This window comes from Aeromonas sp. 9A, assembly GCF_963900955.1.
Lineage (GTDB): Bacteria > Pseudomonadota > Gammaproteobacteria > Enterobacterales > Aeromonadaceae > Aeromonas > Aeromonas salmonicida.
Genome location: NZ_CAWRFG010000001.1, coordinates 2,374,726 through 2,432,396, shown reverse-complemented (window position 1 = coordinate 2,432,396; position 57,671 = coordinate 2,374,726). Strand labels below are relative to the sequence as shown.

Sequence of the window (57,671 nt, the reverse complement as noted above, 5' to 3'; positions counted from 1 at the left end):
ATGGCTATTGAGCCAGAGAAAAATAATGGGTTGCGAAGTGATGCCACCCGTTCACTTAATAACGAAGCTATCGATGTCAATACAAAGGGCAACACAGCCGACATAGCCCTGCCCTGGCTGGCACACAGCGTCGATATAAAAAAGAGGCAAAAAAACAGGGAGCCTGAGCCCCCTGTCCTTTCGTTATCCATTGCCTATCAACGTCAGCCACGGGCTAGCAGTATGTTGAGCATGCGGCGCAGGGGCTCGGCGGCGCCCCACAGCAGCTGGTCACCCACGGTGAAAGCGGCCAGGTATTCCGGACCCATATTGAGCTTGCGCAGACGCCCCACCGGTATGCTGAGGGTACCGGTGACGGCGGCCGGTGTCAGCTCGCGGGCGGTGATGTCGCGATCGTTGGGGATCACTTTCACCCAGTCATTGTGGGCGGCCAGCAGGGCTTCGATCTCCGCCAGCGGCACGTCTTTTTTGAGTTTGATGGTGAAGGCCTGGCTGTGGCAACGCAGGGCACCGATCCGCACGCACAGACCATCCACCGGAATGGCGGCATCTTCTACCCCTAAGATCTTGTTGGTCTCGGCCTGGCCCTTCCACTCTTCGCGGCTCTGGCCGTTGTCGAGCTTGGTGTCAATCCAGGGGATGAGGCCACCGGCCAGCGGCACGCCGAAGTTGTCCACCGGCAAGGTGCCGGAGCGGGTCTTCTCGGTGATCTTGCGCTCGATATCCAGGATGGCAGAGGCGGGATCCGCCAGCTCCACCGCCACTTCGTCGCGCAGCAGGCCCATCTGGGTGACCAGCTCGCGCATGTGACGGGCACCGCCACCGGAGGCAGCCTGATAGGTCGCCACACTGACCCACTCCACCAGATCGGCCTTGAACAGGCCACCCAGGGCCAGCAGCATCAGACTGACTGTGCAGTTGCCGCCGACGAAGGTCTTGAGCCCCTTGTCCAGCGCCTGTTCGATGACGTCACCGTTGACCGGATCCAGTATGATGACGGCGTCTTTTTCCATCCGCAGGGAGGAGGCGGCGTCAATCCAGTAACCTTGCCAGCCAGCGGCCTTCAGGCGGGGATAGACATCCTTGGTGTAGTCGCCACCTTGCGCCGTGATGATGATATCCTGCTTGGCAAGCGCCGCGATATCGAAGGCATCCTGCAAGGTACCGGCATCCACGCCGAAGTTGGGGGCGGCCTCACCGGCCTGGGAGGTGGTGAAGAAGGTGGGTTGAATACGGGCAAAATCCTTCTCTTCCTGCATCCGGCTCATCAATACCGAGCCCACCATGCCACGCCAACCGACCAAACCTACTTTTTTCATAATGTCCTACCCTGGATAGCTGTTATAGAAACTGTGTATTGAAACCCGTAACCCCTTGTCCGACGCGGGCCGTTCACAAGTAGATTACAAAATACGTGTTGCGAAAAATGCGTCTGTCCACATTACGGATTGTGACGGCGGGTGCAAGTCGAATTGCGCAATATTCTGTGCCGTTCGCTGCAATATCCGCCAGCCCGCCGTAGCCTTGGCCGCCAAGCGGGTATCCCCCAGCGTCTTGCGCAAGGTTGGCGCGGGATCAACGCTGGGGCTCCCGGGTGCCAATCCTGTTTTTTGCCTGCCAAACGGGCTGACCCCTGCTATTATCTGCGGCCAAACATGAGCCAATAAAAATCAGGATATTGTGATGACCGACCACACTTTTATTCCCGGCAAGGACGCGGCACTGGAAGACTCCATCGACCGCTTCCAGACCAAGCTGCAAGCCCTGGGGTTTGATATTGAAGAGGCCTCCTGGCTCAACCCAGTGCCCAATGTCTGGTCCGTGCACATCCGGGACAAGGAGTGCGCCCTCTGTTTCACCAACGGCAAGGGTGCCAGCAAGAAGGCGGCTCTCGCCTCCGCCCTTGGCGAATACTTCGAACGCCTCTCCACCAACTACTTCTTCGCCGACTTCTATCTGGGCGAGCAGGTGGCGAACGGTGATTTCGTACACTACCCGAACGAGAAGTGGTTCCCCATCGAGGGTGACCAGTTCCCGGCCGGTCTGCTCGACCCCTTCACCCGCAAGTTCTACAACCCGGACGGTGAAGTCACAGCCGACATGCTGGTGGATCTGCAGTCAAACAACGAGGAGCGCGGCATCGTCGCCCTGCCCTTCGAGCGTCAGTCTGACCACGAGACCGTCTATATCCCGATGAACATCATCGGCAACCTCTATGTCTCCAACGGCATGAGCGCCGGCAACACCCGCACCGAGGCCCGCACTCAGGCACTCTCCGAGGTGTTCGAGCGCCACGTGAAGAACAAGATCATCGCCGAGGCCCTGAGCCTGCCACTGATCCCGGACGAGGTGATTGCCCGTTACCCCGGGATTGCCGCCTCCATCGCCGCGCTCGAAGCCGAAGGTTTCCCCATCTACAGCTTCGATGCCTCCCTGGGCGGCCGTTATCCGGTCATCTGCGTGGTGCTGCTCAATCCGAGCAATGGCACCTGCTTTGCCTCCTTCGGCGCCCACCCGCGCTTCGAAGTGGCCTTCGAGCGAACCGTCACCGAGCTGCTGCAAGGCCGTGGTTTGAAGGATCTGGACGTGTTCGTGCCGCCGTCATTCGACAATGAGCAGGTGGCGGATCACCATAATCTGGAAACCCACTTCATCGACTCCTCCGGCCTCATCAGCTGGGATCTGTTCAAGCAGGATACGGACTTCGAGTTTGCTGACTGGGATTTCCGCGGTACTTCCCAGGAGGAGTTCGACCACCTGATCGGCATCTTCCACGAGCTGGGGCAGCCGGTCTACATCGCCGACTATGAGCATCTGGGCGTCTACGCCTGCCGCATCCTGGTGCCGGGCATGTCCGACATCTACCCGGCCGAAGACTTGCTGCTGGCCAACAACAACATGGGTGCCAACCTGCGGGAAGTGATCCTGGCACTGCCGTCCCTGGAGTGGGAAAGCGATCAGTACATGGCGTTGTTCGATCAACTGGATGAAGAAGGGCATGACGAGCGTACCCGGGTGCGCGAGCTGCTCGGCATCGCCGCCGCCAAGGGCACAGCCCTGCACACCCTGCGGGTGGGTGAGCTCAAAGCCATGCTGGCGCTGGCCGCCGGTGAGCTGGAGACGGCGCTGGATCTCATCGACTGGACCATGGAGTTCAACCAGTCCGTGTTCCCTGCTGATCGCGCCAACTATTACCGTGCGCTGCGCGCCTGTGTCGAGCTGTTCATCGACGAGGAGCGTGATCCTGAGCAGTACCGCGCCGTCTTTACCCGCATGTACGGGGAAGAGACCCTGGCCCATGCCTGGGCCAACGCTCGCGGTGAAGCCCGCTTCCACGGACTGGAGGCGGCGGACCTGTCACTCGCCCAGTTCCCGCTGCACCAGAAGCTGCTGGCCGCTTACGAGAAACTGCAAAAAGCCAAACGAGCCCATAGCTGGGCCTGATGTGATAGTCTGTTTAAGGGGCCTTGATGGCCCCTTCTGTTATATGGCGTCCTGGCGAGGGGTTTGTTATTCAAAGATGAAATAAAAAACAAAAAATACCCCTAAGGGGATTGGCAGCCAAGGGGGCATGATACGGAACGGATGCAAAGATGCCTTGCCAGTGCCTGTTTTATGACTTGACAAAGAAATTCTTTAAAATCATTGCATTAAAAAAGCACCATTTCTGTTTCAGCTGAAACCTGGTGTAAAGAACGGCTTCCAGAGGACTCAAATATTTGTAGTAAAATTACATTCACAATCTGCAATTCTTGATCGGAGTCAATTTTGACGATCTGGCCCTTTGTTATGATTTCCACAGGCAAAACAGCAGGTACATGAGAATTGAAAGCAGAATCTCCCTTTGATTGTCTCAAGCCAGAAGCCATCGCAGCATTGGCAGAAGACATCACCTATGCCAAGGCTACCAAGCCTGCACACAAGGTCATCCCCCTTGCCATCACAGCAGGCGCTTTCATCGCCATCGCGTTTGTCTTTTTCATCACTGTCACCACGGGTGCCGGCGATGTGGCCTGGGGCCTCAGCAAACTGGTCGGCGGCCTCTGTTTCTCCCTCGGTCTTATTCTGTGTGTGCTGCTCGGTGCCGAGCTGTTCACCTCCACGACCCTGACGCTGGTGGCCAAGGCCGCCAACCGCATCACCTGGGGTCAACTGCTCAAGAACTGGGGGCTGGTCTACTTCGGCAACCTCATCGGCGGTCTCATCATAGTCGCGCTCATCATCATGTCGGCCGAGTACACGGCGGCAAATGGCCAATGGGGCCTCAATGCCCTGAAAGTGGCCCAGCACAAGATCCACCACACCTTCTTCGAGGCCCTCGCCCTCGGTATTCTCTGCAACCTCATGGTGTGTCTCGCCGTGTGGATGGCCTTCGGTGCCCGCAGTGCAACCGACAAGGTGATGGTCATGCTGCTCCCGGTGGCCATGTTCGTGGCATCCGGTTTCGAGCACAGCATCGCAAACATGTTTATGATCCCGGTCGGTATCGCTATCCATAGCGTCGCAGGCCCGGAATTTTGGCAGGCCATCGGCCAGGATCCGGCGACCTTTGCCGATCTGACCGTATCCAACTTCGTCCTACACAACCTCATTCCTGTCACCATAGGTAATATCATTGGTGGTGGCGTCATGGTTGGTCTGACTTACTGGTTTATCTTCCGTCGTCATCATTAAGGATGATTGCGGGATACTACATCAATACCGTGTGAGGTAATGAAAATGGCAGAACTTAACGAACAGTTCCAAAAAGCATGGGAAGGCTTCGCGGCCGGTGAATGGCAGACCTCTGTCAACACCCGTGACTTCATCCAGAAGAACTACACCCCGTATGAAGGTGACGAGTCCTTCCTGGCTGGCGCGACCGAAGCTACCACCAAGCTGTGGGACAAGGTCATGGAAGGCATCAAGATCGAGAACCGCACCCATGCGCCGGTCGATTTTGATACCGACCTGCCCTCCACCATTACCGCTCACGATGCCGGCTATATCGATCAGAGCCTGGAGCAAATTGTAGGTCTGCAGACCGACAAGCCGCTCAAGCGCGCCATCATCGCCAACGGCGGTATCAAGATGGTCAAGACCTCTTGCGAAGTGTACGGTCGTCAACTTGACCCCATGGTCGAGAAGATCTTCACCGAGTACCGCAAGACTCACAACCAGGGCGTGTTCGACGTTTACACCAAGGACATCCTGAATTGCCGCAAGTCCGGCGTCATCACAGGTCTGCCGGATGCCTACGGTCGTGGCCGTATCATCGGTGACTACCGTCGCGTTGCCCTGTACGGCATCGACTTCCTGATGGCCGACAAACTGGCCCAGTTCAAGTCCCTGCAAGCTGATCTGGAAAACGGCGTCAACCTGGAAGCCACCATCCGTCTGCGCGAAGAGATCTCCGAGCAGCACCGTGCCCTGGCACAGATGAAGGTCATGGCTGCCAAATACGGCTGCGATATCTCAGTACCGGCCAAGAACGCCAAAGAAGCCGTACAGTGGACTTACTTCGCCTACCTGGCGGCAGTCAAGTCCCAGAACGGTGCCGCCATGTCCTTCGGTCGTACCTCCAGCTTCCTGGACGTCTACATCGAACGTGACCTGAAAAAAGGCGTGCTCACCGAGCAAGAAGCCCAGGAGCTGATGGACCACATGGTCATGAAGCTGCGTATGGTTCGCTTCCTGCGTACTCCTGAATACGATTCACTGTTCTCCGGCGACCCCATGTGGGCAACCGAGACCCTGGCTGGTATGGGCGTTGATGGCCGTACCCTGGTCACCAAGAACAGCTTCCGTATGCTGAACACCCTGTACACCATGGGCCCGTCCCCTGAGCCGAACCTGACCATACTGTGGTCCGAGCAGCTGCCAATCGGGTTCAAGAAGTACTGCGCCAAGGTATCTATCGAGACCTCTTCCGTTCAGTACGAGAACGACGATCTGATGCGTCCGGACTTCAACAACGATGACTATGCCATCGCTTGCTGCGTGTCCCCGATGATCGTCGGCAAACAGATGCAGTTCTTCGGTGCCCGTGCCAACCTGGCCAAGACCATGCTGTATGCAATCAATGGCGGTATGGACGAGAAACTCAAAATCCAGATCGGTCCCAAGACCGAAATGGTCAAGAGCGAGTACCTCGACTACAACGACGTGATGGATCGTCTGGATCACTTCATGGACTGGCTGGCCAAGCAGTACGTGGCTGCCCTGAACATCATCCACTACATGCACGACAAGTACAGCTACGAAGCCTCCCTGATGGCGCTGCACGACCGTGATGTCTATCGCACCATGGCTTGCGGCATCGCCGGTCTGTCTGTTGCGGCTGACTCCCTGTCTGCCATCAAGTATGCCAAGGTCAAGCCGGTTCGTGACGAAGATGGCGTTGCCATCGACTTCGAAATCGACGGCGAATACCCGCAGTTCGGTAACAACGACGCTCGCGTCGATGACATCGCCTGTGACCTGGTTGAGCGCTTCATGAAGAAAATTCAGAAGCTGAACACCTACCGTGGCGCCGTGGCGACCCAGTCCGTACTGACCATCACCTCCAACGTCGTGTATGGCAAGAAGACCGGTAACACCCCGGATGGTCGTCGCTCAGGCGCGCCGTTTGGCCCGGGTGCCAACCCGATGCACGGTCGTGATCAGAAGGGTGCCGTTGCTTCCCTGACTTCCGTTGCCAAGCTGCCGTTCGCTTACGCCAAAGATGGTATCTCCTATACCTTCTCCATCGTGCCGAACGCCCTGGGTAAAGACATGGAATCCCAGAAAGCCAACCTGGCTGGCCTGATGGACGGTTACTTCCATCACGAGTCCAACCTGGAAGGTGGTCAGCACCTGAACGTGAACGTGATGAACCGTGAAATGCTGCTGGACGCCATGGAAAACCCGGAGAAATATCCGCAGTTGACCATCCGCGTATCCGGTTATGCCGTTCGCTTCAACTCTTTGACCAAAGAGCAACAGCAAGACGTCATCACCCGTACCTTCACCGCTTCTCTGTAATCGCTTATTGGTAAGCAAGAGTCGCAGTGACTAAAAACCGGCGCCCAGGCGCCGGTTTAATGTGATGGTCAGCCTGACCCACAGCCCAGCAGGCTACGCTTGCTGGGCTGTTTCTTTTCTACTTCAGGAGAGCATCATGGCAACTATCGCACTCTTTGGACTCGACATCGGCAAGCACTCNATGTTCAGAAAATGATGACGACAACTGGCCCAACGGCCTGAGGGTAAACCTGACATAAAAAACAGTCTTCAAGACTGACGGTTTTTTGAGGTCCCTCAGGCGCGGCTCACATCATGGATCGGGCATGATAGCCCACCAAGAATCCGGATAGATTAGAGCAAGCCTGCCCTGTCAGTACTCATCATCAATCTGGCCTTGCAAAGTTCAGGCTGACCATAGATTTTTATCTCTACTTGCCAGCAGGCATCAACGCGAAAGGGATATGGCAGCCTTCCCCCTTCACCCGGAAGTGACTGGGATAGATTCTCCCCTCACCCTCCTGCCCGTCTCTTCCCTCTTTTCAGTGAAGCGAAAAGCCGCAACGAGCGCCATCGACTGGCCACCAGAGCACAGGCACAGCGCACTCGGTTCCCTCTCCCGTAAGGGAGGACCAGGGTGAGGCAAAGCCTGTGTATCGCTCGCGGCAAGCCGCCAGATAGCAGCAGGGGCAGAAGAGTAGACTCCCCTGCCCCTGCGGCATATCAACAGCACTGTGGACCGGATAACGGCTTGGCTGGCCTGGGTTCAACTCGCCCAGGTGATTATGTGATCGATCCACTCACCGGCATGGGCTTCGTGTATCACCTTGCCGCGCACCGACTGTCCCGCCTGATGCATGGCGGAGCGACTGCCAGTGATCAGCGGATGCCATTCGGGCAGGGTCTGCCCCTCGGCCAGCAACCGGTAGGCACAGGTCGAGGGCAGCCAGTCATACTCGGCAATCTTGTCGAATGTGATCTGCAGGCAATCAGGCTCTTTCTGGAAGCGGTTGCCGTAATCGGAACATTGGCAGGTCTTGGTGTTGAGCAGATCGCAGGCCACATTGGTGAACACCAGTTCGTCGGTATCCTCGTCAATGAGCTTGTTCAGGCAGCACTTGCCGCAGCCATCGCACAGGGACTCCCACTCGGCAGCTGTCATCTGTTGCAGGGTCTTTTCCTGCCAAAAAGGAGTTGGCTGCATTTTCTCAACTTGCTGCATGGAAGGGGCTCGCTAAATAGACCAGTAAGGCGCGTGGTTATACGCCTTATGGCCCAATTTTTCAAGGTTGGGGATGGTTTTACCTACTTTTACAACCTGAACCATCGACAAAAATCCAGCCAAGGTTGAGATTGGCTGAATTGACTGAATTGACTGGCTACATTGGAATATTGGATAGATATTGGGATATCCATTTTTTAATGCGTCACTGTATAGACACAACCCCCGATGGCAAACGGGCACTACACTGCCACAGCTTGTCACCCCAGTGTCGCCGACACTCGTAACTCTGGCCAAAATGGGTATCCTCCCAGCATGAAAAAGCTCACAAAACACAACCGCGGACCACTACTAATAAGGCGTGTCTTGCTGGCTGATATAACGTTAACAAATAATGGTCATAGCTCACCCACTCAATATTTATTTATCAAGCTAAGTGCTGGCTTAGACCACTGTCAAAAGACGAACATCTCACGCCCTTCTCTTTAATACATAAAATGCAAGCCTACAAATAATGGAATGAGCCCTAAAACTATTGATGTAAATATGAAGGTTAAAATGAAACCCTCCCTCCAGGTATCAGCAAATGGAGACGGGTACTCTCCCCCATCGAACCCCTTCAACATCACTTTACTCAATAGTTCAGGATCACCCTTAATAATCTCCCGCTCACTTTCAGACAAAAAAGATAGTTTCTCATCTATAAATAACCCAAAGCTTCCGCTGTTCATTTTTTTCCAGCGTAATGCCTGGTAACGAGATTTAAACGGTTCTATGATGAGTAGCATAAACACCGGAAAAACCACAGCTAGAGACAAATAACCAAATACTTTTAGACCTTTCACATAGCCAGCGGAAATATAGTTACTCAACGGATTTTGTTCTGATTTTCCAGTGCTCGCATCAACCACTCTAAAATCCCCATCAATTATTTCTCTATTTTTTATCACCAATAGGTTAGATGAAGTTGATTTGTTTGCATTTAGATAAACAAATATATCTATTGATTCGTTTGGCCGCCACTGGTTGAATGAAAATGAAACACTGCTTTCATCCTTTAATATCTTTGCATTGATATCATTAGATAAAAGCGTAACATCAACTATGCTAATATAATCCTGGGAATCAATGGATAATGTTTCACCAATAATATTTTTCTGCTCCCCCTTACCTATTATGGTTTTATTTCCTGTATTGGTTATTTTCACTCACAGTGTGATGAGATTTTCTATTTTACTACCTTTGTATGCAAACTCTCCAGTTAGCCCTTCTATTTTTGGCTTTGCTGAAAACTCTTCAACATGTGTTACTTTTGCCTCCAACTCAGGCCTTCCTGGCACTACTTGAAACCAAGCTGAAATTAAAGCAGCCAATGTACCTAAAGCTGCGATAAAGATCCCTACAGTTTGAATATTTATTGTAAATTCAAAACCACGAGTTTCTGACATATATTTCCCTTGCTATCGACAAACCATAGCCTGTTACAAATGGTATTTTTATAAGACTTAATATTAAAAAACCATCATAATAACATATTAAATTAAAATATATCTGTCAATACACTTAGCAAAAACATTCAATGCCATGAATGGAATGCATATTATGAATGTGTTTGCATGTGAAATAGCATAGCCACCATGGATTACATCTATTTTAGTTCTACTATATGAGCAGCTTGCAGGCTTAAATAGTAAAACGCACTCATGACGTTCATGAAAAATCTACCTCCATAAAAAATGCCGCCCATTGGGCGGCATTTTTATTAGAGATAACAGGCTAAAGACATTACCAGCCGGTTACTTCACGCAGGGCCTTGCCGATATCGGCAAGGGAGCGCACGGTTTTCACGCCGGCATCTTCCAGGGCGGCAAATTTCTCTGCTGCCGTGCCCTTGCCACCGGCGATGATGGCGCCCGCATGACCCATGCGCTTGCCAGCCGGGGCTGTGACGCCTGCTATGTAGGAGACCACCGGCTTGGTGACGTGGGCCTTGATGTAGGCCGCCGCTTCTTCCTCGGCGCTGCCGCCGATCTCGCCGATCATTACAATTGCTTCGGTCTTGGGATCGTTCTGGAACATCTCCAGGATGTCGATGAAGTTGGAACCCGGGATGGGGTCGCCACCGATACCGACGCAGGTGGACTGGCCGAAGCCCTCGTCCGTGGTCTGCTTGACCGCTTCATAGGTCAGGGTGCCGGAGCGGGAGACGATGCCCACCTTGCCCGGCTTGTGGATGTGGCCCGGCATGATGCCGATCTTGCACTCACCCGGGGTGATCACACCCGGGCAGTTCGGGCCTATCATGCGCACGCCCGTCTCTTGCAGCTTCACCTTGACCTCGAGCATGTCCAGGGTCGGGATGCCTTCGGTGATGGTGACGATGAGCTTGATGCCTGCATCGATGGCTTCCAGGATGGCGTCCTTGCAGAACGGCGCTGGCACATAGATGACGGAAGCGGTGGCGCCCGTGGTTTCAACCGCATCACGCACGGTGTTGAACACCGGCAGGCCCAGGTGGGTGGTGCCACCCTTGCCTGGCGACACGCCGCCGACCATCTGGGTACCGTAGGCAATCGCCTGTTCGGAGTGGAAGGTACCCTGACCGCCGGTGAAGCCCTGGCAGATCACCTTGGTGTCTTTGTTGATCAGAACGCTCATTATTTGGCCTCCGCTGCTTTAACCACTTGCTGAGCTGCGTCAGTCAGACTCGTTGCGGCGATGATATTGAGGCCGCTGTCGGCCAGTTTACGGGCACCCAGTTCGGCATTGTTGCCTTCCAGACGCACTACCACGGGCACCTTGACGCCAACTTCCTTGACCGCGCCGATAATGCCTTCCGCGATCATGTCGCAACGCACTATGCCGCCGAAGATGTTGACCAGTACGGCCTGCACCTTGCTGTCGGAGAGGATGATCTTGAACGCCTCGGTCACGCGCTCCTTGGTAGCGCCGCCGCCGACGTCCAGGAAGTTGGCCGGTGAGCCGCCGTGCAGATTGACGATGTCCATGGTGCCCATGGCCAGACCCGCGCCGTTGACCATGCAGCCGATGTTGCCATCGAGCGCCACATAGTTCAGCTCCCACTGGGCGGCATGCGCTTCGCGGGGGTCATCCTGGGAGGGATCGTGCATCTCGCGCAGCTTGGGCTGGCGATACAGGGCGTTGGCATCGATGTTGATCTTGCCGTCCAGGCAGTGCAGGTTGCCCTGAGCCGTGATCACCAGCGGGTTGATTTCCAGCAGCGCGAAGTCGCAATCCAGGAACATCTGGCCCAGACCCATGAAGATCTTGGTGAACTGCTTGATCTGATCACCGACCAGACCCAGCTTGAAGGCCAGCTCGCGGGCCTGATAGGCCTGCGGGCCCACCAGCGGATCGATGGCGGCCTTGTGAATGAGTTCCGGGGTTTCGTGGGCGACTTTCTCAATCTCCACGCCACCTTCGGTAGAGGCCATGAAGACCACGCGACGGCTGCCACGATCGACCACGGCGCCCAGATAGAGCTCCTTGGCGATGTCGGTGCAGGATTCCACCAGGATCTTGGTCACCGGCTGACCGTTGGCGTCAGTCTGATAGGTCACCAGGTTCTTGCCGAGCCAGTTCTGGGCAAAGGCGCGGATCTCGTCCTTGCTCTTGGCCAGCTTGACGCCGCCCGCTTTACCGCGGCCACCAGCGTGGACCTGGCACTTGACGACCCAGGTGGTGCCGCCAATTTTGTCGGCCGCTTCGGCCGCTTCCTGCGGGGTTGCACAGGCATAACCTTCGGAGACCGGCAGGCCATACTCGGCAAACAGCTTTTTTGCCTGATATTCATGCAGATTCATAGATGCTCTATCCGTGTTGTAGGTATTTCCGTCCGGGGCTCGTGTTTCTCAATCCCCTGTGAAGGGGGCCTCAAGGGCCCCTTGTTATCTTTCTAATTCGCTCAAAATTTTGCTGATTGCCTAGACATCCAGCAACAGACGGGTCGGGTCTTCCAGCAGCTCCTTGATGGAGACCAGGAAGCCCACCGACTCACGACCGTCGACGATGCGGTGATCATAAGAGAGGGCCAGGTACATCATGGGCAGGATCTCGACCTTGCCGTCCACCGCCATGGGTCTGTCCTGGATCTTGTGCATACCCAAGATGGCGCTCTGGGGCGGGTTGATGATGGGGGTGGACATCAGGGAGCCAAACACACCACCGTTGGTGATGGTGAAGTTGCCGCCAGTCAGTTCATCCACGGTCAGCTTGCCGTCACGGCCCTTGCCAGCCAAGTCTTTGATGGCCTTCTCGATGTCGGCCAGGCTCATGTTGTCGCAATCGCGCAGCACAGGGGTCACCAACCCGCGGGGGGTAGAAACGGCGATGCTGACGTCGAAATAGTTGTGGTAAACGATGTCGTCACCGTCCAGCCCGGCGTTCACTTCCGGGTAGCGTTTCAGGGACTCCACCACAGCCTTGACGTAGAAGGACATGAAACCGAGCTTGATACCGTGCTTCTTCTCGAAGATCTCGCCGTACTGCTTGCGCAGCTTCATGATGGGCGCCATGTTGATCTCGTTGAAAGTGGTCAGCATGGCAGTGGTGTTTTTGGCTTCCAGCAGACGCTCGGCAATACGCTTGCGCAGACGAGTCATGGGCACGCGCTTCTCGGTGCGACCCACCAGCGGCGCTACCGCTGCCACGGGCGCAGCAGCGACCGGCGCGGCGGCAGGTTTGTTGCCACCCTTGATGAAGGCTTCCACGTCTTCCTTGGTGACGCGACCGCCCTTGCCGGTGCCGGTCAGTTTGGCAACGTCGATGGCGTGTTCGGCCACCAGACGGCGAACGGAGGGGCTCAAGCCATCTGCGCCGTCGTCGGCAACCGCTTCCACCGGCTTCTCCTTGGTCTCTTCACCGGCCACGGGAGCCGGCTTGAGCATGGCGATCAGCTGGCGGGACAACACGGTCGCCCCTTCCGCTTGCAGGATGTCACCCAGAATACCGGCTTCCGGCGCGGGGACTTCCAGCACGACTTTATCGGTTTCGATGTCAACCAGTACTTCGTCACGGGCAACCAGATCACCCGGTTTCTTGTGCCAGGTGGCGATGGTGGCGTCCGCCACTGATTCCGGCAGGTCCGGTACCTTGATCTCGATAGTCATGTAATCAGTTCCTTGTTACTTCTTGTTCAGGGCTTAGGCCAGAGTAAGGGCGTCTTCCACCAGGGCTTTCTGCTGCTTGGTATGGACCGACATATAACCGACGGCGGGTGAAGCCGAGGCCGGGCGACCGGCATAACGCAGACGGGCACCGCTTGGCAGCACGCCATCGTAGTGATGGCGGGTGCAGTACCAGGCGCCCTGGTTCTGCGGCTCTTCCTGACACCAGACGAAATCGGTGACATGGGCGTAATCGGCCAGAATGGCGCGCACTTCCGCTTCAGGGAAGGGATAGAGCTGTTCGATACGCACCAGCGCCACGTCCTGCTGTTCGGCCTTGCGACGGGCATCGAGCAGGTCGTAGTAAACCTTGCCGGAGCAGAACACCACGCGCTTGACCGCTTTCGGATCCAGGGCATCAATCTCGCCGATGGCATTCTGGAAGGTGCCTTCGGCCAGCTCTTCGAGCTTGCTCACCGCCAGCGGATGGCGCAGCAGGGATTTGGGCGACATCACGATCAGCGGACGGCGCATCGGGCGCACCACCTGACGACGCAGCATGTGGAATACCTGAGCCGGGTTGGACGGTACGCACACCTGCATGTTGTGCTCTGCACACATCTGCAGATAACGTTCCAGCCGCGCGGAGGAGTGCTCAGGCCCCTGTCCCTCGTAACCGTGGGGCAGCAGCATGGTCAGACCGCACATACGGCCCCACTTCTGCTCACCGGAGGAGAGGAACTGGTCGATCACCACCTGGGCGCCGTTGGCAAAGTCGCCAAACTGGGCTTCCCAGATGGTGAGACCGGCCGGCTCAGCGCTGGCATAACCGTATTCAAAGGCCAGTACCGCCTCTTCGGACAAGACGGAGTCGAAGACTTCGAATGGACCCTGTTCATCGTGGATATTGCACAGCGGCGTGTAGGTGCTGGCATCGTTCTGGTTGTGCAGCACGGCGTGGCGGTGGAAGAAAGTACCACGGCCGGAATCCTGACCCGTGATGCGGATGCGGGCCCCCTTGTCCACCAGGGTGGCGTAAGCCAGGGTCTCGGCAAAGCCCCAATCCAGCAGCTTCTCGCCCGCAGCCATCAGACGGCGGTCTTCGTAAATCTTCTCGACCTGACGCTGCAGCGTATGGGCAGCCGGATACTGGCTGATGCGCTCACCCAGTGACTTGAGGTGATCCATCGCCACAGTGCTGTCATAGTGCATGGCCCAGTCGTGACCCAGGTACGGGGTCCAGTCGACGGAATGCAGCTCCATCGGACGCCACTCCTTGACCACGCGCTCCCCCTTGTCCAGGGCATCGCGATAGTCGTTGACCTGGGTGGTGGCCAGCTCCTGGCTGATGCTGCCTTCGGCTACCAGCTGATCGGCGTAGATCTTGCGCGGAGTCGGGTGCTGCTTGATCTTCTGGTACATCAAGGGCTGGGTCGCGCTCGGCTCGTCCGCCTCGTTGTGACCGTGACGACGGTAGCAAACCAGCTCGATCACCACGTCGCGCTTGAAGGTATTGCGGTAATCCAGCGCAATCTGGGTCACCAGCACCACGGCTTCCGGATCATCACCGTTGACGTGCAGCACGGGGGCCTGCACCGCCTTGGCGATGTCGGTGCAATATTCGGTGGAACGCACGTCACGCATGTTGGAGGTGGTGAAACCCACCTGGTTGTTGATGACGATGCGCACAGTCCCGCCCACGCCATAGGCACGGGTCTGGGACATGTTGAAGGTCTCGGCAACCACACCCTGACCGGCGATGGCCGAATCACCGTGGATGGTGATGGGCAGGACGCTGGAGCCATCCTTGTCGCCACGTCTGTCCATCCGCGCACGGACGGAACCGATGACAACCGGGTTGACGATCTCGAGGTGAGACGGGTTGAAGGCGAGCGCCAGGTGAACGTTGCCGCCCGGGGTGGCGAAATCGGAGGAGAAGCCCATGTGGTACTTCACATCCCCTGTGCCCCAGGACTCGCCATGCTTGCCGGCGAACTCGTCGAACAGCTCTTGTGCCCGCTTGCCAAGCACGTTGATCAGCACGTTCAGGCGGCCACGGTGGGCCATGCCGATGACGGCCTCTTTGCAACCCTGCTCACCGGCGCGACGGATCAACTCCTTGAGCATGGGCACCATGGCATCGCCCCCTTCCAGGGAGAAACGCTTGGCACCGGGGAACTTGGCACCCAGGTATTTTTCCAGCCCTTCGGCCGCGGTCAGGCTCTCGAGAAAACGGGTCTTCTCTTCGAGGCTGTAGTTGCCCTTGGCCTCGATGGATTCGAGTCTGTCCTGCAGCCAGCGTTTCTCCTCGGTAGAGGTGAGGTGCATGTAATCGGCACCTATGCTGCTGCAGTAGGTTTTCTTGAGCGAGGCGTAGAGATCGGAGAGCACCATGGTCTCGCGACCTATGGCATAGGAGCCGACATTGAAGGTGGCCTCCATGTCTGCGCCCTGCAGATTGTGGAAAGCAGGATCCAGTTCGGCAACGGTTTCACGGGTCCAGAGACCAAGGGGATCCAGATTGGCATTCTGGTGACCGCGGAAACGGAAGGCGTTGATCAGTTGCAGCACGCGCACCTGTTTCGCATCCACTTGCGGATCTGAGACGGGGGCACTGTAACGGGAGGGGTCCTTGGCCAGACGACGGAAATAATCGCGGACTCGGGAGTGAGGTTGTTCAACCGCGTGGCCATTGACCTGGGGCAGCTCGCTAAACAGGCTGCGCCACTCTTCGGCTACGGATTCAGGGTCTTCCAGGAAGGATTCGTACAAATCCTCAATATAGCTTGCATTCGCACCAGCCAGGTGAGATGACTCCAACCAGGCCTTCATCACGCCGTTATGCATTTCTATCCCTTGTACATCTTGTTCACTGCAGCGCAGCTTGTAGGGTTTAAATAGCCATCCAGCCATGGGGTCGGATGGCTATCCAGAGGTCGGGCCTGGCGCGTGACGCCCTGGCCCTGATACTAAACAGCCCGATTGAGCAGCATCGACTTGATCTGACCGATGGCCTTGGTCGGGTTCAAGCCCTTGGGACAGACGTTCACGCAGTTCATGATGCCGTGGCAACGGAACACGCTGAAGGCGTCATCCAGGTTACCCAGTCGTTCGGTGGCGGCGGTGTCGCGGCTGTCAGCCAACCAGCGGTAGGCTGCGAGCAGACCGGCCGGGCCGATGAACTTGTCCGGGTTCCACCAGAAGGAGGGGCAAGAGGTGGAGCAGCAAGCACAGAGAATACACTCGTACAGGCCATCCAGCTTGGCGCGCTCTTCGGGGGATTGCAGGTGCTCACGCACGGGCGGCAATTTTTCATCGTTGATGAGGAAGGGTTTGACCTTCTCCCACTGGGTGTAGAACTGGGTCATGTCGATCACCAGATCGCGTATCACCGGCAGGCCAGGCAAGGGGCGGATAACGACGTTATTGCCCTTCTTCAGCAGATCGGAGAGCGGGGTGATGCAGGCAAGACCATTCTTGCCATTCATGTTGAGACCATCTGATCCACAGACTCCTTCGCGGCATGAGCGGCGGAAGGCGAGAGTGGGATCCAGCTCTTTCAACTGGATCAGTGCATCGAGCACCATCATGTCGGAACCTTCAGGAATATCAAGACGATATTCCTTCATATAGGGGACGTTATCAACATCCGGATTGTATCTGTAGACAGAGAATGTGACGTTCATGTTGTTTGGCTCCGCAATCGTTAAGTCCGCACCTTGGAGAAGAGAGATGGGAATGCCTCCCACCTCTTCACAGACCGGCGAATGTAGCGATACGCCGATAATGTGTCCTTCATGGTGCTTGTCTCCACCATCGGTCAGTAAGTCCGCACCTTGGGTGGGAATGCCTCGCGTGTTTTCGGAGACATGTTGACAGCGCGACGGGTCATGGACTCTGTGTCCGGATGATAGAGGCTGTGGCACAGCCAACCCTCATCGTCGCGATCCGGGAAATCGAAGCGGCTGTGAGCACCACGACTCTCGGTACGGAAGTTGGCCGCCACCGCGGTGGCGAACGCCGTCTCCATCAGGTTGTCCAGCTCCAGGCACTCGATGCGCTGGGTGTTGAACTCCTTGGACGTGTCATCCAGACGGGCATTCTTCAAACGCTCGCGGATAAGCTTGAGCTCGGCCAGCCCTTCGGCCATGGCGTCACCTTCACGGAATACGGAGAAGTTGTTCTGCATGCAGGTCTGCAGGTCCTTGCGGATCTGGACCGGGTCTTCCCCATCGCGGGTGTTTTCCCAGCGATTGAAGCGGGCCATGGCAGCGTCGATGTCAGATTCGCTGGCATCCCGACCGTGGTCCATCTCGCCCAAGGTATTGACCAGGTGCATGCCGGCCGCGCGACCAAACACCACCAGATCCAGCAGCGAGTTGCCGCCGAGGCGGTTGGCACCGTGCACGGAGACGCAGGCTATCTCCCCTACCGCAAACAAACCGACCACAGGAACGTCATTGCCATCTTTATCCTGGGCCAGACACTGGCCGTTCACGTTGGTCGGCACGCCGCCCATCATGTAGTGGCAGGTCGGGATAATCGGAATGGGCTCTTTGACCGGATCCACGTGGGCGAAGGTGCGAGAGAGCTCGCAGATCCCTGGCAGACGGGATTCCAGCACCTCTTTGCCGAGGTGATCCAGCTTGAGCTTGATGTGCGGGCCCCAGGGACCGTCGCAACCACGGCCTTCGCGGATTTCGATCATGATGGAACGAGCCACCACGTCGCGACCGGCCAGGTCCTTGGCGTTCGGCGCGTAACGCTCCATGAAGCGCTCGCCATCCTTGTTCAGCAGATAGCCGCCTTCACCGCGACAGCCTTCGGTCACCAGCACCCCTGCCCCGGCGATGCCGGTCGGGTGAAACTGCCAGAACTCCATGTCCTGTACGCCGACGCCAGCGCGCAGCGCCATGCCGACACCGTCACCGGTGTTAATGTGGGCATTGGTGGTGGACTGGTAGATTCGACCGGCGCCGCCGGTGGCAAGCACTGTGGCCTTGGCCTTGAAGTAGACGACTTCGCCGCTCTCCATGTCGATGGCGGTACAGCCGACGATGTGACCATCCTGGTTTTTCACCAGATCCAGCGCATACCACTCGGAGAAGACGGTGGTCTTGCTCTTGACGTTCTGTTGATAGAGGGTGTGCAGCAGGGCGTGACCGGTACGGTCAGCAGCCGCCGCGGTACGGGCCGCCTGCTCGCCACCAAAATTCTTGGACTGGCCACCAAACGGACGCTGATAAACGGAGCCGTTGTCGAAGCGGGAGAAGGGCAAGCCCATGTTCTCCAGCTCATAGATGGCCTCGGGGCCTGTCTTGCACATGTATTCGATCGCTTCCTGGTCACCGATGTAATCGGAGCCTTTGACGGTGTCATACATGTGCCATTGCCAGTTGTCATCGTGGGCATTGCCCAGCGCAACCGTGATCCCGCCCTGGGCGGAAACAGTATGAGAACGGGTCGGGAAGACCTTGGACAACAGAGCGCAGCTCTTGCCGGATTGGGCAATCTGCAGCGCGGCGCGCATACCGGCACCACCGGCACCGATCACGACCGCATCAAATTCACGAGTTGGAATAGTCACCTTACACACCCCACAGCACGACGAAACCAGTCATCAGATAGACAAACAGCACCACGACCAGCGCAAATTGCAGTGCGCCACGCAGTCCCACCGGCTTGATATAATCAGTCAGCACCTGCCACAGACCAATCCAGGCGTGGATCAGTACGCACAGCAGGGTCAACAGGGTGAATACCTTGGTGAAAGTTTTGGCGAAAAAGCCGGTCCATACCTCGTAGCTGATGTCATTGAAGGCGACAAAACCAACCAGATAGAGGACGTAAGCCGTCATGATGAGGGCGGTGGCGCGGATCAGGATGTAATCATGAACACCGCTGCGCCCGAATGTTGCAGAATTGGTTACCATACCAGTACCCCCGCCAATACCGCCAAAATCGCGGTGATCACGAAGGCCACACGGGCACTCTGATTACCGGATTCCAGCTCTTCCCAATAGCCCATGTCCATGACCAGGTGACGCAGACCGCCCACAATGTGGTAAGCCAGCGCAGTCAGGATCCCCCACAACACGAATTTGACCAGGAAGTTGTCCATGATGGACACCACTGTTTCAAATCCTTCGGGAGAGGCGAGTGAAGTACCAAGCATCCACAGCAAGATAGAGAGCGCCACAAAGGTGATCACCCCTGAGACACGATGCAAGATGGAAGCGATGGCGGTGACAGGAAAGCTGATCGTCTGTAGGTCGAGGTTTACAGGTCTCTGTTTATTTTTCACGGCTTTGCCCACTCAGCTCCATTGAGCACGTTAGTTATTGTTTTTACACGCTTATGAGGGCACGGAGTGGCATTTGTTAGGTTTTTGTTACCAAAACAACTCGGGAAAGCCAAAAATAACATTTTCAATATCACATCCGGCTTTGCGAAAGCGTTTCAAACACCGACAGCCATCACCCACGAGGCGCAGTATATCGGCGGGCTTAACCAATGACAATCAATTAGCTACAAAGAAAACTCAAAACCGTAAACCAGATCTCACAACTCATTTAACAAATCATTAATGATCATCCAGCAAAATTGACAACGACCCTGAACTCTGTTTCAAATAAGGCGCTCCAGCCGCCCTGGTACGGGTCAGAACCTTTGCCAGCGTCATCAAACTCGTAATAAAGTAGAGCTGGAACCAATTATAAAAGAGCAAAGGAGACGTGCTATGGCTGATAAGATAGCCACCCTACATCTGCCCGGTAAAGACCCGGTAGAACTACCGATCCTGTCAGGGACTGTCGGACCCGACGTGATTGACGTCAGAAAATTGGGCGCGCAAGGGTACTTCACCTTTGACCCCGGATTTATGGCAACCGGTGCTTGTAAATCATCCATTACCTATATCGACGGCGATCAGGGTGTCTTGCTGCACCGTGGTTACCCCATCGCCCAGTTGGCCACCCAGGCCAGCTACCTCGAAGTCTGCTATATCCTGCTGTACGGCGAGGCACCCACCAAGGCGCAGTACACGGAATTCGATCGTCTGGTCACCCGCCATACCATGGTGCACGAACAGATCGCCTTCTTCTTCCGCGGCTTCCGTCGTGACTCCCACCCCATGGCCATCATGTGCGGCGTGGTCAGTGCGCTGTCTGCCTTCTATCACGATGCGCTCGACATCAACAATGAAGAGCATCGCGAGATCTGTGCCTTCCGTCTGCTCTCCAAGATGCCGACCCTGGCCGCCATGTGCTACAAGTACTCCATCGGTCAGCCGTTCATGCAGCCGCGTAACGCCCTCTCCTATGCCGGCAACTTCCTGCACATGATGTTTGGCGTGCCGACCGAAGAGTACAAGGTCAATCCCATCGTCGAACGCGCCATGGACCGCATCTTTACCCTGCATGCGGATCACGAGCAAAACGCCTCCACCTCCACAGTGCGTCTGGCCGGCTCCTCCGGTGCCAACCCGTTTGCCTGTATTGCCGCCGGGATCGCCTCCCTGTGGGGTCCGGCCCACGGTGGTGCCAACGAAGCTTGCCTCAAGATGCTCGAAGAGATCGGCTCGGTGGAACGCATTCCCGAGTACATCGCCAAGGCCAAGGACAAGAACGATCCCTTCCGTCTGATGGGTTTCGGTCACCGTGTCTACAAGAACCACGATCCCCGTGCCCAGGTGATGCGTCAGACCTGCCACGAAGTGCTGGAAGAGCTGCAGATCAAGGATCCGCTGCTGGAAGTGGCCATGGAGCTGGAACGCATTGCGCTGTCCGACCCCTACTTCATCGAGAAGAAGCTCTACCCGAACGTGGACTTCTACTCCGGCATCATCATGAAGGCCATCGGCATCCCCATGTCCATGTTCACCGTGATCTTCGCCATCTCCCGTACCATCGGCTGGATTGCCCACTGGAACGAAATGCACTCGGATCCGGATCAGAAGATCGGTCGTCCGCGTCAGCTCTATACAGGGCAGGCACTGCGGGAATTCACTCCTATCGATCAGCGCTGATGCCCTGAATCGACATGGTTTGTTACCAAGGCGGTCATTGACCGCCTTTTTATTTGCCGCTCTAATGCCCCTTTTCGATCAAAAGGAGTCCATCATGAGACCACTCTTCCTCAGCGCCACCCTGCTGCTCACCGCCTGCCAGACCACTCCCGCCCCGTCACAGGAGGAAACCCTCTACATCAACAGCCAGCTGGTTGACTGCGTCGGTGTCGGTCCCATGCAGTGCATGCAGGTTCGCAGCGACGAGCAGCAAGCCTGGAGCCTCTTCTACCAACAGATTGAAGGATTTCAGTTTGAACCCGGCTACCGGTACCACTTGACCGTCAGCAAGGAGCAGCTCACCGATGTACCGGCGGATGCCCCCTCCCAGCGTTATCGCCTGATCAAGATCGTCAGCAAGCAGGCTGCCCGCTAAAGGCTTGCCATCAAAGGCATCGTTTGGAAATGATTGTTCAGTTCCTGGCCGCATTCTGATAGGCTGGCAAACGCACACATTAATTAATCAGCGTACCCAGGCAGCGATGCCCTCTCACTATGATCACGATCCGTACCACTAAGGCCAACGACTGGCCCACTATCATGGCCATTCAGGACGAGTGCTATCAGCAGCTGGATCCTGAGCCCCTCGAGGTCATGAGCAACAAGGCCGACCTGGCTCCCGACTGCTGCTGGGTGGCAGAATATCAGGGCAAGGTGCTGGGTTACCTGCTCTGCCATCCCTGGCAAGCCCACCAGCCACCGTCCCTGTCGGTACGGATGCAGACCCTGGCGGGAAACGACGAGTTCTATCTGCACGACTTGGCCGTCTCAAAGCAGGCGCGCGGCAAGGGCGTTGGCCAGTTGCTGCTGGAGACCGCCCTTACCTTTGCCAGTGAGGAAGGTTATGAACATATGGGTCTGGTAGCGGTACAGGGCGCGGCTCGTTTCTGGCACAAACAGGGCTTTGTCCCTGCCGCTACACCCAAACCACTTAACGAATATGGTGAAGGTGCCGTTTACATGCGGCGGCCCCTGCCAGACCCTGCTTGAGGGTCGCCCCGCAGCCAATAAAAAAGGCGCCTTTCGGCGCCTTTTTTCACATCATCGAGTCATCAAGCCTTGAACTTGCTGAATACCAGTGATGCGTTGGTACCGCCAAAGCCGAAGCTGTTGGACATGACGGTATTGAGATCGGCCGCTTCGTACTCGCGTACTATGGGCAGACCTTCGGCCTTCTCGTCCAGAGTCTCGATGTTGATGCTGGGGGCGATAAAGCCATGTTCCATCATCAGCAGGGAGTAGACAGCCTCGTGCACGCCGGCAGCGCCCAGCGCATGGCCAGTCATCGCCTTGGTGGCGGAGATTTTGGGGCCCTGGGTGCCAAACAGTGTCTGGATAGCTTCCAGCTCCTTGGTATCACCGACCGGGGTAGAGGTGCCGTGGGTGTTGATGTAATCCACCTTGCCAACACCCTGCATCGCCATCTTCATGCAACGCACGGCGCCTTCACCGCTCGGAGCGACCATGTCGTAGCCATCGGAAGTGGCACCGTAACCGGTCAGCTCGGCATAGATGTGAGCACCACGGGCCAGGGCGTGTTCCAGCGCCTCGACCACCAGAATGCCGCCGCCACCGGAAATGACGAAACCATCGCGGTCGGCGTCATAGGTACGGGATGCTTTTTCCGGGGTGTCGTTGTACTTGGTGGACAGGGCGCCCATGGCGTCGAACTGTATGGTGGAGGACCAATCCAGCTCTTCACCGCCGCCGGCGAAGACCACATCCTGCTTGCCCAGCTGGATCAGTTCCATGGCGTGACCGATGCAGTGCGCAGAGGTAGCGCAGGCGGAGCTGATGGAGTAGTTCACACCCTTGATCTTGAACGGAGTGGCCAGACAAGCGGAGGTGGTGGAAGACATGGTACGCGGCACCATGTAGGGACCCACCCGCTTGACGCCTTTTTCACGGGCAATATCGCAGGACTCAGAGGTGTTCTTGCCGGAGGCACCACCGGAACCGACCACCAGGCCGGTACGCTCGTTGGAGACCTGATCTTCCTGCAGACCGGCATCATCAATGGCCTGTTGCATGGAGAGATAGGCATAGGCCGCAGCGTCACCCATGAAACGCATGACTTTACGGTCGATCAGTTCAGACGGCTCGAGTTTGATGTTACCCCAGACACGGCTGCGCAGGTTGTACTGCTCGAACTGCTCGGAATAGGTGATGCCGGATTTACCTGCTTTCAGGGAGGCCAGCACTTCTTCCTTGTTGTTGCCGATACTGGAGATGACGCCGATACCGGTGATCACTGCTCTTCTCATTAATTCATCTCGTCTGGAAAAACTGGCGCCAAGTCTACCCGCTTTCGGCTGCCAAACTGGTCTGCTTTCACGTAGAATGCCCGCGTTCTTATGACGCGAGCAGAGGGAAACGTGAGTCAAACATCCTTACATCATGCCCGATTGGACTGGAATGAAGCGGGAACTCCAGTCTCCAGTGACTTCGGGGATGTGTACTTTTCCAATGATAACGGTCTAAGTGAAACCCGCTACGTCTTTTTGCAGCAAAATGGGTTGCCAGCGCGATTTTCGCACCACAATAGTGACAGTTTCGTGATAGGTGAAACAGGTTTCGGCACAGGCCTTAACTTTCTGGCGACAATGAAAGCCTTCATGGAACAGGCACCCCAAACCGGTAACGGCGCCCGTCTGCACTTCATCAGTTTCGAAAAATTCCCCCTCACCCGTGACGATATTGGCAAGGCGCTGGCCGCCTGGCCCGAGCTTGCCCCCTTCAGCCAGGCACTCATAGCACAGTGGCCACTGCCCGTCCCTGGCTGCCATCGTCTGCACTTTGCGGGCGGCCGCATTCGACTCGATCTCTGGCTTGGGGACATCAAGGAGATGCTGCCGCAAGTACCTCATGGTGAACAGGGGCTGGTGGATGCCTGGTATCTGGATGGATTCGCACCGGCAAAAAATCCCGAGATGTGGACGCAAGACTTGTTCGACGGCCTGGCCCGCCTTGCTCGTCCCGGTGCAACCCTCTCCACCTTTACCAGCGCCGGCTTCGTGCGTCGTGGCCTGATTGCCGCCGGCTTTGCCATGAAGAAGGTCAAGGGCCATGGCAGCAAGTGGGCAATGCTGGCAGGCGAGCGGGTAGACAAGAGACCACAGCGCACCATTGCCCCCTGGTATGCCAGACTGGCAGGGCGAGACGGCGAGGTAGTGATCATCGGCGGCGGCATCGCCTCGGCCATGACGGCGCTCTCTCTGGTAGAGCGGGGCCGCAAGGTCACTCTGCTTTGCGAGGACCATGAACTGGCGACCGGTGCCTCCGGCAATCGACAGGGGGCACTCTATCCCCTGCTCAACGGCGAGCACGATGCCTTGTCACGCTTTTATTCACTGGCCTTCGGCTATGCACGCCAACGGCTGCTGAGCCTGACCGAGCGCCATCCCATCGCCTTTGATTTATGCGGTGTGGTACAGCTTGGCTATGACGACAAATCCACCGCCAAGCTGGCCAAGATGCAACAGGGCCCCTTCCCGCACGCGCTGATGCGCCCGCTGACTCCCGCTGAAGCCGAACACGAATGTGGTCTGCCCTCGGGTCATGCCGGGGTCAGCTATCCGTTGGGGGGCTGGCTCTGTCCGGCCGACCTCACCCGCGCAGCAATAAAGGAGGCGCAGGCAAGCGGTCTGCTGCAAGTGGAGTACGATTGCCCGATCACGGCTGTTCATGAGCAAGTGGATGGCTGGCTGGTTGCAAGTCGTGAGGGTCGTCAATGGCAGGCCCCCAATCTGGTAGTGGCTGCCGGTCATCAGTTGCCAGCCCTGCTCCCCTTTGCCGAGCTGCCGCTCTATCCGGTGCGCGGTCAGGTGAGCCATGTGCCGACCACTGCAACCCTGAGCCAGCTCAAGACGGTGCTCTGCTACGACGGCTATCTCACGCCAGCCCATAATGCAGAACACTGCATCGGCGCCAGCTATGGCCGCAATCAGAGCACACAGGCATTCAGCGCAGAAGAACAAGCTCAGAACCAGGCACGGCTGCAAGCCTGCCTGCCGGACCAGGCCTGGCCAGCAGAGGTGGATGTAAGCAGCAATGAGGCCAGGGTCGGCGTGCGCTGCGCCAGCCGGGATCACCTGCCGGTGGCAGGGCCAATCGCCAGGTTGGCAGGGTTGGCGGATCACTACGCCCAGCTTCAGCGTGATCAACAAAACCCGGCGCCGCTGCCGCTTCATCCGGGCCTCTACGTGCTGGGGGCACTCGGTTCGCGGGGACTGTGCTCGGCGCCTCTGTGTGGCGAACTGCTCGCCAGCGAGATCTGCGGCGATCCCTTGCCACTGGCCACCGACCTGCTGGAAGCGCTTCATCCTGCCCGCTACTGGATACGCAAACTGCTCAAGGGCAAGCCCCTCAATTAACCCATTGGTGCAGCTGACGGCTTGAATACAATAAAAACGGGCTCCCCGATGGGAGCCCGTTTTATCGCTTGTCATGCATGTCGATGTGCTAGATGCCTTTGGGCCAGACCAGCCCAAGTTTGCGGCCATGATCGGTCTGCTGCTGCAACAGAGTGAAGCGCTCACGGGAGCTGGCAAGCACCTCCTGCCCCTGCTGCCAGGCCTGATATTGCAAGGCAGCGCAATCGCGCGCCACCGGCAGTTGTACCAGCTTGATTCCTAGCTGGCTGACGCTCTCCAGCAGTATGTCCTTGTGGCGGCTCTCGTAGTCGAACATGGCGCCCACCAGCGCGTCCCACTTTTGCCGCTCGGCGGCGGAAGCTCTGGCCTTGTCCATCCAGTTCGGCACCATCACCTTGATGCGGGTCATGACCTTGATCTGTTCCAGCTCGCAGCGGCTCACCCCGGGGCGGGTCTGCAGTTGCCAGGAAAGTTGGTAACTGGCCATGCCGATATGGCCTCTGGCCTGGGCAGGCCCCTGTTTTGCTATCTGCCGGGCCACACTGGCGACATCCTGCCCAAAAACCCGATAAAACTGGAAATCCACCTTGATATCCGGCTCCACCTTGATGCCGGCATAATGCGACGTTTCGGCCCCGACCGTAGCAGCATGGAGCAAGAGTGCCACCATGAAAACTTTGCTCACCATGCCCATTTATGCTGCCCTGACCTCGTTGATGACTGGAGTGTTATTTTAATTAACAATCAACGTATTAATAAACGAAACAAGAGATTAACCGCGTTCCCGTCGGCAGTCATCTACTCCCGTCACAAAGACTATGTGCCAGCCAGACAAGTCGCAACCCCGCGTCCCCATTGATTTGCAAGCGAGATCACAAGTGATGACCAACATCATGGTGAGTTACCCCTTATTAGATAATAATCGCCGAGTTTTCTGTTGATGCTTTCCGCAATTGACCAGATTAACCGCCAAGTTAACCCATGAAATGCATCCACCTTCATTTCGTACTCAGGAACTCACTCTATGATGGAACTCCTTATTGGTACCCTGGTCACCCTGACCGTGGGGCGCTACATCTTCAAGGGCTACTCGGCCACCGGGGTGCTGCTCAGCGGCGGTTTGCTGCTGCTGACCATTACCGCCCTGATGGGCAAGACGGTGCTGCCCGCCAGCGTCACCTCCACCGGCCATGTTGCCACCGATATCTTCGAATATGTGCGCTTCTTGCTGGTGGATCGTGGTGGTGGCCTGGGCATGCTGATCATGGTGCTGTGCGGTTTTGCCGGCTACATGAGCCACATCGGTGCCAACACAATCTTGGTGAAGCTGGCCAGCAAGCCGCTCGGTATCATCAAATCCCCCTACATACTACTGGTGGCCGCCTATCTGGTCGCCTGTGCCATGTCGCTGGCGGTGAGCTCTGCAACCGGTCTGGGCGTGCTCTTGATGGCCACCCTGTTCCCGCTGATGGTCAATATGGGGATCTCCCGTGGCGCCGCAGCCGCTGTGTGTGCTTCTCCTGCCGCCATCATTCTGGCGCCCACCTCGGGTGACGTTGTGATGGCCGCCCAGGCCGCCAACATGGAGCTGCTCGACTTTGCCTTCAAGCTGACCCTGCCCATCTCGCTGGTGGCCATCGCCGCCATGGCGGTCGCCCACTTCTTCTGGCAGCGTTATCTTGACCAGAAATCGGGCGAGCACAACGAGCCTGTCGCACCGAGCGATCTCATCACGGATGCTCCTGGCTTCTACGCCATACTGCCGTTTACCCCCATCATCGGCGTGCTGCTGTTTGACGGCAAAGTGGGCCCCAAACTCGACATAGTGACCATCATCGTCATCTGTCTGGTGCTGGCTGCCTTGCTGGAGCTGGTGCGCAAACGCAATGGCAAGGATCTGCTCGACGGTCTGCAGGTATGCTGGCGCAGCATGGCAGATGCCTTCGCCGGCGTGGTCATGCTGCTGGTGGGTGCCGGTGTGTTTGCCCAGGGTCTGATGGGGCTGGGCTTCATCGCGAACCTCCTGGATCTGGCCCAGAGCTTTGGCACCGGCGGTATCGTCATCATGCTGGTACTGGTAGTCATCACCACCCTGGCCGCCTTTACCACAGGTTCCGGCAATGCTCCCTTCTACGCCTTCGTAGAGCTGATCCCGCACCTGGCCACCAGCCTCGGCGTCAATCCCGCCTATCTGGTCATCCCCATGCTGCAAGCCTCCAACCTGGGTCGCACCATCTCGCCCGTCTCCGGCGTGGTGGTTGCCTGTGCGGGCATGGGCAACCTCTCCCCGTTCGAGGTGGTCAAACGCACCTCGGTACCGGTCGCCGTCGGCCTGGTGGTGGTGATCCTTGCCACCCAGATCATGGTTCCCGCCTGAGATCTGCGTGGGACCAACGCGGTTCCCTGAGCAGGCTCCCGTTTGGTCCTTCTCTTCCCTTACTAGCCCGGCGTCCTGCCGGGCTAGTATCTTCCCCCGAGGTTGGAGTAGACTCGGTGCTCTTTTTCTCTAAGGAGGACCGAGATGAGTATTACGGTTCAACTTGCCCATTTCAGTGACTGCCACTCCCATTTCGATGGCGCCCCCATGCGCTTCTTCCCTGTTGGCGAGTCAGAATGGCGCACCCCGTGTGGCGGCTATCCCCGCATTCTTACCAGACTCACCGCCCTGCGCCAGCATGCTGACGCGGCGGGCCAGACCTGCCTGTTCCTGCACGGTGGCGATACCTTTCAGGGGTCACTCTATTTCAACCGCTTCAAGGGACGGGCCAATGCCGACTTGCTGAGCCTGTTGCGACCCGATGCCATGGTGATCGGCAATCACGAGTTCGATCTGGGCAACGGTCCTCTGGTGGAATTTTTGCGCCAGCTCGATTTTCCCGTGCTGGCGGCCAACCTCGACAGCAGCCAGGAGCCGGCCGATACCCCGCTGCGCCTGCAGGGCCTGCCCATGCTTCATGATGCCAGCCGTCCCTGGCACAAACGCATCATAGACGGCGTCCCCTTTGCGCTGCTTGGCATCACGCTGCCGCAGATGGCCGCCATCGCCAATCCGGATCCCCATACACGCTTCCATGGTATCGATGACACCCTGACAGCCGCGATCGGCGAGATCAAGGCTGCGGGCATCCACCACATTATTTTGCTTAGCCACCTGGGACTGGAGCAAGACAAGCGCCTTGCTGCCCGCTTTCCGGAACTGAGCCTCATCATTGGCGGCCACACCCACAGTCAACTGGGGGATCTCGCGCCTTTGGGGCTCGAGAGCGATGGCAGTTATCCGTTGATGGTGAACGACGTGGCTATCCTCCATGCCGCCCACAGCGCGCTCTGCCTGGGGGTATGCGAGCTGGAGTTTGATGCCAGCGGACGTGTGAGTCGCAGTCAAGGCCAACTGGAATGGTTGCCCTGGCAACCCTGGCCGTTTGCCTCAGAGCCCCCTGCAGGGCTGTATTTCTGCGAGCCGGCCCCCGAGCTCGAGCAGCATCTGGCCAAACGCTACCGGCCCGAGCTCGAGACCATGACCCAGCGCATCGTGACCCATCTCGCCGGGCCGCTCCATCATCAGCGCCTACCTGATGCCAATCTGCCCGCCGGCAGCCAGGTTGCTCCGCTGGTGGCCCACGCCATGCTGATCGGTGCCCGCGAACAGGTTGGTCAGGTGGATTTCGCCCTGCACAACGCAGGGGGGGTGCGCTGCTCCCTGGAGCCAGGTCCCTTGAGCGAAGCAGACATCGCAGGTCGCCTGCTCCCGTTTGCCATTCCCCTCACCCTCTACCGGGTGCATGGCCATGAGCTGGCAGAGGCGCTGGAAGGCGCCATCGACAACGCCACCAACAACGGCGTGACGGGCAATGGTAACGGCAGCTTCCCCTACACAGCCGGGATGCGCTTCTGTTATCAGGCTGATCGTCCCAAGGGGGCCAGGATCACCCGTCTGGAGTGGGAAAGCGCACCAGGCTGTTGGCAGCCAGTCGAGGCAGACGCCATCTATCGGGGAGTATCCAGTGCCTATACCGCCTCCGGCAAAGAGGGCTACACGGCGTTGGCTCGCACCCTGACCCAGCACAATCAGGAGCTCGGCATTACGCTGGCGGATGCCTTCATCCGCTGGGCCCGTTATCTGCCCGAACTCGCCCCCCTGCCGGAGCTGGTGGAGTATCACGGCCCTCAAGCCATGCCGTGAGTCGGCGGGTAAGGGACTCATGTTACCGCTTCTCCTTCCTGTGTCAGAAAAAGTGCCGCTTTCTTGCCGGGAAGCGGCACTTTTGCAAATTATTTCAAGCACATTACCCTCGCCCATTGCATAGCGCAGTCAGGCTCGGCAAGATAGGCCCGCTTTCGCGACTTCCCAGCAGGAACAGGTCACCCATGAATCATGCCATCCGTTTTACCGCTCCTCGTGTCAATCCGGGCCTAAGGCCGCTAGTCATCCTGCTCACCGGTCTGCTGGCATTGCTGTTTTGTCTGCGCAATCCGCTGTTTCATGGCATGGCCCCCGGTTTCGATGCCTCATTGTTTGCGGTGATGGGCAAGATGTGGAGCGAGGGAGGCGTGCTCTATCGGGACATGATCGACATCAAGGGCCCCATGATCTTCGCCCTCGATGCGCTCGGTTATCATATGGGCGGTTTCTTCGGGATCTGGCTGCTGGAGTGGGCGCTCTGCTGGCTCGGTCTGCTGGCCAGCTGGCAGGCATTCGCTCAGCTTGGCCTCTCCCTGCGCGCCCGCCTCGGCACCATGCTGGCGGTGCTGGCGCTCTACAGCACCCGCTATTACTACGGCAACATGACAGAGGACTGGACATTCCACCTGGCCCTTATCGCCCAGTGGGCCTTCATCACCATGCTGCTGGACAAACGCTTCAGCTGGGGCCCAGCTCTGGTGGCGGCGCTGACCTTTGCCATCGTAGCCTGGATGCGCACCAACAACGGCGCCTTCTGGGGGGCCTGGTATCTGGTGCTGTTCTGCCACTGGTGCCTGCGCGAACAGTGGCGCTGCGCCCTCGCCCTGCTCTTTTCCAGCCTGCTGGGTCTGGCCCTGATTGGCGGCCCCCTGTTCGCCTACTTCCAGCACCACAGCCTGCTGGCCGAATTCAAGTATTACGCCTTCGACATCTTCTTCGAGGGCAGCTACGGCACCGGCTTCTCGCCGGATGTGGGCAGCGTCGGCCTGCTGCGCACCGGCCTCATCATGCTGCTGCCCGCCTTCATCGTCCTGATGATGGGCCGGCGTCAGGAGTGGTATCTGCCAGCCCTGTGCGCCACCCTGTTTGGCGTGATCTTTACCCTGATTGCCAACTCTGTCTCCGGCCATGTGTTTGATCACTACGACGTTCTCTATCTGCCGCTGGCCCTGCTGCCGCTCGCCTGTCTGCTGGATCGCAGCGAACAGCAGGCCGATGGTCTCGGTCTGCTCTGCATCTCGCTGGTGGTGCTGACTGCCAGCTGGCTGCTGGCCCAGCAGCTCGGTTATGGCTGGAGCACCAAAGAGTGGTCGCTGGAACGAGTACGGGAAGTGCTCGGCAACAGCCTGTTGTGGGCCTTGCCCGTGCTGATCCTGGTGCCCCTGTGGCGCGCCTGGGATGTGCGCAGTGCCACCCCCTGGCTCGCCTCGCTGGCCATGCTTGCCCTGTTGCTCAACAACGCCTGGGAGGGCAGCCTGAAGGGCAAGCCGTTCAACCCGCCGGCCCAGGTGCGGGTCGACCGGATCAAGGCCGAAACCGGCCCGACCGACAAGATCTGGGTCGATGGCATTCAGCCGCAATACTATCTGTGGACCGATCGCCAGCCAGCGTCGGCCTACCTCTTCTTTGCCAACGTCAATCCGCCCTACGATGTGCGTGAGCGGGTGCTGGCCGACATCAAGCGCCAGAGCCCCAAGTTCATCATCGCCAAACCGGAGCGGGTTGCAGACGAGCTGAAAAAACCGACCACTCCATCCAGCCTCGCCTTCTATCAATATCTGGTGAGCCAGTATGAAGAGGTGGATCCGGGCCTCTATCGCAGGCGCTGATCCCGCTCCATCGCCGAAAAGGGCCGTCATTGCATGCAGTGACGGTCCTTTTGTTTGGGCGCACGACCCGTTTCGGGCAAGCGCAAGCCCTATCCAAGCCGACGCGGGATGACTACAATGACGCTCTTTTTGATGTGACGAGTGACAAACCATGGTGGAACTGACCTATCTCGGGGGCTATCCAGACCCGCTCAAGGCCCAGGTACAACAGCTGATCGCGGCAGGCAAGCTTGGGGATATGCTGGAAAAACGCTACCCGGACCGTCACCTGATCCAGAGTGACAAGGCATTGCTGGGTTACACCATGGAGTTGAAGAATCGCTACCTCAAAAGCTCGGCGCCCCTGTCCAAGGTGATCTTCGACGGCAAGATCAACGTGATCAAGGATGCCCTCGGTCTGCACACCTACGTCAGCCGGGTGCAAGGCAACAAGCTCAAGGCCAAGAACGAGATCCGCATCGCCGCCCTGTTCAAGGAGGCCCACCCTGCCTTTTTGAAGATGATAGTGGTACACGAGCTGGCCCACCTGAAAGAGAAGGATCACAACAAGGCCTTCTACCAGCTCTGTCAGCACATGGAGCCGGACTATCATCAACTGGAGTTTGATCTCAGGCTCTGGCTTACTTGGCGTGACCTTGAGCGTGCCGCTCGCTGATCGATAGCCGTTTCAAGGAGGAAACATGATCCCATTTCGCCGCACCCTGTTGCCCCGCCCCCGTTCCGTCATGTTCAAGGGATGGCTGACGGGAGTGTGGTTCATGATGGCGCAGCTACTGGCGCTGCCCCTCACTGCCGCCGAGCGCTGGCAGAGCGATGCGTATCTCATCGACAGTTTTTTCGAAGTCGCCATGAAGCGGGAGTATGGCAAGGAGCAGAACGTGCGATTTGCCCGCTGGCAACAACCCATCCGCCTCAAGCTCATCAACGAGTTTGGCGACAAACCGCTGCAAACCGAAGTGGTCAAGATCCAGAGCCAACATCTGGCTGGCATCATAGGCCGCCCCATCACCCTGGTAAGCGACAAACCCAACATCACACTCATCATGACCGAACGTGCCCGGATGGCGAGCTGGGCCAAACGGACCATGGGCCAGGGTGCGGCCATCACGACGGCGCTCAAGGAAGGGCTCTGTATGGCCAACTTTGCCATCAATGCCCGTTACGAGATAGCACGCGCCACCATCATCATTCCCGTGGATTACAGCCGCGCCAAGGGACGTTTTCTCGACTGTGTGGTGGAAGAGCTCACCCAGGTGATGGGGCTGCCCAACGACTCGGACAAGGTGTTTCCCTCCATCTTCAATGACAACAGCATCGACAGCTTCCCCACCGGACTCGACTATGTGCTGCTCAAGCTCGCCTATCACCCTGCCCTTCACGCCGGCATGACGGCCGCCGAGGTGCGCACCGCCCTGCCTGTCGCCATCAAGGCACTTCGCGCCAATGGCGAGATAACCCAGGCCGATCAGAGAGTGCAGGTCAACAGCCTCAAACGGTGGGCCGGATTGTAAGCGCATCTGTCTTCAGCAGAGGCTGAACAGTGCGAGTCGCAACATAGCCAGATACAGAAAACGCAGCCCAGGGCTGCGTTTCATGTGATCCGATAATCCGGTTTCAGGCCTGGCCAGCCTTATTTACGCTCATGCGGTAGCCATCGAGCCTCAGGAGGCGGCGTTTTCCGGCATCCAGCTGTCGGCGTTCTCCCACACCTCCTGCACCATGGCCTCCGCCAGCTCCTTGTCTTCCTTGCTGGCACGGCTGACCGTCATCGCCATGGCGCCGCCCGGCGCGACCCGCACATGCAGGTCGGGGAACTTCTCGCCCAACTGCTTGAGCAGCTCCTGACGCAGCGCCTCCATGGTAGTGGTGGGGATCTGATGTTTCTTGTCGATGATGATTTCCAGACGCATAGGATAAGTCTCCATGATTTATAACTGTATTTTTATACAGTAAAAATCAAAAGTAAAGGAGGGATTATCTGCTTCCCCAAGCAGGCCTTCAATCAAAGTTGCAGTGACGTCGCAGATAACCGGTTTTCCTTCTCCCGGGCGGCTCATACCCGCCCGTTTTATGCTCCATGCCTCCCTTCATCTACCCCGATAGCGCCCTAAAAAATAGTTGATATTCATTCTCAACAGGAGCATGATTTGATTGTTATAAGATAACATATCAATTCATAGAGCGAGTATCATGCGCCCCAACATTCACCCCGAATACCGTCAGGTCCTGTTTCACGATCTGACCACCAACACCTATTTTCTGGTGGGTTCCACCCTCAAGACAGACCGCACCAAGCAGTGGGAGGATGGCAATACCTATCCCTATGTGACGCTGGATGTCTCCAGTGCCTCTCACCCCTTCTATACCGGCAAGCAGAAGCAGATCGGCAAAGAGGGCCAGGTCGCCCGCTTTGGTCAACGTTTCGGCCAATTCTTCAACAAAGGAAAAGACAAGTCATGAAAGTGCTCTCCTCCCTCAAATCAGCCAAGTCGCGCCACCCGGATTGCCAGATTGTCCGCCGCCGCGGCAAGCTGTTCGTGATCTGCAAGAGCAATCCCAGATTCAAGGCTCGCCAGCGCTGAGCAAGTCAGTCCCTTCACTGGCCCTCTTCCTCGGGGGCCAGTGCAACCTTCGAAAAACTGGCCTGATCCGGCATCTGCAACACTGATGACGCCTGGCGGGCGCCTCGCCCCTGTCTGCAATCCCCCTGTCAGAGCGGGGTGGCGCATTTGCGATATTCGGTCGGGCTGACACCGACCCGTTTCTTGAACACCCGTGAGAAGTAGAGCTGATCGTCATACCCCACCTGCTGGCCAATGGCGGCGACCGACATGGGCGTGGTCTGCAACAGGAGCTTGGCCCGCATGATCCGTTGATCTTCGCGCCAACGCACTATGCTCACCCCCACTTGCTCACGAAACAGGTGGGCCAGCCGCGAAGGAGACAAAAACACCTGCTCGGCCAGCGCCTCGACCGATATCTCAGCCGAAAGCGAGTCGCTCAGGATCTGGCACGCCTCGTGAACCCTGTGATCAATGGCGGGATATTCCGTCAGGGAGGACGCCTCGTAACAACGGATGAGCAGCCGCTCCAGCAGGTTCATCGCCAGTTGCTCCGACATGGGCCTCAGCTGTTTGTGGGTCTCTTCGATATCGAGAAACAGCGCATCAAACTCATCGAGCAACTGGCCGTCTGCCAGATTCAGGCGCCCCACATTGGCGACCGCCCGCGGCCACTTGAGCCAGTCGGCCCAATAGGCTCTTGGCCGGAAATAGACCCAGCGGTGATACCACTCCCGGGCATCCGGTGCCCTGCCGTAATAGTGCACGGCCGCGGGCGGAAAGAGCAGCAAGTCGCCTGGCTCCACCGTGAACGCCTGATCACCCTGAAAGATCTGCCCCTTGCCCTTGATGGTCAAGTTGACGATGAACCCCTTCATGCCACCAGGTCGGTCGATGATGAAGTCGAGCGGGCTGTGTTGCTCGATCGGGGTCATACCAGAGACGAGAAACACATCGAAGGCATATCCGGGCAACAGGGGATTGAGTTGTTTTGGCTTCTCTTTTTGCATTGATGACATGGCACAAAAAAGCGCTTGGGTAAAAAAGTCGGCATGGGCCATTGTAGAGACTCGCTTTGGGAACACGCTATCTGACGGCCAGCGCAGTGTGAATTTATTGAACTGGCTCACAGTCGGGTCTGCTGGGCGCAGGGGGAGGACCAGACAACAAGGCCAGCGAAATGCTGGCCTGAGATGGCGTGAGAAAACCAGGGTCAGACTCGTGCCTTGCGCACCTGCTTGTAGCGGTCGAACAGGACGGCGGCGAGCAGGATCAAGCCACGCACCACGTACTGGGCGAACGGGGATATGTTGAGCAAATTCATCGCATTTTCCATCAAGCCCAGGATCAACACACCGGCGATGATGTAGGAGATCTTGCCTATGCCCCCCTTCATGGAGACCCCTCCCAACACGCAGGCCGAGATGACCACCAGCTCGAAGCCGATGGAGGTCATGGGCTGCCCGGAGGTCATGCGGGAGGCGAGAATGATCCCCGCAATCGAGGCGATCAGCCCCGTCATGGTAAAGATGATGATCTTGGTGCGCACCACGTTGACCCCCGCCAGCCGGGCGGCCTCTTCATTGCCCCCCATCGCCAGGGTATTGCGGCCAAAGGTGGTCTTGTTGAGCAGCAGGCCAAACAACACGAAGCACAGCGCCGTCAGCCAGATAGGCGTCGGGATCCCCAGCAGGGCTGAGCTGCCAAGTTCGAAGAAGCCCTCCTCCACTATGCCGACCGCCTTGCCGTCCGAGATGATGTAGCCCACCCCGCGCGCCATCTGCATGGTTGCCAGCGTGGTGATCAGGGCATTGATCTTGAACTTGGCCACCACTATGCCGTTGATGAGGCCAAACAGGACGCCGACCGACATGCCGGCCAGGATGCCGACCGTGATGCTCTCGGTGGCGTTGATCCCCACAGCGCAGGCCACGCCGGAACAGGCGACGACCGAGCCGACCGACATGTCGAATTCACCGGAGGCGAGGCAGAACAGCATGCCGCAGGCCACCATGCCGGACATGGAGACCGCAAGGCCCAAGCCACGCATGTTGATCAGGCTAGCAAAGTTGGGGATCAGCACGCAGGCCAGCAGGAACAGGATGGCAAAGATCACCAGCATCCCGTATTGATCCCACACTCGAGCCAGTTGCACTCTGGTGCCGGTGGCCGCCGAGACAGTCGCGGCCTGACCGACAGAAGTCGTTGTTGTCATGGTATTTCTCCTGATTATTCCGAATGCTGTTACATCGCTGTCATGGGTTATCAACGGGCCGGCATGGCCAGGTTCAGCGCCTTGACTTCATTGGCGTCATGGTGGGAAAGCTCCCCTGCGATCACCCCTTCCCGCATGACCATGATCCGATCCGCAATGCCCAGTACCTCCGGCAGCTCGCTCGAGACCACCACGACGGCAATACCTACCTTGGCCAGATCGTAAATCACGTTGTAGATTTCATTTTTTGCCCCGACGTCGATGCCGCGGGTCGGCTCGTCGAGCAAGATGACCTTCATGTCTTCGGAGAGCCAGCGGCCCAGAATGGCCTTCTGCTGGTTGCCGCCGGAGAGGTTCATGATGGCTTGATGAGGAGACGGGGTCTTGACCCGCATGTCGCGGATCCGTAGCCGAGCGTTCTCGTCTTCCCATTTCTGGTTGATCCAGAAGCCTCCCCACGCCTTGTGGCGCCGGGCGCTGATATTGATGTTTTCCTGCACAGAGTGGATGGGGATGATGCCAAGGGCCTTTCTGTCCTCGGTACAGAGCATGATGCCGCTGTGAATCGCATCGATGGGGTTGCGGATGGGTACCGGCTTGCCGAACACCGAAATCTCGCCGGACACCATCTTGTCGGCACCAAAAATCAGCTTCATCAGCTCGCTGCGACCAGCGCCCACCAGACCGAAAATGCCGAGAATCTCGCCGCGTTTCACTTCAAACGAAATGGGTGCCTTCAGGCCGGGTCCCATCAGGTTGCTGACCTGCAAGCCAAGCTCCCCCAATGGACGAGGACTGTAGCCATAGATATCTGTCAGCTCGCGCCCCACCATGGTCTTGACCAGCAGATCCCGGCTGACCTCCGCCATAGCGTCAAAGGTGCGCACGAACTGGCCATCCTTGAAAACGGTGATGGCATCACACAACTCGAAGATCTCGTCCATGCGATGGGAGACATACAAGATGACCTTGCCCTCATCGCGCAGCTGGCGAATGACCCGAAACAGCTGCTCTATCTCGCGGGACGACAAGCTGCTGGTCGGCTCGTCAAAGGCGATGATATGCGCATCCCGGGTCAGGGCCTTGGCGATCTCCACCATCTGCCACTGACCCAGCGACAGGTATTTAAGGGGCGTCTCGGGCGACACATCCATGCCGAGGCACGCCAGCTGTCTGGTCGCATCCAGGTACAGTTTTTCCCGATCGATGACACCATGCCGAGTGGGCAGCTGGCCCAGATAGATGTTCTCGGCGATGGTCATCTCGGGGACCAGATGCAACTCTTGGTAAATGATGGCGATCCCGCTCTCCAGCGCATCGACCGTGTTTTGAAACACCCTCTCCTGACCATCCAGCTTCACCACCCCTGTGGTGGGGGCCTGAAAGCCGCTCAGTATCTTGAGCAGGGTGGATTTGCCCGCGCCGTTTTCGCCCATCAGCGCATGCACTGTGCCCCTGTGACAGGAAAAGGAGACGTTTTGCAGCGCCTTGACGCCAGGAAACTCCTTGCTGATGCCGCAAAACTCCAGATAAGGAACTGACTGATCCATGTGTTTACTCCAGGTAACAGGCATGGGCGGTTTTGCGCCATGCCTGTAGAGATGTCAGGGGTTAAACCGCGCCTGTCACAGACCTTTTTTCTGCAGCTCGACCTTGAAGTTGTCGCGGGTAATGAGCACAACGTCGGTCACTTCGGTGAACTTGGCCGGCTCTACGTCATTGACCACCCAGTCATGGAGCATCTGGATGCTCTTGTAGCCGTGCACATCCGGGCTTGGCAGCAGAGAGCCGAGGAAACCGGTGGCGCTGGACTTGGACAGCTCGTTCACCGCGTCCACCCCATTGATGCCGATGCCGATGACGTTCCCGGCCTTGAAGCCCTGCCCTTCGGTGGCGCGCACGCCGCCGAGCACAGTGTTGTCATTCATGCCAACGATGAGCCAGTTCTTCACCTCGGGATGTTGCACCAGCATGGAGTTGGCGGCGTCCAGTGCTCCCGGAATGTCATTGGCCTTGGTCGGCGCACGATAGATCTGGGCATCGGGGAAACCGGCGGCCTTGAGCGCGCTCAGAGAACCCTCAACCCGGCGACGGGCGGTATCCAGTTCATCGGCCGTGATGGCAAGCACCCCTGTCGTCTTCACGTCCCACTGGCGTTTTTGCATCTCCTTGTAGAGCTCCTGCCCCTGGCGTTCCCCTATCTTGGTGGCGGCCATCATCACCAGCGGCACATTTTCCATGGGCTTGCCCTTGGCGTTGACGAACTGATCGTCCACCGTGATGACTTTCAGCCCCATGCTGTTGGCCTTGGCCATAATGGCCGAGCCCAGCTTGGGATCAGGGGTGCAGATGACAAAGCCCTTGGCGCCGTTGGCCGCCAGGCTGTCGATGGCATTGAGGGTCTTCTCGCCATCGGGCACGGCAATCTTGATGACATCAAAACCGAGATCCTTGCCGGCCTTGTCGGCAAAGGTCCATTCGGTCTGGAACCAGGGTTCCTCCGGCTGCTTGACCAGGTAGCCCAGCTTCAATGCCTCGGCAGAGAAAGCAGAATTTGCTATACCGAGGGCAAACCCTACTGCAATCATGCTTTTAACTATTTTGTTCATGCGAGTGTCTCCAACTGTTCTATCAATCCATGTATCAACGAAGTGCGGCTGTTCAGTTGATTCACTCCGTTAGCCGCATAAAAGCACGTTCAAACATGACGTTATTGTTGTCGCTAGATGAGCGAACCAAGTTGTAATCGTTTTCACATGAAAAAATGGAGAGCAGGATCACGCCATGAAATTGCAGCCATTTTGTCTATATATTTAGCAAAATAGTCACATATCAAATTCCGGAGGGTCGTCACCCTCTTGCACTGACAGCGTTTAAATCCATATTTCCAGCAGCCAATGGCTAACCGTCCGCTCTGTGCATCTCCTATGGTTCCTCCCTGTTACCCCTTCATTGATGGTCAGGAGCACATATGTCTGAGCACCCCAGGTCCGAGCACATCGTCATCGGACTCGACTTCGGCAGCGATTCGGTCAGGGCACTCGCCGTGCGTTGCCACGACGGCGCTGAACTCGCGACCCATGTCGTCTACTACCCGCGCTGGCAAGCCGGCCACTACTGCCAGCCGGTCCATAACCAGTTCCGCCACCACCCCCTCGACTATCTGGAGTCCATGGAACAAGCGGTGGTGCAGGTGGTGGGCCAGCTATCCCCCGCCCAGCGCGCCGCCGTGCGCGGCATAGGGGTAGACAGCACGGGCTCGACGCCCGCCCCCATCGATGAAGAGGGCCGGGTGCTGGCCCTGCTTCCTGAGTTTGCCGACAACCCGAACGCCATGTTCGTGCTGTGGAAAGATCACACCGCCATCGAGGAAGCAGAAGCCATCACGGCGCTCTGCCACGGCGGCCAGTTCCCCGACTACAGCCGCTACATCGGCGGTGTCTACTCCTCCGAGTGGTTCTGGGCCAAGATACTGCACGTCTCCCGCAGCGATGCTGCGGTTCGCGCCGCCGCCTGCAACTGGGTCGAGTTGTGCGACTGGGTACCCGCCATCCTGAGCGGCACCCAGGCCCCTGCCAATATCAAGCGCGGGCGCTGCTCCGCCGGCCACAAGTCCCTCTGGCACCCGAGCTGGGGCGGCCTGCCAGCTGCCGATTTTCTCAATGCGCTGGATCCGCTGCTGACCCAGGATCTCGACTTCCCGCTCTTTACTGACAGCTGGACCGCCGATCTGCCGGTCGGTACCCTGACGCCCGAATGGGCGGAGCGGCTGCACCTCTCCTGCGAGGTGGTGATAGCGGGCGGCGCCTTTGATTGCCACATGGGCGCGGTCGGGGCCGGGGCCGGCAACAATGCGCTGGTCAAGGTGATAGGCACCTCCACCTGCGACATCCTGATCGCGGACGAAGCCACCATAGGCGGGCGTGCCATCGCCGGGATCTGCGGCCAGGTGGACGGCAGCGTGGTACCGGGGATGGTGGGGCTGGAGGCGGGACAATCGGCGTTCGGCGACATCTACGCCTGGTATCAGCGCCAGTTGAGCTGGCCGCTGGACCGGTTCGCCGCCCAGTATCCGGAGCTCTATACCGCCATCGAGGCCCACAAGCAGCAGCTGTTGCTAAGCCTGGCCGCCGCCTGGGAGCAGCAACGCGATCTGGCCCACCTGCCGGTGGTACTCGACTGGTTCAACGGACGCCGCACCCCTTACGCCAACCAGCGCCTGCAGGGCACTGTCACCGGCCTCAACCTCGGCACGGATGCGCCCGACTTGTTCGGCGCTCTGGTGGCCTCCACCGCTTTCGGTGCCCGCAGCATCATGGAGTGCATGACTAGCCAACAGGTGCCGGTGGACCAGGTGATCGCGCTCGGCGGCATAGCCCGCAAATCAACGACTGTGATGCAGACCTGCGCCGACGTGATGAATCGCCCCATCCAGGTGGTGGCATCGGATCAGTGCTGCGCCCTGGGCGCGGCTATCTTTGCCGCCGTGGCGGCCGGTATCTACGCCGATGTGGCTGATGCCCAGCGGGACATGGCGAGCGCCGTGGAGCGCATCCACCAGCCACAACCTGAACGGATCGCCGAATATGAGCGGCTCTATCAGCGTTACCTTCAATGGAGCCATGCCGCCGAGCCCCTCTACAACCAGGGAGCACTGGCATGAACCTCAAAGCGCTCAAAGAGCAGGTGCTGACCGCCAACCTGGATCTGCCGCGCCATCATCTGGTGACCTTCACCTGGGGCAACGTGAGCGGCATCGACAGGGAGCGGGGTCTGGTGGTCATCAAACCGAGCGGCGTCAGCTACAAGCGGATGCGGGCCGAGGACATGGTGGTGCTGGATCTCGCGGGCAAGCAGGTGGAAGGATCCTTGCGCCCCTCTTCCGACACTGCCACCCACCTGGTGCTCTATCGCACTTACCCTGAACTCGGCGGCGTGGTGCACACCCACTCCACCCATGCCACCGCCTGGGCCCAGGCGGGGCGCCCCATTCCCATTTTCGGTACCACCCAGGCCGACTATTTCAACGGCGAGATCCCCTGCTCCCGTCTGCTCACCCCAAGGGAGGTCGAAGAGGATTACGAGGGGCTGACCGGTCATCTCATCGTCGAGACCCTCAAACAGACCCCCATTCTCACCATGCCGGGGGTGCTGGTGGCCAACCACGGTCCCTTCAGCTGGGGCAAGGATGCGGATGAGGCGGTGCACAACGCCGTGGTGCTGGAAGAGGTGGCGCGCATGGCGTGGCTCACCGGCCAGATAAACCCGCAGGCGCACGCCCTGCCAGACTACCTGCTGGAGAAACACTACCAGCGCAAACATGGCAAGCACGCCTATTACGGCCAGACCGAGACTTAATCAATCAAGAGGACAAGATCATGGAATTTATGAAACAGCTGGAAGTGTGGTTTCTGGTCGGCAGCCAGCACCTGTATGGCGCGACCACATTGAAGCAGGTCGCCGATCATGCCCATACCATGACCAGCCAGCTCAACGAGGGGGCCGGGCTGCCCATCAAGATAGTGCTCAAGCCCACCGGCACTACCCTCGATGAAATAAGCAGCGTCGCTCGCGATGCCAACCACAGCGAGCAATGCATTGGGCTCATGGTGTGGATGCACACCTTCTCCCCCGCCAAGATGTGGATCCCGGCCCTGAGTCAGCTGCAAAAACCTCTGCTGCAATTTCACACCCAGTTCAACCGGGATCTGCCCTGGAGCGAGATCGACATGGACTTCATGAACCTGAACCAGACCGCCCACGGCGGGCGCGAGTTCGGTTTCATGGGGGCCCGCCTGCGACTGCCACGCACAGTGGTGGTCGGCCACTGGCAGGATGAGGAAGCCAGGAGCAAGATCGGCAACTGGATGCGCATCGCCGCCGCCATTCACGACAGCCGCCACCTGAAGATCGCCCGCTTTGGCGACAACATGCGCAACGTGGCCGTCACCGAAGGCGACAAGATTGAAGCCCAGATCCAGTTCGGCTATCAGGTCAACTACCACCCGGTCGGCGATCTGGTGAAGATCATCGATGCCGTGCCCGCCGCCGACATAGAGGCGCTGCTGGCCGAGTACGAACAGAGCTATATCCTGACCGAGGCGGTGCAAGCAGGTGGGCCACTGCGCGCGTCCCTCTACGAGGCGGCGCGCCAGGAGTTGGGGATGAAGAAATTCCTCACCGAGGGCGGTTTTGGCGCCTTCACCACCACCTTCGAGGATCTCTACGGCCTGCACCAGCTGCCGGGGCTGGCCTGCCAGCGCCTGATGCAGCAAGGCTTCGGCTTCGGGGCAGAAGGGGACTGGAAGACGGCGGCCCTGCTGCGCACCATCAAGGTGATGGGGACAGGCCTTGCGGGTGGCACCTCCTTCATGGAGGACTACACCTACCACCTGGAGGCGGGCAACAACCTGGTACTGGGATCCCACATGCTGGAAGTGTGCCCCTCCATCGCCGCCGGCAAACCCGTACTGGATGCCCAGCATCTGGGGATCGGCAAGAAGGCCGACCCTGCCCGCCTGCTGTTCGCTGCGCCAGCCGGCAAGGCGGTCAACGCCAGCCTCATCGACATGGGCAATCGCTTCCGGCTGGTGGTCAATCAGCTGGAAGTGGTGGACTTGCCAGAAGCCATGCCGAAATTACCGGTGGCGAGCGCCCTGTGGAAGCCCCTGCCGAGCCTTCAGACCAGCGCCGAGGCCTGGATCCTGGCGGGCGCCGCCCACCACTCTGTGTTCACCCAGTCGGTAGACATAGAGCAGCTGCGCACCTTCGCCGACATCATGGGCATAGAGTTCGTGGTGATTGACGAGCACACCCGTATCCCCGCGCTCAAGGAGACCCTGCGCTGGAACGAGGTCTACTACAAGATCTGCCACTGATCCCTTAATCGGCCAGCAGCCACCAGCATGACAGCAGCCCCGCCAGCGGGGCTGTTTTTATGAGGAAGCAGTGCAATGCTCGGGCCGATTTCGCCCCGTCAGGCGAGGCACTGACGGGGATCAGGGATGGTCGCGGCTTTCCAGCAACCAATGACAGGTGCGGGCCACCCCCTGGCGCTGGCTGTTGGGACGGGCAACCAGGGCATACTCGTGATCCGTGCTGAGCACCGGGGCAAAGGGGGCTACCAGGGCGCCGCTCTCCAGCTCCTCGGCCACTATGGTGGGATCCCCGAGGGAGAGGCCGAATCCCTGCAAGGCGGCATTCATCGCCAGATCCAGGGTATCGAACAGCTGGCCTCCCTGGGGCTGCCAGGGGGTGGCGATGAAGGCGGCAAACCAGTTGCGCCAATCCCGCCGATCCGCGCTGGCATGAAGCAGGGGCAGCAGGGGCAACTCCTCAATGGTGCGCTCCAACAAACGGTGCTTGGCGGCAAAGGCGGGGGCACAGACGGGGGTCAGCTGCTCTTGAAACAGCGGCTGGCTGTGGGGGTATCTGGCCTGACAGGATTGATAGACGATGGCGAGATCGAATGGCTCCCGGGAAAAATCGATGCCGTGGCTGTGGCTGCCACGCACTTCGACTGCCTCCCCCTCGAAGTCCTGCAACCGTCGCAGCAACCAGCGGCTGGCGCAGGAAGGGACCTTGATGCTGATGGCCTGCTCGTGGGGCAGGGTTTGCAGGGCGCCGAGCCCCTCCCCTATGCGGGCCAACCCCTCACGGACGAAAGGCAACAGCCGCTCGGCGGCAGGGGTCAGGGCCAGGCAGCGGGTGCCGCGCACGAAGAGCAGGTGGCCGAGGCGGGCCTCCAGCTGGGCAATCTGCTTGCTCACCGCCCCCTGACTCACGCACAGCTCGTCAGCGGCCAGGGTGAAACTCAGATGGCGGGCAGAACACTCGAAAACCTGCAAGCCATACAGGGGCAATTGGCTGCGGGGTTGGGTGGACAACATACAAGCCTCCATGCTTGAGAAAAACTCATGCATAACATGCCGAATAATCCGTTGTCCGGCAAGAGAGCGAGGACTAAAAAGGGACATTTTTCAAACACTCAGGTGACGACGTCATGTCTTCCCCCCGCATTGTCAGCAAACTGCCCCAGGTGGGCACCACCATCTTCAGCGTGATCGGGGATCTGGCCGCCCGCCATCCCAGCATCAACCTCTCCCAGGGGGCACCGAGCTTCCCCTGCGATCCCGAGCTCATCCGGGTGACCCACGAGGCCATGCTGGCCGGGGAGAACCAGTATGCCCCCATGACCGGGCTGCCCGCCCTGCGCGAGCAACTGGCGGCCAAGATAGCGGCCAGCTATGGCCACCACTATGATGCCGGCGAGGAAGTCACCATCACCGCCAGCGCCAGCGAGGCCCTGTTCTGCGCCATCACCGCCCTGGTGCACCCCGGGGACGAGGTGATCATGTTCGAGCCGGCGTTTGACAGCTACCGCCCCATGATCCAGCTGCAGGGCGCTACCCCCGTGGTGATCGCCCTCAAGGCGCCGAGCTTTGCCATCCCCTGGGACGAGGTCGCGGCCCGCATCACGCCCCGCACCCGCATGATAGTGCTCAACACCCCCCACAATCCGACCGGCACCGTCTGGCAGGCGGGGGATCAGGAGCACCTGGCCCGCCTGGTGCGCGGCACCGACATCCTGATCCTCTCGGACGAGGTGTACGAGCACGTGGTGTTCGACGGCGCCCTGCACCAGAGCGTGATCCGCTATCCGGAGCTGGTGGAGCGCTCCGTCGCCGTCTTCTCCTTCGGCAAGACCTTCCATGTCACCGGCTGGCGGGTAGGTTACTGCGTGGCACCGCGCCCCCTGATGGAGGAGATCCGCAAGGTGCACCAGTTCGCCATGTTCGCCGCTGACACCCCCATGCAGTACGGCTTCGCCCACCTGTTGCAGCAACCGGCCCACTACCAGGGGCTAGCGGCCTTCTATCAGCGCAAGCGGGATCTGCTGGTCTCGGCCCTGGGGGATTCGCGCTTTACCCTGCTCCCCTCGGCGGGCAGCTTCTTCATGCTGGCGAGCTACGAGCGGGTAAGCGACGAGCCGGACAGCCTCTTCGTGCAGCGGCTCACTCGTGACCACGGCGTCGCCACCATTCCGGTCTCCGCCTTCTATCACGACGGCACGGATCAACGGGTCATCCGCCTCTCCTTCTCCAAGGATGAGGACACCCTGCTGGCGGGCGCCGAGCGCCTGTGCGGCGTCTAGGAGGCACCATGGAATCAGTGCGCGTTGCCGTCCTGCAGATGGTGTCCGGGGATGACCTTGACCACAACCTGGCCCAGGCCGAGGCCCTGCTGCGTCAGGCCGCGGCCGAGGGAGCCGAGTTTGCCCTGCTGCCCGAATACTTCTACCTGATGCCGGAAGATGAGCGGGCACGGGTGGCCCTGGCCGCCCCCGTCAGCGATCACCCTCTGCTGGCCTGGGCCCAGGGGCTGGCCTGGGAGCTCGGGATCTGGCTGCTGGCGGGCACCCTGCCCCTTGAAAGCAATGAGCCCGGCAAGATGCACAACAGCAGCCTGCTTATCGACCCGCAAGGGCAGCTCGTGAGCCGCTACGACAAGCTGCACCTGTTTGGCTTTTGCACCGGGCAGGAGCAGTATGACGAGGCCGCGACCATGAGCCCGGGCCGGGAGGTGGTGAGCCATCCCCTGCCCTGGGGCGTGCTGCGCTTCGGGATCTGCTACGACCTGCGCTTTCCCGAGCTATTTCGCCTGAGCCCTGCCCCCGATTTCATCGCCCTGCCCGCGGCCTTCACCCACACCACCGGGCTGGCGCACTGGGAGCTGCTGCTGCGGGCCCGGGCGGTGGAGAATCTGGCCTTCGTGCTGGCCTCAGCCCAAGGAGGTGAGCACCCCGGCGGGCGCCGTACCTTCGGCCACAGCATGATCATCGATCCCTGGGGCCAGGTGCTGGCCCAGGTAGAGGAGGGTCAGGGCATGGCCATCGCCACCCTGGATCTCGCGGCCCAGCGCCTGGTGCGCAGCCAGCTGCCTGCCCTCACCCATCGCAAGATAGCCGTCGGCCCTTGAGGCCGGCACCATTTAGAACTCTAGGAATGACACCACACTTCAAGGGACTGACCATGAAACTCAACACACTGATGATGCTGGTGGCCCTGGCCACCGCCGGCCAGGCCGCCGCCAAACCCCTGGTGATCGCCACCGACGCCACCTACCCTCCCTTCGAAATGGTCGACAGTAGCGGCAAGCTCGGCGGCTTCGAAGTGGATCTGGCCTATGCCCTGTGCGCGGCCATGAAGACGGAGTGCGAGGTGATCAACCAGCCCTGGGATGCCCTGCTCCCCGGCCTGCAGGTGCGCAAGTACGACGCCATCATGTCCTCCATGAACATCACGGACGAGCGGCGCCAGAAGGTCGCTTTCAGCCAGGTCTACTACATGATGCAGAACCGCTTCGTGGGTCGCAGCGACAAGGCGGCCGACTTTGCCGACACCCCTGAGCACTTCAAGGGCAAGGTGATAGCTGTGCAGGAGGGCACGCCCCAGGACAACTTCATCACGGCCCGCTACGGTGACGTGGCCAAGATCAAGCGCTACGTCTACGCCCAGTCCCCCATGCTGGATCTGCAGTCCAGCCGCGCCGACTACACCTTCGGCAACATGGTGCAGTTGAAGGTCGGTTTCCTCGACAAGGAGATGGGCAAGCAGTTCGCCTTCGTCGGCCCCCAGTTCAACGGCACCCAGGACAAGATCCTCGGGGAAGGGGTAGCGGTGGCCCTGCGCAAGAATGATGACAAGCTCAAGAGCCAATTCGATGCCGCCATCGACAGCGTCAAGGCCGATGGCACCTTCGACACCTTGCTCAAGAAGTACCAGCTCGAAGACCTGCTCTGATCCCGACGCCGGGCATCCGTCAGGCCATACCTTGCATGCCAGTCGATACCGACTGGCATTCTTTTACCCGGGTTCTGCCGGCAAGGCGGCAAACTGCCCTCCTTTATGCAGGCCGCCTGTCACCTCGACGGGAGAGAGCCCGGTCTAATACCAATGGCGACAAGCACTATCTGTCTTCTGACCTCTATCCTTCCCTTGCAACCCTCTGTGCAAGCGAAAAAAGAGACTTCCGCATAGAGATTGTTCGGTAATAATTTCGTTGTCTGTCGCATTTCAAGGAGATGGAATGGAACTCCCCTCTGTGGTCACCTCGATTCTGGCTATTGCTCTGCTCTTTTTGGGTCCCTTGTTTTTACTGATTGGCGCCATGACGTTTATCATGAAGAGGTACAAACGGCATCACACCAGCCCTTTGACCCGGGATCTACTCAGACCGGCAGGCCATACCCTGCAAGAGCAAATTGATGATCAGAGGATCGATCTCTTCGGCCTCATGTTGATGACCCCCTTGATGCTGCTCATGGTCGCCCTGCTGGCATTGTTACAGAACACCCTCAACGGCACTCGGGTATCACTCAACCAGCTAGTCATTTTCGGGGTAATGGCAGCAGTCGCCTTTAGCTACTTCTCCTATCGCACCTATCAGGTCATCCGACGCCTACAGCATCTGAAACTCGGCTATGCCTGTGAGCTGGCCGTCGGGCAAGAGCTCGAATACCTAGTCAGGCCCAAGGATCACCCCTATCGGGTCTATCACGATATTCCGTTCGATGGGTTCAACATCGACCACCTGATAATCTCCCCCAATGGCGTCTTCGTTGTCGAAACCAAGGGACGATCCAAACCAATCAATGACGGTACTAGGCAGTTCAAGGTAAGGGTGGAAAACAATGTGCTGCACTTCCCAAATCATGTAGAAACCGAACCGCTGGATCAGGTTAGGCGCAGCGTTACCTCGGTGCGTAACTGGCTCAATAGCGCCACGGGCACAGATGTGCCGGTAGGCGGGATCCTGGTGCTACCCGGCTGGTATGTCGAATTGTGTCAGAAGACGACCGCCCCCTATGTCGTCAGTGCAGCCGCACTACCCAAAGTCTTGCCCCAGTTGAGAGTGGGCACACTGGAACTGGCACATATTCAAGCCATTGCCCATCAGGTGGAGCAAAAAGTAAGAGACATAGCCAAATGACGCCACGGCAGTCTGCCCAATAAACCAGCAGCCAGACGAGCTGCCCTTCGTTCTGCCTGCGCTATGGTTTACCATGCAGGCAATTGTGGTGCAGGGCACCGCTCACCCAGGTACTTTGGCGTCGTCGCCATCCCGGACACCCTATCTCGGAACTTATGAGCAAAACAGCACAATCCGGCATTGAGCCCACCTTCTACTTCCACGTTTTGCAATATGTCTTTTTTAATAGCCTGATTTATATGGGTTTATTTATCTGATGCAGATGCGCGTGGTACACAATGGGGACATGATGAAATTTGAGGGCCATTGCTACAGATAGCAACAGTTTTCATTTGAGTAACTTAACCGTCAGGACTTCATCCGCTTTTACCGTAATAGAGCCAAGCCAGACCCGTCCAGCTGTTTCATATGTGAAACACAACATGCAGAAGTTCGTGGTCATAAACTGCAGAAGTTCAATTTACATTTACATTTCAATGCTTTGAAATAACATTCAAACTCGCTGATTCTGCGCTCTACACAGCAACGTCATCCGGCCGTAACTGCATCAGACTGGCTGAGCCACCCAGCCTCCCGCTTCCAACCTGCCCATAAGCCTCCCCCATAGTAGGAGTGAGCTTCTTATCATCCCTGCAATGGATCGGGATCGTTCCGGGCTAACCATTCACTGAACGGCTCAATGCATCCCATCGCAACAGCTCTTCCCACTGTTCCAGCGTGCTTTGGTAGGTATCCGCCGCGCTGTAATGGGCCTTGGCATGTAATCGAGCATGGTGGCCAAGTCTCATGGCCACATCGGGCATGGCATTGAGGCTTGCCAGCACCCGCGCCAGATCGCCAGGATCGTTCGGTTGATATTTGCGGCAATCCACGCCATCAGTGAGGTGTCGATCCCACCAAGCACCATCGGCCGGGATCACCACGCATAATCCCGCGGCCATTGCCTCCAGAATGGATAGCCCGAAAGGTTCCTGGTGGCTGGTTGAGACAAAAATACCGCATTGAGACCTTATCTCGTCAAGGTTCTGCGGGTTTGGATACCAGTAGGTGTCTGGTAGGTGTGGCTGGGGCTGGCTGCTGGGTTGCAAAGTGCCTTTGGGTTGCAGATAACAAACCATTAATGTCGGGCGAGCGTCAGCGATCATTTGATGGGCTGCCAGCATGGTTTCCAACCCCTTCCACCGCAGCAAAGATGCCGCCCATAAAATACGGGAGCCACCCAAAGTCGCGGTGGGCCAATCAATCTCGCTCAAGCCGTTAGTAAATGGCTTCCAATGTGATGGGAAATCGGTCTCTCCAAGCCGCACCAATAAAGCCGCCAAAGAGCTGCGCGCAGACTCCAGATAAAACACAAAACTCGCGCGTTGCAGTGCTCTGGCAGAGAGCCCCGAGCAACCCACCGGCCCGTGGATCAGCTGCACCACCCGGCACCGAAACCAGCGTGCGGCCCAGTAACAGCAAAGATCCACCCCGGGTCCTGACGCGGCCAGCAAGCACTTGACAGCCCCCAAACGCCACGCCAGCAACACTATGGCCATGGTCTGCCATCCCTGTTTGAGGAGATAGCCGATGCCGGATTCCCGCCCCTTCAATATCCGGGGTAGCCAAAGGGGGTGATGCTGGCAACGGGGCCAGGAGTCGGGATCTTGCGTCAACACATGACATGTCAGCTCAGGCATCCTCTTGCTCAGCTCATCGAGCAGCACTTCGGTCGCCACCTTGGATCCCCCCCGAAAGGGGATGGGATCCACCACCAGGATCTTGCCGCTCACTGCTTTCATCTCTGCTGTCATCTGGTGGTGCTCCTTACTCTGGTAACTTGCTGCGGCCGAACCCCGCCTGCACTTTTTCCACCACCCTTGCCAACCCTCTAGTCAGCATGCGGCGCCCTTGGGCGACAAGCCGCTGCCACGCCCAGCGGACAATGGACGCATAAGGCGTGCCATAGGATGATTGAGATGTGCTGCGCCAGCGGCCAGCCAGGGCATCACCCCATACTGCCGTTATCTTTTCGACATAGCGATCCACAGTGAACAGTTGTGCGGCACGCTGCTGACCGGCCCGTCCCATCGCACATCGGGTTTGCTGATTGCTCAATTGCCGCCAGTGGTCAGCCATCTCGATCCAATCCCCCGGCGTCGCAAGCAAACCGCTCACGCCCTCTACCACTACTTCGGGAATACCGCCCACCCGATAGGCACTGACCGCGAGCCCCAACATGCCCGCCTCCGCCAGCGTCAGACCAAACACCTCCTCACGGGCACCGGAGACCAGCAGATCCACCCCGCCACGCAATATAGCCGCGCTGTCTGGCCGCTCGCCGAGAAAGTGCACCCGCTCAGCCACCCCGAGTTCGGCAGCAAGTACCATCAGCGCCTCCCGCTCCGGGCCGCTGCCAATGATCAACAACCGGGCAGCCTCCCCCGACTCAGTCAAGGCAGCCAGCGAGCGGATCAGCAGATCAATCCCCTTGCGCTTGATCAGGGAACCGACGGTGGCAATGATCAACTCCCCCGGGGACAAGCCCAGCATGTCGACGACAGGCCAGTGAGCTCCTGCATTCAGTCTGGCGGCATCCACCCCGTTGGGTACCCGGATCAACCGATCGGCCGCGCATCCATCCTGGCGCCAACCGGTCAACACCGGCTCGCTCACCCCAATCAGCACGCTTGCCTGATGCACCCGCAGGCTGAATCTATCTCTGGGCTGGTAACGGGCATGGAGGTGGCACACCAGCGGCACCTGCAACGCCCGACAGACCCCCGCCAGCCACTGACAAGGGGCCGCGCTGTTGGCGTGCACCAGCCCAATCTGCCGTCCGGTCATCAGCGCGCTGGCCCGCTGACACAGGCGCCGATGTGCGGCAAAATCAAAACGGGGCACCTGCCATCCTAACAGCAGGCTAAAAGGCTCAACCAGGGTTTCGACCCCGAGGGTGGCCGCCTCTGCCGCCAGACTCGGGCTATTGCACCAGAGCAACGGCGTAAACCGGCTGCGATCGAGGTGAGCCAGCAGATCCAGCAGGCAACGTTCGCTGCCGCGGATCCAGTCTTCACCGTAGTGAACCAGCAAAACAGGGGTTGTACTCATCCTTTTGCTCCCTTGGGTGGCACTGCCGGCAACAGGGTTACCTCTTGGTGATCACCTGCGGCGAAATTTGCTTGTACAGCCGCTTGTTGCACGTATTTGATGGTGGCGACGGCCAGCGCCAGCTCCAGATAGATGGGCCAGGTAAAGCCTTGGGTCAGGAAGGAGCCCGAGATCACAAACCCCACCATGCTGGCCATCACCCCTTGTATGGCAGTGATCACAGCAGGAGGCATGCCAGCAAGCTGACAACGCCAGCAACTGCGCAGGGTCACCGTCACCATGCCGATAAACAGCGCAAGGCCGACAAAGCCTGTTTCAGCCAGCACCCCGAACCAGGTGGAGTGCACCGCATGATTCAGCCCATCCCAATGGGGGCTGTAGAAGAAGTAGTTGTAATAGAAATTGGACAAGCCCACCCCCACCAACGGATGGCCCAGCGCCATGCCCCAGGCCGCTTGCCAGGCGTAGATCCGCCCCATGGCCGAGGCATCGACCCCGCTCTCGGCGGCGCCGCCAGAGGCCCGGTCACTGATCCCGGCGGCGGCAAACAGCACAATCAGCGCGACCATACCCAGCGAGATCAACAGGGTTTTCGACTGCACCCGCTGCCAGGCAAACAGGCCGCTGACTGCACAGATACCCAGCAAGCCACCCCGGCTCTGGGTGGCAATAATGGCGGCCGCAGTCAACGCAAAGCCGAGCCCCCCCAGCAAACGCCCCCCGACCCCATTGCCCTGATTGAGCAGCAAGCTGAGGGAAAAACCGGCAGGAAAGAGCAGCACCAGCGCCAGGTCATTGGGATCCCCCAGCACTGAACCCAGCTCGCGCCCTATGGTTACCCGGGTGCCCTCCACCAGCCCAATTCCGCTCGCCTTGTTGAAGAGAGCCACCAGCGCCACCAGACAGCCCGCCACCACAAAAGTGCGCACCGCCAGCGCAAAATCCCCCGGGGTGCGCACCAGCCAGGCGGTGGCCAGGGTCATAAGGTAGATCTTGCTGTAACTGCCGGTCCAGGTGGCGATCGCCTCGCCCCGGTTGCTGGCAAACAGCACGCCGATGGAGACCATCACAAAGAAGGCCGTCAACCAGCTCAGGGGTTGGCTCCAGTAAGGATTGATCCGGCCGGTCAGCAAAATGTGCCAGACCAGCGCGCCGATGGCGGCCAGCGAAAAGAGCAGCGGGATCTTGAGGGGATAGAGCTGGGGGAACACCTCATGCAGCCGAAAGAAGGAGAAGGTGACAAACCCCAGCACCATCAAGAAGGGCCAGCGCAGGGCAAACCAGATGGCGGGAATGGCAAGGCCAACCACCGGTAGCAGCAAGGGATGGGGCAACCGCCACCAGAGCAGGGCCAGCACAAGACAAATGGCGCTTGCCCAGAGGGCCGGGGTCAGACGAGCCATGATCCTGCCCACCATTGACCAAGACAGACCATCGCCAGCGCCCCGAGGGAGCTGGCCCAAAGGGTCGAGAGACGATAGGGCAGCGGCAGCAACCGCTGGCTCACCAAATAAAAGGCCAGGGCTCGTACCAGATAGACCAGCAGCAGGGTCCAGATCACCCCGGCGACCCCAAAGAGCGGAATGGCGAACAGAAAGCCCGCCACGCCGAGGGCGCCGCAGCCCAGATTGATCACCATCTGGGCATGGCTTTTCTCGCCGCTAAAGCAGCCGACATTGAGCAAATCCGAGACGTTGCGTACCGCCATCCCCAGCACCAGCAGCGGAATATAGGCGATCGCCCCGTGATAGCTCTCCGGCGTCAACCAGCGGATCAGCAAAGGGGCTGTGAGCCCAACGATGCCCGCGGTGACAAACCCCAGCACCGACCCAAGCACGCTGTAATGGGCATTGAGGCGCAGTCCATCCGGCTCGCGCAACAACATGAAACGGCGGGGATACCACCAGAGGGCAAAGGGCTGCAGCAACAGTCCCACCGCCAGCGCCAGCTTGCCCGCCACCGCGTAGTAGGCGAGCAATGCCTCCCCCACCACATCGGCCAGCAGCCAGCGATCCAGCCCGCTCAGGGCAAACCCCGCCAGCCCACTCACTACCAGTGGCAGCCCATAGCGCAGCAGCGGCCGATAGTGTTGCCAGTCAAAGCGGATCCCGCTATCTCGCCACTGCCAGAGACTGAGCAGCAGCGCCAATGCGACGCAGGTCAAGGTGCCGGAAGCCAGCACCCCGCTCACTCCCCAGCCGAGCCAGAGCCACCAGCCGGTCAGCACCGACTGGATCACCGCCTTTCCTGCGGTCGCCACGAAAAAGAGTCGCGCCTGATTGCGCATCCGCAGCCATGCCAGCGGCACACCGATCACCCCTTCAAACGGCAGGGCGCAGAGCACCCAGCGCACATCCGAGAGGCGGGTTTCCACCGGCAGCCAGGCTTGCACCACAGGTGCCAACACCCAGAGCAGCACCAGACTGGCGAGAGCGATCAGCCAGACCAGACCAAACATGCGGGCCACCACCTGCTGGCGCTCCTGCTCATCTTTCGCCAGTCCGGCAAAGCGGTAGAGGGCATCCACCAGCCCGAAGCCAAGGATCAGGGAGCCCAGATTGATGAGGGTCAACAGCACCTCCAGCTGGCCGTATTCACGAGGCAGCAGCTGATGGGTCAGCACCGGCAGCATCAGCAGGGAGATCCCCTTCATCAGGAGCAAGCCGCCGGCGTAATAGAGCATGGCAATCTGGTTCACACCAAGTTTCATAGGGCCTCCCAGCCACCCGAAGCATCCTGCTCCGGGTCAGCTACCGCTAATGCAAAGCCCACGCCACTCACTCCCGCCCTGAAGCGATAGCCCTCTGTGCGGCTTAACCGGCCTGCACAAGCCCAGAATGAGACTGGCATTTGCGTTTTGCACAACGCTGGCTGCAAATTGCACCGACCGGCGCAATCTGACTCTACTCTTAGCCCCATTTGGCCCGATCTAGCTGGGGCCGTCCTGTTGGCCCGATCCCTGCTTTCTGCTTAGCGAGCAACGGACTGCACCAGAGGGAGAGGTCGCCATGAACACCATCAACCTGCACCGGATGAAAAGCTGGGCCAAACAGGGGGAAACGCCACTGGCTCGTCGAGTATGGCGACTGGCCAAAAGTGTCCGCCACTGGTCATTCCCCGTGATCCCTCCCCTGCATCGACTGCTTTATCGGCTCTATCTGCTGGGCAGCAACGCGCTGGCAACCCTGACCCGCACCCTCTGGTGGACCCCCTTGTTTCAATCTCGCCTCACGGCCCCCGCCCCGCGCCTCTACCTCTATGGCGGCATCCCCTATATCAGCGGTCCGGTCACCATCGAGATCGGCGCCGACTGCCGTCTCAGCGCCGCCATGACCATCAGCGGCCGGGCATCGAGCCAGACACCAAGGCTGGTCATTGGCCGCAATGTCGGGATTGGCTGGCAAACCACCCTGGCGGTGGGCAGCAAGATAGTGCTGGGGGATAACGTCAGAATTGCAGGGCGTGCCTTTCTGGCGGGCTACCCGGGGCACCCGATCAACGCCCGCGATCGCGCCCGGGGCCTGCCGGATCGCGATGAACAGGTGGGAGCCATTGTGCTGGAGCAGGATGTCTGGCTTGGCACCGGGGTGATGGTGATGGCCGGTGTCACCATAGGCGCCGGCACCATTGTCGCCGCAGGCAGCGTCGTGACCCGGGATCTGCCCGCAGGTGTGCTGGCAGCGGGTGTACCGGCCACCGTACTGCGCCCGTTGCAACCACAGGATCACAGCGACCCCGCACACGCCTCGGAGACCCTTGCATGAAACCACACTCACTGCCGCAACTGGTGGTGCTGGGCGAGGATTGGGGCCAGCACCCCTCCAGCACCCAGCATCTGATCAAGCGTCTGTTGCCCGATTATCAGGTGCTCTGGGTCAACTCCATCGGCATGCGCTGCCCCCGCTTTACCCTTCATGATCTCACCCGCATCGTCCGCAAACTGGGGGCGGTGCTGCGCGGCGCGCGCCATGCTGGCGGCCAGTCGGTTGCGCCATCCGAAGCCAGCAGCCCCCGGGTTCTGCCGCCGCTCGCCTTGCCGCTGCCGGGCAGTCGGCTGGCGGGCAAGATCAATGGCCACTGGCTGGCGGCGCAGATCCGGCGTCAGCTGCCCGAGCTGGATCGCCCCTTGCTCTGGATCTCCCTGCCCAGCGCCGTCGATCTGATTGGCAAGCTCGAAGAGCGGGCGGTGATCTACTACTGCGGCGATGACTTCTCGGCGCTGGCAGGGGTGGATCATCAGGCCATTGCCCACTGCGAGGCCCGACTGGTGGAAAAAGCCGATCTCATTCTGGCCGCCAGCCCCGCGCTGGCCAGCCGGTTTCCGCCCCATAAAACCCGGCTCCTCAGCCACGGCGTGGATCTCGAGCTGTTTATGCCCCCCAGAGAGCGCCCGGCGGATCTCCCCTCCGGCCGTCCCATTGCCGGATTTTACGGCAGCCTGAGCGACTGGATTGATATCCCCCTGCTGGCAGAGACGGCTGCCGCCCTGCCCCACTGGGATCTGGTGCTGATTGGCCCGGTCCAGACCGATATCTCCCCCCTCAAGGGGCTCCCCAATATCCATCTGCTGGGGCCCCGTCCCCATCACTCGCTGGCGGCCTATGCCCAGCACTGGCAGGTGAGTCTGCTGCCCTTTGTCGACAACGCCCAGATCCGTGCCTGCAATCCGTTGAAATTGCGTGAATATCTGGCCGCAGGGCGACCCATCGTCAGCACCGATTTTCCGGCCCTCGATGGCTATCGGGATCAGATCCAGCTCCCCCACGATGGGGAGAGCCTGGCCCAGGCCATCAACCGGGCCGCCTTTGATCAATCCAATCCAGGATGGTTTCAGGAGAGTGGCTGGGAGGGGCTCACCCGCAGCGAAGGGCGCCACACTCGCCAACAACAGGTGGCCCTGCAAAGCTGGGATCACAAGGCTGCCGAGCTGAACAACTGGTTGAAGGGGCTAGCCGGATGAGCAAAAGGCTCTGGCTGGTTATCCTGCTCTGCGCCAATGCAGCGATGGGCGCTACCCGGCTGGAGGGGCAGACCCCGCTGCCCCTGACAGGTAACCAGACCCCCCAGCGGCTCGATCTGAGCACCCACAACTGGCCAATAGGCAGCGATGATGAACTGGTGATCGAGGGCCATAACCCCAGCGCCCGCCCGCAAACCCTGATCCTGCGTATCGACGATGAGGCCTCGGTCAACTACCGCAGCCGGGTCAATCTGGAGCGGATTGTCGCCCCCGGCCCCTTCACCCAGCGCTTTGCCTTGAGTGAGTGGCGCACCAGCCAGCCCAGAGCGCTGGCGCTGGACAAACTCACCAAGCTCTATCTCTTTATGGCCGATAACGCCCCCTCAATGACCATTCACCGCTGGTACTGGGAGCCCGGTCTGACTCTGCCTGCGGGCACCATTGCGCTGGATCTGGGGGCGGCGGCTGCGCCCCGCTTTACCGGCTTTGAGCCCCTGAGCCCGGGGGATCCCCGGCTGATTGGCCACCCCACCGCCATCTTGCGCCCCTCCGGCGATGCCCTGGTGCGCGATGGGCTGCGCAATCTGGATGGCGTACGGTTGGAGGTCGCCAAGGGGCGCTACCAGCTCACCCTCTGGCTCGATGACCCCGGCGAGTGGGAGTATCTGCCCCACCCCTTCGAGCGCAGCGTTCTGGTCAATGGCGAGCCCATCTGGGCCGAGCAGTGGCAACCGCAGGAGTGGCTAACGCAGCGCTATCTGGCGGGACAATCCCGCGAGGCACTGCCAAACCCGGATCCCTGGCAGCTGTTTGGGGCACGACAGGGCGGCCCGGTTCATGTCACCCTGAACCACCCAGGCGGCCCGCTCACTATCACACTGGTAGGTCACTCACCGGATGCCAAGTACCTGGCGGGACTGCTGCTTGCCCCCTATCCGGCCCCCACCAGCAAAGAGGCTCTCCCGAATAGTGGGAAAGATCACGCTGTATTGGCCGACGCTACCGCCATCGTGCTGACCAAGCAGCGCCAGCTGTTTTTGGAGAAGTGGACTCTGGCCCCCTATTCCCCAACCCC

At 59.0% G+C, this 57,671-nt stretch carries 47 protein-coding genes and 1 pseudogene; 24 read left to right on the top strand and 24 right to left on the bottom strand.

The annotated features are described in order from the left end of the window. Positions 1-203: 203 nt before the first annotated feature. Complete coding sequence (asd, locus tag AACX78_RS11390) at positions 204-1,319, bottom strand: aspartate-semialdehyde dehydrogenase (protein WP_159166257.1); 1,116 nt, start codon at positions 1,317-1,319, stop codon at positions 204-206. Positions 1,320-1,683: 364 nt separating this feature from the next. On the opposite strand from asd, the gene ycaO reads away from it, so the two are divergent. The 3 genes from ycaO to pflB all read left to right on the top strand — a co-directional run bounded on the left by ycaO (position 1,684) and on the right by pflB (position 7,002). Continuing rightward, complete coding sequence (ycaO, locus tag AACX78_RS11385; RefSeq protein WP_159166256.1) at positions 1,684-3,444, top strand: 30S ribosomal protein S12 methylthiotransferase accessory factor YcaO; 1,761 nt, start codon at positions 1,684-1,686, stop codon at positions 3,442-3,444. Positions 3,445-3,825: 381 nt separating this feature from the next. Next, positions 3,826-4,674 (top strand): formate transporter FocA, encoded by an 849-nt coding sequence (gene focA / locus AACX78_RS11380; protein WP_005310913.1) that lies wholly within the window; start codon positions 3,826-3,828, stop codon positions 4,672-4,674. 45 nt (positions 4,675-4,719) lie between these two features. Continuing rightward, a complete protein-coding gene (gene pflB, locus AACX78_RS11375) occupies positions 4,720-7,002 on the top strand; it encodes a formate C-acetyltransferase (protein WP_005310911.1) in 2,283 nt (760 codons plus the stop codon). Between the two features lie 745 nt (positions 7,003-7,747). On the opposite strand, the gene AACX78_RS11370 is transcribed toward pflB, so the two are convergent. The 11 genes from AACX78_RS11370 to sdhC form a co-directional block, all read right to left on the bottom strand. Further along, the gene (locus AACX78_RS11370; RefSeq protein WP_005310910.1) at positions 7,748-8,185 is read right to left on the bottom strand and encodes a YcgN family cysteine cluster protein; all 438 of its coding nucleotides are present in this window, start codon (positions 8,183-8,185) and stop codon (positions 7,748-7,750) included. Positions 8,186-8,688: 503 nt separating this feature from the next. Then, entirely contained in the window at positions 8,689-9,411 is a 723-nt protein-coding gene (locus tag AACX78_RS11365) for a hypothetical protein (RefSeq protein WP_159166255.1), read from the bottom strand. Next, positions 9,412-9,651 carry a hypothetical protein gene (locus AACX78_RS11360; RefSeq protein ID WP_159166254.1) on the bottom strand — a complete coding sequence of 80 codons (240 nt, stop codon included), beginning with the start codon at positions 9,649-9,651 and terminating at the stop codon, positions 9,412-9,414. 337 nt (positions 9,652-9,988) lie between these two features. Then, positions 9,989-10,861 carry a succinate--CoA ligase subunit alpha gene (gene sucD, locus AACX78_RS11355; RefSeq protein ID WP_005310908.1) on the bottom strand — a complete coding sequence of 291 codons (873 nt, stop codon included), beginning with the start codon at positions 10,859-10,861 and terminating at the stop codon, positions 9,989-9,991. After that, positions 10,861-12,027: an ADP-forming succinate--CoA ligase subunit beta gene (gene sucC / locus AACX78_RS11350; protein WP_096119636.1), complete on the bottom strand. Its 1,167-nt coding sequence runs from the start codon at positions 12,025-12,027 to the stop codon at positions 10,861-10,863. Before sucC ends, sucD begins: the two co-directional genes overlap by 1 nt. Positions 12,028-12,147: 120 nt before the next feature. Further along, positions 12,148-13,332, bottom strand: coding sequence for a 2-oxoglutarate dehydrogenase complex dihydrolipoyllysine-residue succinyltransferase (gene odhB / locus AACX78_RS11345; RefSeq protein WP_059167560.1), 1,185 nt, complete (start codon positions 13,330-13,332; stop codon positions 12,148-12,150). Positions 13,333-13,365: 33 nt separating this feature from the next. Further along, positions 13,366-16,176, bottom strand: a complete 2,811-nt coding sequence (gene sucA, locus AACX78_RS11340; RefSeq protein ID WP_201302943.1) for a 2-oxoglutarate dehydrogenase E1 component — start codon at positions 16,174-16,176, stop codon at positions 13,366-13,368. Between the two features lie 122 nt (positions 16,177-16,298). Then, entirely contained in the window at positions 16,299-17,015 is a 717-nt protein-coding gene (locus AACX78_RS11335; RefSeq protein ID WP_005310899.1) for a succinate dehydrogenase iron-sulfur subunit, read from the bottom strand. Positions 17,016-17,149: 134 nt separating this feature from the next. After that, a complete protein-coding gene (sdhA, locus tag AACX78_RS11330; RefSeq protein WP_034524204.1) occupies positions 17,150-18,916 on the bottom strand; it encodes a succinate dehydrogenase flavoprotein subunit in 1,767 nt (588 codons plus the stop codon). 1 nt (position 18,917) lies between these two features. Continuing rightward, entirely contained in the window at positions 18,918-19,262 is a 345-nt protein-coding gene (gene sdhD / locus AACX78_RS11325) for a succinate dehydrogenase, hydrophobic membrane anchor protein (RefSeq protein WP_005310895.1), read from the bottom strand. After that, on the bottom strand, positions 19,256-19,645 hold the full coding sequence (gene sdhC, locus AACX78_RS11320; protein WP_005300207.1) for a succinate dehydrogenase cytochrome b556 subunit: 390 nt from the start codon (positions 19,643-19,645) through the stop codon (positions 19,256-19,258). The genes sdhD and sdhC overlap by 7 nt, the downstream gene beginning before the upstream one ends. A gap of 423 nt (positions 19,646-20,068) precedes the next feature. Between sdhC and AACX78_RS11315 the strand changes: the two genes are divergently transcribed. The 3 genes from AACX78_RS11315 to AACX78_RS11305 all read left to right on the top strand — a co-directional run bounded on the left by AACX78_RS11315 (position 20,069) and on the right by AACX78_RS11305 (position 22,384). After that, positions 20,069-21,355 (top strand): citrate synthase, encoded by a 1,287-nt coding sequence (locus tag AACX78_RS11315; protein ID WP_159166252.1) that lies wholly within the window; start codon positions 20,069-20,071, stop codon positions 21,353-21,355. 94 nt (positions 21,356-21,449) lie between these two features. Further along, on the top strand, positions 21,450-21,770 hold the full coding sequence (locus tag AACX78_RS11310) for a DUF4377 domain-containing protein (RefSeq protein ID WP_159166251.1): 321 nt from the start codon (positions 21,450-21,452) through the stop codon (positions 21,768-21,770). A gap of 119 nt (positions 21,771-21,889) precedes the next feature. After that, on the top strand, positions 21,890-22,384 hold the full coding sequence (locus AACX78_RS11305) for a GNAT family N-acetyltransferase (protein ID WP_159166250.1): 495 nt from the start codon (positions 21,890-21,892) through the stop codon (positions 22,382-22,384). Between the two features lie 62 nt (positions 22,385-22,446). On the opposite strand, the gene fabB is transcribed toward AACX78_RS11305, so the two are convergent. Next, positions 22,447-23,658, bottom strand: a complete 1,212-nt coding sequence (gene fabB / locus AACX78_RS11300) for a beta-ketoacyl-ACP synthase I (RefSeq protein ID WP_159166249.1) — start codon at positions 23,656-23,658, stop codon at positions 22,447-22,449. Between the two features lie 90 nt (positions 23,659-23,748). Between fabB and mnmC the strand changes: the two genes are divergently transcribed. Further along, positions 23,749-25,767, top strand: a complete 2,019-nt coding sequence (mnmC, locus tag AACX78_RS11295) for a bifunctional tRNA (5-methylaminomethyl-2-thiouridine)(34)-methyltransferase MnmD/FAD-dependent 5-carboxymethylaminomethyl-2-thiouridine(34) oxidoreductase MnmC (protein ID WP_201302837.1) — start codon at positions 23,749-23,751, stop codon at positions 25,765-25,767. Positions 25,768-25,855: 88 nt separating this feature from the next. On the opposite strand, the gene AACX78_RS11290 is transcribed toward mnmC, so the two are convergent. Then, a complete protein-coding gene (locus AACX78_RS11290; RefSeq protein WP_201302836.1) occupies positions 25,856-26,455 on the bottom strand; it encodes a DUF922 domain-containing Zn-dependent protease in 600 nt (199 codons plus the stop codon). Between the two features lie 336 nt (positions 26,456-26,791). On the opposite strand from AACX78_RS11290, the gene dcuC reads away from it, so the two are divergent. From dcuC to AACX78_RS11265, 5 genes are all read left to right on the top strand, one after another. Then, entirely contained in the window at positions 26,792-28,144 is a 1,353-nt protein-coding gene (dcuC, locus tag AACX78_RS11285) for an anaerobic C4-dicarboxylate transporter DcuC (protein ID WP_059114290.1), read from the top strand. A gap of 144 nt (positions 28,145-28,288) precedes the next feature. Then, complete coding sequence (locus AACX78_RS11280) at positions 28,289-29,950, top strand: bifunctional metallophosphatase/5'-nucleotidase (protein ID WP_159166247.1); 1,662 nt, start codon at positions 28,289-28,291, stop codon at positions 29,948-29,950. A gap of 185 nt (positions 29,951-30,135) precedes the next feature. Further along, a complete protein-coding gene (locus AACX78_RS11275) occupies positions 30,136-31,779 on the top strand; it encodes a hypothetical protein (protein WP_059167568.1) in 1,644 nt (547 codons plus the stop codon). Between the two features lie 151 nt (positions 31,780-31,930). Further along, positions 31,931-32,434 carry a M48 family metallopeptidase gene (locus AACX78_RS11270; RefSeq protein WP_159166246.1) on the top strand — a complete coding sequence of 168 codons (504 nt, stop codon included), beginning with the start codon at positions 31,931-31,933 and terminating at the stop codon, positions 32,432-32,434. Between the two features lie 25 nt (positions 32,435-32,459). Continuing rightward, positions 32,460-33,290, top strand: a complete 831-nt coding sequence (locus tag AACX78_RS11265; protein ID WP_159166245.1) for a DUF2927 domain-containing protein — start codon at positions 32,460-32,462, stop codon at positions 33,288-33,290. A gap of 150 nt (positions 33,291-33,440) precedes the next feature. On the opposite strand, the gene AACX78_RS11260 is transcribed toward AACX78_RS11265, so the two are convergent. Beyond that, positions 33,441-33,689, bottom strand: a complete 249-nt coding sequence (locus AACX78_RS11260; protein ID WP_021140432.1) for a DinI family protein — start codon at positions 33,687-33,689, stop codon at positions 33,441-33,443. A gap of 280 nt (positions 33,690-33,969) precedes the next feature. Between AACX78_RS11260 and AACX78_RS11255 the strand changes: the two genes are divergently transcribed. Together AACX78_RS11255 and ykgO are read left to right on the top strand one after the other, a co-directional pair. Next, positions 33,970-34,239 (top strand): type B 50S ribosomal protein L31, encoded by a 270-nt coding sequence (locus tag AACX78_RS11255; RefSeq protein ID WP_159166244.1) that lies wholly within the window; start codon positions 33,970-33,972, stop codon positions 34,237-34,239. Then, positions 34,236-34,361 (top strand): type B 50S ribosomal protein L36, encoded by a 126-nt coding sequence (gene ykgO, locus AACX78_RS11250; RefSeq protein ID WP_005300174.1) that lies wholly within the window; start codon positions 34,236-34,238, stop codon positions 34,359-34,361. Before AACX78_RS11255 ends, ykgO begins: the two co-directional genes overlap by 4 nt. Positions 34,362-34,489: 128 nt before the next feature. Here the strand turns inward: ykgO and araC are convergent, their stop codons facing one another. The 4 genes from araC to AACX78_RS11230 all read right to left on the bottom strand — a co-directional run bounded on the left by araC (position 34,490) and on the right by AACX78_RS11230 (position 39,164). Further along, positions 34,490-35,401: an arabinose operon transcriptional regulator AraC gene (araC, locus tag AACX78_RS11245; RefSeq protein ID WP_058394633.1), complete on the bottom strand. Its 912-nt coding sequence runs from the start codon at positions 35,399-35,401 to the stop codon at positions 34,490-34,492. A gap of 152 nt (positions 35,402-35,553) precedes the next feature. After that, positions 35,554-36,555, bottom strand: a complete 1,002-nt coding sequence (araH, locus tag AACX78_RS11240) for an L-arabinose ABC transporter permease AraH (protein ID WP_017412388.1) — start codon at positions 36,553-36,555, stop codon at positions 35,554-35,556. A gap of 50 nt (positions 36,556-36,605) precedes the next feature. Continuing rightward, a complete protein-coding gene (araG, locus tag AACX78_RS11235; RefSeq protein ID WP_159166243.1) occupies positions 36,606-38,105 on the bottom strand; it encodes an L-arabinose ABC transporter ATP-binding protein AraG in 1,500 nt (499 codons plus the stop codon). Positions 38,106-38,180: 75 nt separating this feature from the next. Continuing rightward, positions 38,181-39,164, bottom strand: a complete 984-nt coding sequence (locus AACX78_RS11230; protein WP_021139578.1) for an arabinose ABC transporter substrate-binding protein — start codon at positions 39,162-39,164, stop codon at positions 38,181-38,183. Between the two features lie 362 nt (positions 39,165-39,526). Between AACX78_RS11230 and AACX78_RS11225 the strand changes: the two genes are divergently transcribed. The 3 genes from AACX78_RS11225 to araA are packed head-to-tail and all read left to right on the top strand — an operon-like array spanning position 39,527 to position 43,433. Beyond that, positions 39,527-41,218, top strand: coding sequence for a ribulokinase (locus AACX78_RS11225; RefSeq protein WP_159166242.1), 1,692 nt, complete (start codon positions 39,527-39,529; stop codon positions 41,216-41,218). Beyond that, positions 41,215-41,913: an L-ribulose-5-phosphate 4-epimerase gene (locus AACX78_RS11220; protein WP_159166241.1), complete on the top strand. Its 699-nt coding sequence runs from the start codon at positions 41,215-41,217 to the stop codon at positions 41,911-41,913. Before AACX78_RS11225 ends, AACX78_RS11220 begins: the two co-directional genes overlap by 4 nt. A gap of 20 nt (positions 41,914-41,933) precedes the next feature. Further along, positions 41,934-43,433, top strand: a complete 1,500-nt coding sequence (gene araA, locus AACX78_RS11215) for an L-arabinose isomerase (protein WP_159166240.1) — start codon at positions 41,934-41,936, stop codon at positions 43,431-43,433. Between the two features lie 120 nt (positions 43,434-43,553). Here the strand turns inward: araA and AACX78_RS11210 are convergent, their stop codons facing one another. Then, positions 43,554-44,444 carry a LysR family transcriptional regulator gene (locus AACX78_RS11210; protein WP_159166239.1) on the bottom strand — a complete coding sequence of 297 codons (891 nt, stop codon included), beginning with the start codon at positions 44,442-44,444 and terminating at the stop codon, positions 43,554-43,556. 113 nt (positions 44,445-44,557) lie between these two features. Here AACX78_RS11210 and AACX78_RS11205 point away from each other — a divergent pair, with 113 nt between their 5' ends. The 4 genes from AACX78_RS11205 (at position 44,558) to AACX78_RS11190 (ending at position 48,546) form a co-directional block, all read left to right on the top strand. Further along, positions 44,558-45,709 carry a methionine aminotransferase gene (locus AACX78_RS11205; RefSeq protein WP_159166238.1) on the top strand — a complete coding sequence of 384 codons (1,152 nt, stop codon included), beginning with the start codon at positions 44,558-44,560 and terminating at the stop codon, positions 45,707-45,709. An 8-nt stretch (positions 45,710-45,717) separates the two neighbouring features. Next, a complete protein-coding gene (locus tag AACX78_RS11200) occupies positions 45,718-46,533 on the top strand; it encodes a carbon-nitrogen hydrolase family protein (protein ID WP_159166237.1) in 816 nt (271 codons plus the stop codon). A 53-nt stretch (positions 46,534-46,586) separates the two neighbouring features. Further along, positions 46,587-47,357: an ABC transporter substrate-binding protein gene (locus AACX78_RS11195; protein WP_159166236.1), complete on the top strand. Its 771-nt coding sequence runs from the start codon at positions 46,587-46,589 to the stop codon at positions 47,355-47,357. A gap of 286 nt (positions 47,358-47,643) precedes the next feature. After that, a complete protein-coding gene (locus AACX78_RS11190; protein ID WP_159166235.1) occupies positions 47,644-48,546 on the top strand; it encodes a nuclease-related domain-containing protein in 903 nt (300 codons plus the stop codon). Between the two features lie 656 nt (positions 48,547-49,202). Here the strand turns inward: AACX78_RS11190 and AACX78_RS11185 are convergent. From AACX78_RS11185 to AACX78_RS11170, 4 genes are all read right to left on the bottom strand, one after another. Further along, the gene (locus AACX78_RS11185) at positions 49,203-50,264 is read right to left on the bottom strand and encodes a glycosyltransferase family 4 protein (RefSeq protein WP_236556326.1); all 1,062 of its coding nucleotides are present in this window, start codon (positions 50,262-50,264) and stop codon (positions 49,203-49,205) included. An 88-nt stretch (positions 50,265-50,352) separates the two neighbouring features. Beyond that, the gene (locus AACX78_RS11180) at positions 50,353-51,636 is read right to left on the bottom strand and encodes a glycosyltransferase family 4 protein (RefSeq protein ID WP_159166233.1); all 1,284 of its coding nucleotides are present in this window, start codon (positions 51,634-51,636) and stop codon (positions 50,353-50,355) included. Beyond that, positions 51,633-53,039 carry an O-antigen ligase family protein gene (locus AACX78_RS11175; RefSeq protein ID WP_159166232.1) on the bottom strand — a complete coding sequence of 469 codons (1,407 nt, stop codon included), beginning with the start codon at positions 53,037-53,039 and terminating at the stop codon, positions 51,633-51,635. The genes AACX78_RS11180 and AACX78_RS11175 overlap by 4 nt, the downstream gene beginning before the upstream one ends. Continuing rightward, positions 53,027-54,346 carry a lipopolysaccharide biosynthesis protein gene (locus AACX78_RS11170; protein ID WP_159166231.1) on the bottom strand — a complete coding sequence of 440 codons (1,320 nt, stop codon included), beginning with the start codon at positions 54,344-54,346 and terminating at the stop codon, positions 53,027-53,029. The genes AACX78_RS11175 and AACX78_RS11170 overlap by 13 nt, the downstream gene beginning before the upstream one ends. A gap of 298 nt (positions 54,347-54,644) precedes the next feature. Between AACX78_RS11170 and AACX78_RS11165 the strand changes: the two genes are divergently transcribed. The 3 genes and pseudogenes from AACX78_RS11165 to AACX78_RS11155 form a co-directional block, all read left to right on the top strand. After that, positions 54,645-55,400, top strand: coding sequence for an acyltransferase (locus AACX78_RS11165; protein ID WP_100653875.1), 756 nt, complete (start codon positions 54,645-54,647; stop codon positions 55,398-55,400). Further along, positions 55,397-56,596, top strand: coding sequence for a glycosyltransferase (locus AACX78_RS11160; RefSeq protein WP_159166230.1), 1,200 nt, complete (start codon positions 55,397-55,399; stop codon positions 56,594-56,596). Before AACX78_RS11165 ends, AACX78_RS11160 begins: the two co-directional genes overlap by 4 nt. Continuing rightward, positions 56,593-57,671, top strand: a pseudogene (locus AACX78_RS11155) (hypothetical protein); the annotation flags it as partial. The gene AACX78_RS11160 and the pseudogene AACX78_RS11155, both read left to right, overlap by 4 nt.

Coding starts and splice junctions, on each gene's coding strand:
- mnmC (WP_201302837.1), top strand. CDS start 23,749: ATGACGCGAGCAGAGGGAAACGTGAGTCAAACATCCTTACATCATGCC.
- sdhD (WP_005310895.1), bottom strand. CDS start 19,262: ATGGTAACCAATTCTGCAACATTCGGGCGCAGCGGTGTTCATGATTAC.
- AACX78_RS11160 (WP_159166230.1), top strand. CDS start 55,397: ATGAAACCACACTCACTGCCGCAACTGGTGGTGCTGGGCGAGGATTGG.
- AACX78_RS11275 (WP_059167568.1), top strand. CDS start 30,136: ATGAATCATGCCATCCGTTTTACCGCTCCTCGTGTCAATCCGGGCCTA.
- sucA (WP_201302943.1), bottom strand. CDS start 16,176: ATGCATAACGGCGTGATGAAGGCCTGGTTGGAGTCATCTCACCTGGCT.
- AACX78_RS11220 (WP_159166241.1), top strand. CDS start 41,215: ATGAACCTCAAAGCGCTCAAAGAGCAGGTGCTGACCGCCAACCTGGAT.
- AACX78_RS11200 (WP_159166237.1), top strand. CDS start 45,718: ATGGAATCAGTGCGCGTTGCCGTCCTGCAGATGGTGTCCGGGGATGAC.
- AACX78_RS11315 (WP_159166252.1), top strand. CDS start 20,069: ATGGCTGATAAGATAGCCACCCTACATCTGCCCGGTAAAGACCCGGTA.
- sucC (WP_096119636.1), bottom strand. CDS start 12,027: ATGAATCTGCATGAATATCAGGCAAAAAAGCTGTTTGCCGAGTATGGC.
- AACX78_RS11195 (WP_159166236.1), top strand. CDS start 46,587: ATGAAACTCAACACACTGATGATGCTGGTGGCCCTGGCCACCGCCGGC.
- ycaO (WP_159166256.1), top strand. CDS start 1,684: ATGACCGACCACACTTTTATTCCCGGCAAGGACGCGGCACTGGAAGAC.
- AACX78_RS11265 (WP_159166245.1), top strand. CDS start 32,460: ATGATCCCATTTCGCCGCACCCTGTTGCCCCGCCCCCGTTCCGTCATG.
- sucD (WP_005310908.1), bottom strand. CDS start 10,861: ATGAGCGTTCTGATCAACAAAGACACCAAGGTGATCTGCCAGGGCTTC.
- ykgO (WP_005300174.1), top strand. CDS start 34,236: ATGAAAGTGCTCTCCTCCCTCAAATCAGCCAAGTCGCGCCACCCGGAT.
- asd (WP_159166257.1), bottom strand. CDS start 1,319: ATGAAAAAAGTAGGTTTGGTCGGTTGGCGTGGCATGGTGGGCTCGGTA.
- AACX78_RS11270 (WP_159166246.1), top strand. CDS start 31,931: ATGGTGGAACTGACCTATCTCGGGGGCTATCCAGACCCGCTCAAGGCC.
- araC (WP_058394633.1), bottom strand. CDS start 35,401: ATGGCCCATGCCGACTTTTTTACCCAAGCGCTTTTTTGTGCCATGTCA.
- AACX78_RS11360 (WP_159166254.1), bottom strand. CDS start 9,651: ATGTCAGAAACTCGTGGTTTTGAATTTACAATAAATATTCAAACTGTA.
- AACX78_RS11290 (WP_201302836.1), bottom strand. CDS start 26,455: ATGGTGAGCAAAGTTTTCATGGTGGCACTCTTGCTCCATGCTGCTACG.
- AACX78_RS11255 (WP_159166244.1), top strand. CDS start 33,970: ATGCGCCCCAACATTCACCCCGAATACCGTCAGGTCCTGTTTCACGAT.
- AACX78_RS11305 (WP_159166250.1), top strand. CDS start 21,890: ATGATCACGATCCGTACCACTAAGGCCAACGACTGGCCCACTATCATG.
- AACX78_RS11225 (WP_159166242.1), top strand. CDS start 39,527: ATGTCTGAGCACCCCAGGTCCGAGCACATCGTCATCGGACTCGACTTC.
- dcuC (WP_059114290.1), top strand. CDS start 26,792: ATGATGGAACTCCTTATTGGTACCCTGGTCACCCTGACCGTGGGGCGC.
- AACX78_RS11205 (WP_159166238.1), top strand. CDS start 44,558: ATGTCTTCCCCCCGCATTGTCAGCAAACTGCCCCAGGTGGGCACCACC.
- AACX78_RS11260 (WP_021140432.1), bottom strand. CDS start 33,689: ATGCGTCTGGAAATCATCATCGACAAGAAACATCAGATCCCCACCACT.
- AACX78_RS11170 (WP_159166231.1), bottom strand. CDS start 54,346: ATGAAACTTGGTGTGAACCAGATTGCCATGCTCTATTACGCCGGCGGC.
- AACX78_RS11175 (WP_159166232.1), bottom strand. CDS start 53,039: ATGGCTCGTCTGACCCCGGCCCTCTGGGCAAGCGCCATTTGTCTTGTG.
- AACX78_RS11180 (WP_159166233.1), bottom strand. CDS start 51,636: ATGAGTACAACCCCTGTTTTGCTGGTTCACTACGGTGAAGACTGGATC.
- AACX78_RS11230 (WP_021139578.1), bottom strand. CDS start 39,164: ATGAACAAAATAGTTAAAAGCATGATTGCAGTAGGGTTTGCCCTCGGT.
- pflB (WP_005310911.1), top strand. CDS start 4,720: ATGGCAGAACTTAACGAACAGTTCCAAAAAGCATGGGAAGGCTTCGCG.
- araH (WP_017412388.1), bottom strand. CDS start 36,555: ATGACAACAACGACTTCTGTCGGTCAGGCCGCGACTGTCTCGGCGGCC.
- AACX78_RS11280 (WP_159166247.1), top strand. CDS start 28,289: ATGAGTATTACGGTTCAACTTGCCCATTTCAGTGACTGCCACTCCCAT.
- AACX78_RS11165 (WP_100653875.1), top strand. CDS start 54,645: ATGAACACCATCAACCTGCACCGGATGAAAAGCTGGGCCAAACAGGGG.
- odhB (WP_059167560.1), bottom strand. CDS start 13,332: ATGACTATCGAGATCAAGGTACCGGACCTGCCGGAATCAGTGGCGGAC.
- araA (WP_159166240.1), top strand. CDS start 41,934: ATGGAATTTATGAAACAGCTGGAAGTGTGGTTTCTGGTCGGCAGCCAG.
- AACX78_RS11310 (WP_159166251.1), top strand. CDS start 21,450: ATGAGACCACTCTTCCTCAGCGCCACCCTGCTGCTCACCGCCTGCCAG.
- araG (WP_159166243.1), bottom strand. CDS start 38,105: ATGGATCAGTCAGTTCCTTATCTGGAGTTTTGCGGCATCAGCAAGGAG.
- AACX78_RS11190 (WP_159166235.1), top strand. CDS start 47,644: ATGGAACTCCCCTCTGTGGTCACCTCGATTCTGGCTATTGCTCTGCTC.
- fabB (WP_159166249.1), bottom strand. CDS start 23,658: ATGAGAAGAGCAGTGATCACCGGTATCGGCGTCATCTCCAGTATCGGC.
- AACX78_RS11210 (WP_159166239.1), bottom strand. CDS start 44,444: ATGTTGTCCACCCAACCCCGCAGCCAATTGCCCCTGTATGGCTTGCAG.
- AACX78_RS11335 (WP_005310899.1), bottom strand. CDS start 17,015: ATGAACGTCACATTCTCTGTCTACAGATACAATCCGGATGTTGATAAC.
- AACX78_RS11370 (WP_005310910.1), bottom strand. CDS start 8,185: ATGCAGCCAACTCCTTTTTGGCAGGAAAAGACCCTGCAACAGATGACA.